Annotated in this window: 48 protein-coding genes, 1 tRNA gene and 1 pseudogene (1 of these 50 running past the window's edge); 29 read left to right on the top strand and 21 right to left on the bottom strand. The window is 53.0% G+C overall.

Going from position 1 to position 57,671, the window contains the following annotated elements; translation table 11 throughout:
* The 3 genes from H6B15_RS03840 to H6B15_RS03830 all read right to left on the bottom strand — a co-directional run.
* A protein-coding gene (locus H6B15_RS03840; RefSeq protein WP_204646317.1) for a tetratricopeptide repeat protein crosses the window boundary here: on the bottom strand, positions 1-1,507 show its 5' portion. 923 nt of this gene lie to the left of the window's left edge; the window shows 1,507 of its 2,430 coding nt (coding positions 1-1,507); the start codon lies at positions 1,505-1,507; its stop codon lies beyond the left edge, outside the window.
* 150 nt (positions 1,508-1,657) lie between these two features.
* Positions 1,658-1,990, bottom strand: coding sequence for a GIY-YIG nuclease family protein (locus H6B15_RS03835; protein ID WP_204646315.1), 333 nt, complete (start codon positions 1,988-1,990; stop codon positions 1,658-1,660).
* 44 nt (positions 1,991-2,034) lie between these two features.
* Entirely contained in the window at positions 2,035-2,208 is a 174-nt protein-coding gene (locus tag H6B15_RS03830; protein WP_204646313.1) for a hypothetical protein, read from the bottom strand.
* A gap of 217 nt (positions 2,209-2,425) precedes the next feature.
* Here H6B15_RS03830 and H6B15_RS03825 point away from each other — a divergent pair, with 217 nt between their 5' ends.
* A complete protein-coding gene (locus H6B15_RS03825) occupies positions 2,426-3,523 on the top strand; it encodes a WYL domain-containing protein (protein ID WP_204646311.1) in 1,098 nt (365 codons plus the stop codon).
* 198 nt (positions 3,524-3,721) lie between these two features.
* Entirely contained in the window at positions 3,722-8,551 is a 4,830-nt protein-coding gene (locus H6B15_RS03820) for a hypothetical protein (protein ID WP_204646310.1), read from the top strand.
* An 82-nt stretch (positions 8,552-8,633) separates the two neighbouring features.
* Here the strand turns inward: H6B15_RS03820 and H6B15_RS03815 are convergent, their stop codons facing one another.
* A complete protein-coding gene (locus H6B15_RS03815; protein WP_204646308.1) occupies positions 8,634-9,071 on the bottom strand; it encodes a YaiI/YqxD family protein in 438 nt (145 codons plus the stop codon).
* Entirely contained in the window at positions 9,052-9,333 is a 282-nt protein-coding gene (locus tag H6B15_RS03810) for a hypothetical protein (RefSeq protein ID WP_204646306.1), read from the bottom strand. Before H6B15_RS03810 ends, H6B15_RS03815 begins: the two co-directional genes overlap by 20 nt.
* Positions 9,334-10,134: 801 nt before the next feature.
* Between H6B15_RS03810 and H6B15_RS03805 the strand changes: the two genes are divergently transcribed.
* The 22 genes from H6B15_RS03805 to H6B15_RS03700 all read left to right on the top strand — a co-directional run bounded on the left by H6B15_RS03805 (position 10,135) and on the right by H6B15_RS03700 (position 38,172).
* Positions 10,135-11,202, top strand: a complete 1,068-nt coding sequence (locus tag H6B15_RS03805; RefSeq protein WP_204646304.1) for an AAA family ATPase — start codon at positions 10,135-10,137, stop codon at positions 11,200-11,202.
* 97 nt (positions 11,203-11,299) lie between these two features.
* A complete protein-coding gene (locus tag H6B15_RS03800) occupies positions 11,300-12,391 on the top strand; it encodes a tyrosine-type recombinase/integrase (protein ID WP_204646302.1) in 1,092 nt (363 codons plus the stop codon).
* Between the two features lie 205 nt (positions 12,392-12,596).
* Positions 12,597-13,772, top strand: a complete 1,176-nt coding sequence (locus tag H6B15_RS03795) for a tyrosine-type recombinase/integrase (RefSeq protein ID WP_204646299.1) — start codon at positions 12,597-12,599, stop codon at positions 13,770-13,772.
* A 97-nt stretch (positions 13,773-13,869) separates the two neighbouring features.
* On the top strand, positions 13,870-14,139 hold the full coding sequence (locus H6B15_RS03790) for a GNAT family N-acetyltransferase (RefSeq protein ID WP_204646297.1): 270 nt from the start codon (positions 13,870-13,872) through the stop codon (positions 14,137-14,139).
* 67 nt (positions 14,140-14,206) lie between these two features.
* A complete protein-coding gene (locus H6B15_RS03785; protein WP_204646295.1) occupies positions 14,207-15,745 on the top strand; it encodes a TerB N-terminal domain-containing protein in 1,539 nt (512 codons plus the stop codon).
* A gap of 278 nt (positions 15,746-16,023) precedes the next feature.
* The gene (locus H6B15_RS03780) at positions 16,024-19,179 is read left to right on the top strand and encodes a DUF3427 domain-containing protein (protein ID WP_204646292.1); all 3,156 of its coding nucleotides are present in this window, start codon (positions 16,024-16,026) and stop codon (positions 19,177-19,179) included.
* Between the two features lie 45 nt (positions 19,180-19,224).
* The gene (locus tag H6B15_RS03775) at positions 19,225-21,222 is read left to right on the top strand and encodes a phospholipase D family protein (protein ID WP_204646290.1); all 1,998 of its coding nucleotides are present in this window, start codon (positions 19,225-19,227) and stop codon (positions 21,220-21,222) included.
* Between the two features lie 5 nt (positions 21,223-21,227).
* Positions 21,228-21,539 (top strand): nucleoside triphosphate pyrophosphohydrolase, encoded by a 312-nt coding sequence (locus H6B15_RS03770; RefSeq protein WP_204646288.1) that lies wholly within the window; start codon positions 21,228-21,230, stop codon positions 21,537-21,539.
* The gene (locus H6B15_RS03765) at positions 21,536-21,994 is read left to right on the top strand and encodes a DUF6998 domain-containing protein (protein WP_204646286.1); all 459 of its coding nucleotides are present in this window, start codon (positions 21,536-21,538) and stop codon (positions 21,992-21,994) included. Before H6B15_RS03770 ends, H6B15_RS03765 begins: the two co-directional genes overlap by 4 nt.
* A gap of 207 nt (positions 21,995-22,201) precedes the next feature.
* Positions 22,202-22,474, top strand: coding sequence for a hypothetical protein (locus H6B15_RS03760; RefSeq protein WP_204646284.1), 273 nt, complete (start codon positions 22,202-22,204; stop codon positions 22,472-22,474).
* A gap of 20 nt (positions 22,475-22,494) precedes the next feature.
* Positions 22,495-23,328 (top strand): IS3 family transposase, encoded by an 834-nt coding sequence (locus H6B15_RS03755; RefSeq protein WP_204646282.1) that lies wholly within the window; start codon positions 22,495-22,497, stop codon positions 23,326-23,328.
* 988 nt (positions 23,329-24,316) lie between these two features.
* Positions 24,317-25,027, top strand: coding sequence for a GntR family transcriptional regulator (locus H6B15_RS03750; RefSeq protein ID WP_204646280.1), 711 nt, complete (start codon positions 24,317-24,319; stop codon positions 25,025-25,027).
* A 158-nt stretch (positions 25,028-25,185) separates the two neighbouring features.
* Positions 25,186-26,067 carry a carbohydrate ABC transporter permease gene (locus tag H6B15_RS03745; RefSeq protein WP_243424260.1) on the top strand — a complete coding sequence of 294 codons (882 nt, stop codon included), beginning with the start codon at positions 25,186-25,188 and terminating at the stop codon, positions 26,065-26,067.
* A gap of 2 nt (positions 26,068-26,069) precedes the next feature.
* Entirely contained in the window at positions 26,070-26,930 is an 861-nt protein-coding gene (locus tag H6B15_RS03740; RefSeq protein ID WP_204646276.1) for a carbohydrate ABC transporter permease, read from the top strand.
* 58 nt (positions 26,931-26,988) lie between these two features.
* Complete coding sequence (locus H6B15_RS03735) at positions 26,989-28,293, top strand: ABC transporter substrate-binding protein (protein WP_204646274.1); 1,305 nt, start codon at positions 26,989-26,991, stop codon at positions 28,291-28,293.
* 98 nt (positions 28,294-28,391) lie between these two features.
* Entirely contained in the window at positions 28,392-29,144 is a 753-nt protein-coding gene (locus tag H6B15_RS03730; protein ID WP_204646272.1) for a sugar isomerase domain-containing protein, read from the top strand.
* Between the two features lie 21 nt (positions 29,145-29,165).
* A complete protein-coding gene (locus H6B15_RS03725) occupies positions 29,166-30,128 on the top strand; it encodes an N-acetylglucosamine kinase (protein ID WP_204646270.1) in 963 nt (320 codons plus the stop codon).
* Positions 30,125-30,865, top strand: a complete 741-nt coding sequence (locus H6B15_RS03720) for a sugar isomerase domain-containing protein (protein WP_204646268.1) — start codon at positions 30,125-30,127, stop codon at positions 30,863-30,865. Before H6B15_RS03725 ends, H6B15_RS03720 begins: the two co-directional genes overlap by 4 nt.
* 3 nt (positions 30,866-30,868) lie before the next feature.
* Positions 30,869-32,878 (top strand): DUF6259 domain-containing protein, encoded by a 2,010-nt coding sequence (locus H6B15_RS03715; protein WP_204646266.1) that lies wholly within the window; start codon positions 30,869-30,871, stop codon positions 32,876-32,878.
* Positions 32,879-32,903: 25 nt separating this feature from the next.
* A complete protein-coding gene (locus tag H6B15_RS03710) occupies positions 32,904-33,632 on the top strand; it encodes an MBL fold metallo-hydrolase (protein WP_204646264.1) in 729 nt (242 codons plus the stop codon).
* A gap of 67 nt (positions 33,633-33,699) precedes the next feature.
* Positions 33,700-34,398 (top strand): MgtC/SapB family protein, encoded by a 699-nt coding sequence (locus H6B15_RS03705; RefSeq protein ID WP_204646262.1) that lies wholly within the window; start codon positions 33,700-33,702, stop codon positions 34,396-34,398.
* Positions 34,399-34,455: 57 nt separating this feature from the next.
* A complete protein-coding gene (locus tag H6B15_RS03700) occupies positions 34,456-38,172 on the top strand; it encodes a PQQ-binding-like beta-propeller repeat protein (RefSeq protein ID WP_204646261.1) in 3,717 nt (1,238 codons plus the stop codon).
* A 226-nt stretch (positions 38,173-38,398) separates the two neighbouring features.
* Here H6B15_RS03700 and H6B15_RS03695 read toward each other — a convergent pair whose 3' ends face one another.
* From H6B15_RS03695 to H6B15_RS03680, 4 genes are all read right to left on the bottom strand, one after another.
* The gene (locus H6B15_RS03695) at positions 38,399-39,256 is read right to left on the bottom strand and encodes a hypothetical protein (RefSeq protein WP_204646260.1); all 858 of its coding nucleotides are present in this window, start codon (positions 39,254-39,256) and stop codon (positions 38,399-38,401) included.
* A gap of 142 nt (positions 39,257-39,398) precedes the next feature.
* Positions 39,399-40,247, bottom strand: coding sequence for an SIR2 family NAD-dependent protein deacylase (locus H6B15_RS03690; RefSeq protein WP_204646259.1), 849 nt, complete (start codon positions 40,245-40,247; stop codon positions 39,399-39,401).
* Positions 40,219-40,989 (bottom strand): protein-ADP-ribose hydrolase, encoded by a 771-nt coding sequence (locus H6B15_RS03685; protein ID WP_204646449.1) that lies wholly within the window; start codon positions 40,987-40,989, stop codon positions 40,219-40,221. Before H6B15_RS03685 ends, H6B15_RS03690 begins: the two co-directional genes overlap by 29 nt.
* A 201-nt stretch (positions 40,990-41,190) precedes the next feature.
* Positions 41,191-41,592 carry a pyridoxamine 5'-phosphate oxidase family protein gene (locus tag H6B15_RS03680; protein ID WP_204646258.1) on the bottom strand — a complete coding sequence of 134 codons (402 nt, stop codon included), beginning with the start codon at positions 41,590-41,592 and terminating at the stop codon, positions 41,191-41,193.
* A 146-nt stretch (positions 41,593-41,738) separates the two neighbouring features.
* Between H6B15_RS03680 and H6B15_RS03675 the strand changes: the two genes are divergently transcribed.
* Entirely contained in the window at positions 41,739-42,065 is a 327-nt protein-coding gene (locus H6B15_RS03675) for a winged helix-turn-helix transcriptional regulator (RefSeq protein WP_119979959.1), read from the top strand.
* Between the two features lie 215 nt (positions 42,066-42,280).
* Complete coding sequence (locus H6B15_RS15835; RefSeq protein ID WP_204646255.1) at positions 42,281-43,249, top strand: O-acetyl-ADP-ribose deacetylase; 969 nt, start codon at positions 42,281-42,283, stop codon at positions 43,247-43,249.
* Between the two features lie 65 nt (positions 43,250-43,314).
* On the opposite strand, the gene H6B15_RS03665 is transcribed toward H6B15_RS15835, so the two are convergent.
* From H6B15_RS03665 to H6B15_RS03625, 9 genes are all read right to left on the bottom strand, one after another.
* On the bottom strand, positions 43,315-44,094 hold the full coding sequence (locus tag H6B15_RS03665; protein WP_204646254.1) for a hypothetical protein: 780 nt from the start codon (positions 44,092-44,094) through the stop codon (positions 43,315-43,317).
* A 27-nt stretch (positions 44,095-44,121) separates the two neighbouring features.
* Positions 44,122-44,568, bottom strand: coding sequence for a flavodoxin family protein (locus H6B15_RS03660; protein ID WP_204646253.1), 447 nt, complete (start codon positions 44,566-44,568; stop codon positions 44,122-44,124).
* Complete coding sequence (locus H6B15_RS03655; protein ID WP_204646252.1) at positions 44,565-45,281, bottom strand: SDR family NAD(P)-dependent oxidoreductase; 717 nt, start codon at positions 45,279-45,281, stop codon at positions 44,565-44,567. Before H6B15_RS03655 ends, H6B15_RS03660 begins: the two co-directional genes overlap by 4 nt.
* Positions 45,282-45,293: 12 nt before the next feature.
* Complete coding sequence (locus H6B15_RS03650) at positions 45,294-45,704, bottom strand: peptide deformylase (protein ID WP_204646251.1); 411 nt, start codon at positions 45,702-45,704, stop codon at positions 45,294-45,296.
* The gene (locus H6B15_RS03645) at positions 45,655-46,272 is read right to left on the bottom strand and encodes an SGNH/GDSL hydrolase family protein (RefSeq protein ID WP_204646249.1); all 618 of its coding nucleotides are present in this window, start codon (positions 46,270-46,272) and stop codon (positions 45,655-45,657) included. The genes H6B15_RS03650 and H6B15_RS03645 overlap by 50 nt, the downstream gene beginning before the upstream one ends.
* A 14-nt stretch (positions 46,273-46,286) precedes the next feature.
* A complete protein-coding gene (locus tag H6B15_RS03640) occupies positions 46,287-47,018 on the bottom strand; it encodes an AlkZ-related protein (protein ID WP_204646248.1) in 732 nt (243 codons plus the stop codon).
* Between the two features lie 222 nt (positions 47,019-47,240).
* Positions 47,241-48,452, bottom strand: coding sequence for an RNA-binding domain-containing protein (locus H6B15_RS03635; protein ID WP_204646246.1), 1,212 nt, complete (start codon positions 48,450-48,452; stop codon positions 47,241-47,243).
* 33 nt (positions 48,453-48,485) lie between these two features.
* Complete coding sequence (locus tag H6B15_RS03630) at positions 48,486-49,172, bottom strand: alpha/beta hydrolase (RefSeq protein ID WP_345941924.1); 687 nt, start codon at positions 49,170-49,172, stop codon at positions 48,486-48,488.
* Between the two features lie 38 nt (positions 49,173-49,210).
* The gene (locus tag H6B15_RS03625; protein ID WP_204646244.1) at positions 49,211-49,657 is read right to left on the bottom strand and encodes a YaiI/YqxD family protein; all 447 of its coding nucleotides are present in this window, start codon (positions 49,655-49,657) and stop codon (positions 49,211-49,213) included.
* Positions 49,658-50,620: 963 nt separating this feature from the next.
* On the opposite strand from H6B15_RS03625, the pseudogene H6B15_RS03620 reads away from it, so the two are divergent.
* The 3 genes and pseudogenes from H6B15_RS03620 to H6B15_RS03610 all read left to right on the top strand — a co-directional run.
* Positions 50,621-51,874, top strand: a pseudogene (locus tag H6B15_RS03620) (VapE domain-containing protein); the annotation flags it as partial.
* A 267-nt stretch (positions 51,875-52,141) separates the two neighbouring features.
* Positions 52,142-53,335 carry a tyrosine-type recombinase/integrase gene (locus H6B15_RS03615; RefSeq protein ID WP_204646240.1) on the top strand — a complete coding sequence of 398 codons (1,194 nt, stop codon included), beginning with the start codon at positions 52,142-52,144 and terminating at the stop codon, positions 53,333-53,335.
* Between the two features lie 154 nt (positions 53,336-53,489).
* Complete coding sequence (locus tag H6B15_RS03610; RefSeq protein ID WP_204646238.1) at positions 53,490-54,668, top strand: tyrosine-type recombinase/integrase; 1,179 nt, start codon at positions 53,490-53,492, stop codon at positions 54,666-54,668.
* Between the two features lie 265 nt (positions 54,669-54,933).
* Here H6B15_RS03610 and H6B15_RS03605 read toward each other — a convergent pair whose 3' ends face one another.
* The 3 genes from H6B15_RS03605 to H6B15_RS03595 all read right to left on the bottom strand — a co-directional run bounded on the left by H6B15_RS03605 (position 54,934) and on the right by H6B15_RS03595 (position 57,173).
* Positions 54,934-55,416, bottom strand: a complete 483-nt coding sequence (locus H6B15_RS03605; RefSeq protein WP_204646235.1) for a hypothetical protein — start codon at positions 55,414-55,416, stop codon at positions 54,934-54,936.
* A 408-nt stretch (positions 55,417-55,824) separates the two neighbouring features.
* Positions 55,825-55,901 (bottom strand) — tRNA-Arg (locus tag H6B15_RS03600).
* A 492-nt stretch (positions 55,902-56,393) separates the two neighbouring features.
* Positions 56,394-57,173 (bottom strand): type III pantothenate kinase, encoded by a 780-nt coding sequence (locus H6B15_RS03595; protein ID WP_204646233.1) that lies wholly within the window; start codon positions 57,171-57,173, stop codon positions 56,394-56,396.
* Positions 57,174-57,671: the final 498 nt, after the last annotated feature.

Genomic DNA, 57,671 nt, shown 5'->3' with positions numbered 1-57,671 from the left:
CCCGCTGTTCCTTATCGGCAGTGGTCTCTTGTTCTGCGTATTTATGCAGAGAATGAAGATCTTTTATGGAACGCAGCGACAAGCCTCTTATACACACTTTCTGAAAGTCACTAAAATTATGAAGACTGCCATATGCCTTATAGAATGGTCCGGGCATAAATGTCCCGCGAATCCCATCCAGCAACAGGTTAATGATCGTTCGGATTACTTCCGGCGATGCTTTTGTTCTCTCAATATACTCTCTGTCTGCTTCCCACACCACTTCGAAGTTTCCTAGCCGTTTCAGCGTTTGCAGCGCTTGTACCTTTTGAGAATACAGTTCCGGCCTTTCCAGAATCATCAGTGCTGCCACACCGCAGCATACCCGGGTAAAAAAAGAATCTTTTTCGTCGCCTTGCGCATTTGTCAGCAGTTTGTAAGCCTCTTGTCTGTTCCGGCTTACCCCTTCGCCACGCAGATAACACAGTGCCAGAAAAAAGCGCGCCACATCATTTTCTTGCCATAACGCTGCGCGGAAAATTTTAACAGCTTTATGCAGATTTTTCGCTTTCCCGCAGCCATAATAGGCCATGATTCCCAAAAACAAGCGGGCCGCTTCGGTATCTGCCTGCTGAAACCACTGTCTTGCCTTTGCAAAGTCCTGACGTTTTCCTGTTCCTTTCAGGTACACTTGCCCCATCAGGACAGCATACTCAGGATCCCGACTCATTTGGTATGCCTTTTCCCACATCTCACAAGCCCGGGCAAAATCTTGTGGAATCCCTTCCTCGTCATCTCCGGTCGAATAAATTATCCCTACCCCGCAGGCCGCTTCGCTGTTTTCCGTTTCGATGATTTTTTTATATAAATCAGCTACCGGAAAAGTATCGCTGCATTTTTTAAAAAAGCTTGCCGCTTTTTCCAGGCTTTTTCTCACGCCTGCGCCATGATAATAGCAGATTCCCAAATGGAATTGGGCCAGTTTCTGTATTCTCTGCTGCTCGCTGTCCAAGAACTTTGTGTAAATGGCAACAGCCCGTTTATGGTCGCGTCTCACACCAATGCCATAATCATAGAAAATGCCAAGATAAATTTCGAGCTCCGGGTTTTGTGCCACTTCGACCTGTATCTCGGCAAACGCTTTTTTGCCGTCCGGCAGACATCCTCTGCCACAGGCATAGCACCAAGCCAACTTCCAGATTGCCTGCTCATCCCCGCTGTCGCGGGCTTTCTCGTAACAAGAGAATTGCTTTGCCGGGCTATAAAAGGGCGTCTCCTGATTCCCGTATAAATCCCCCAGCAAACGGTATATCTTTCCGGTTCCATCCTCTGCATGGGCTTCATAGCACTTCCGCACCCATTCGTAGGCCTGATTTTTTTCCGGCACCATCTGCAATCCACCATAAGCCAGAGCCAGCATCTTCTGCGTAAAGGCCGTCCTTTTGTACCGACTGCAACAGATCACGGCCTCTTCATACTGTTTGTTCCTAACCAACTGACATATATATGTAACATCGCTTTGTTTCATGGTTTCCTCCGCAGATTCTTGCTCTTCTGAGAGCCTCCATCCATCGGCCTTGCGTCTTTATACCCAGTATATCACACAGAGGAATCCATCGGTATCCTGCACCAACAAAAAAAGCGGCGAAACCGCCGCTTTTTCATTCATTTTTCCGTTTTAACGCCGGGCCAGACGCCCTTCACCTCCTTTGGATTTGTTTTGGGTAGGACTGTGCTTGCGGATGGAGTGCTGCTCGTGTTCGCGCCGTGTGCGGGAACTGGAACGGCCATCCGCTATTTTGTACTCCAAGGTAGCACTGCCGTCCGTTGGCAGCTTTCCGCTGCGCCTGTGCTCTCCTGTCCGCCGGGCCAGATTGTTGGTTTCCCCTATGTAAAAGATCTGCCCTGTCTTGTCGCGCATCCGGTATTCTCCGGGACTTTGGGGCGGTTTGTGTCCCGCACCCGTACAAGGATTGTACTTCATCGGACGTCCCACTTTATAAATTGCCATTGTCGCCGTTCCTCCTTGTCCACAAGATGTTTTTCCTGCCGGAATCACTCGTCATCCAGATCCAGGCTTTGGGAAACTTCACAGAGTACCCCTACGCCAAGACCTGCCAACGTTCCTACCGCGCTTCCTTTTACTGCGGAAGAATCGCTGATCTCCGCCAGCGCCCCTCCCAGCAGGCAGCCCAGGCTGCCCCATGATGCAATCGTATTCGGATCCATCCTTATCTCTCCTTCCTGAATTTCCGCCGTTTTCCAGATCCGCCCATCGGATCCCCGGTGTCTGTTTTTATTTTATCATTTCATTCGGAATAAAAAAAGTGATAAATATACCATATTTTTATTCCAGATTTTAATAAAATAAATTGCAATTTCGTTATTTTTGTTTTATAATTTTATATATTTTATTCCAATATCGGAATAATAGGGAGTGAGGCAAATGACATTTTTCGATCTTCAGCAAAGTCAAGGCAACGCCGTGGTGGAAAACAAGCTGCACTTGAACCTGAGTTCCCGCGCTTACGAGGTCCTGATGCAGGATGCCGACACGTTCCGTTGCTGTGACTTCAAACAGCTGGACCGCGCCTGGGAAAATCATCGGCTTCCTTCCGCCGTAGTCAATCATCTGCTCATAGGCTTTCTGGACCAGACCCCTCCGGCCATGAGACAAATGAAACAGCGGCAGCAGGAATTTGACACCCTTTTATCCGATCAAAAAGACGTCCTTTCGATACTGCACAATCACACGCTTGATCTCTTTCTTGCCTTGCGCACAGGCTGGCGGCAAACGCGCGGCGACTCTTATTACATACGACTGACCGTCCGGGCTCAGAGCGCGCTCTTATCCTATTTTGAGGAATATCTGCTTCCGCTCAAGATTGCCTCTGCGCAGGACAGTGTCAGTGTTGAGATCAAAATACTTCTGGAGGAATACGCATTGCTTCCGGACCAGCAACGCGAACTCATCTTTTACAATACGATGCTCAAAGACATCCGAAACGCTATTGAACAGCGCACTGCCCTTTTTGTCACACTCCATAAATCGCGCCGGACCTATACCTTGCTGCCTTTCCGTATTCAATCCGACCGGGAGCAGCGTTACAACTATCTGGTGGGGTACCAAATTTCAAAGTCCGGTGATTATCTTCCAAAAGCGACGCGGTTGACTTCTTTGGCACAGGTTCAGAACTGTACCGAGCAAAATTTACCGGAAAAGGAATGGGCTTTGCTGCAAAAAAGGCTGGAAGGAGAAATACGCCGCAAAGATATCGAATTTCTTTCTTCCTCGGAGTCTCCTTCGGAAATCCGTGTTCAGCTCACCGAAAACGGAGAAGATCTCTACCGCCGCATCCTCTACAGACGGCCCCGCTATGTTCGAAAACTGCCCGATCACATCTATGTATTTCATTGCAGCCAATTCCAGGCCCGGAGCTACTTTATCCGGTTTGGTGCGGACGCCAAAATCCTGGCACCCCAATCTTTTGCCAGAGAAATTCAGGCTTATTTCAAAGCGGCGCTGGAACAGTATCTGAAATAAGGCACGCGGTGCCTTCCTCCTCAATTTTCCGTTTTACATTCAATGTTGTCCTCCTTTCGAATTGGTGCTACAATAACTATATGGCAAAGCTAATAGTTTTTTGCACTTTTCACAGCCATTGTTTTTGCGTTTTCCTCATAAGCTTGTATTTTTCTGCTGTTCTGTAGCCAAAACATATAACAAGAAGGTGAAAATTCCATGCTCAAATTTTGTGATGAAATTGAAAAGAACGCTACGCTTAAAAAGGAATATCACCAACACGTACAAAATATTGCCCGTTGGTACCAGCATTCCTTTGAGCACTATAGTGCGTTGCTCAAAACAGAACTCGAGTTGGGTATCAAAACAATTGAGGAGGAGCTAAGCCAAACGAGTGACGCTTCAAAAACATACTTTGACATCGCACAGGATTTTCAAAACAATCTTGACTTTGCTAATAGCGCCAAAGCCCCTTATTTTGTGATGTCAGATGCTTTGGTAAAGCTTATCCTGTCCATGTATTCTATAGGTCCTAACACTCCGGATGGTTTTCTTCTGAGTCGGCACGGAATTAGTTACAATACAAGTGGAAATGGCAATAAGACTTGGATTGATTGTACTGCTGACGTATGGAAGATGACTGAAATTATCACGAAAGTCCTCCGCGACGAGGTTGGTACCTTTTCCATTGATTTTTATGCACTGCTTTTTGAACGCAGTGCACGTTCCAAGTTGGTTCATGCTGCCCGAGGGACCCTGTGTTTATCCGCGTTACGTTGTTATAATGTCATCCGGGAAATGCTAATATTTCTGGATTCCGATTATTGCGATACCCTCCCGACTTTTGATCTCAATATCACTTCTTCGATCGAAGGCTTTTGCTATGACAAATTTTTGATGCCGCCATGCAGCTTTTCCTTCAACGACACTACCTCCATCCTAATCACCGACTCTGTACACGATATTCGCCGAGATTATCGGGAGGCCGTTGCCAATCTTCCGTGGAATCTTGTCATTGATTTTGACGGATATTCCGATTGTGGAGGATTGTTAAGCACCGTCAATCACAATAGAATCCTGAAGGAAGTCCTGTATCGTGATATTGCCAACAATCTGGATGGACTTCCTGTAGATCAAACACTATGGTACCGTTGCGGCGAATATCAGAACTATAATTTTGTGCCTTCCCCCAAAGGACCTTCCATTCCCTCCTATATATCGTTCTTAAAAGGGCTTCCCGGTACCTCCTCAAAAATCCAATGTTATAATTGGATGAAAGAAGTTTTTATCCAACTTTTCCTCGAAGCCAAGAAGCGTGAACGTATGATCCATGTCGTTGTCTTAACCGACAACTATTCTCTAACCAAATGTATCATCGAAGCTTTCACATCCGAAACTCTAAAAACAAAAGACTACTTTATAACATGGGTCGGACTTTCCAACACGAACAAAGAAAAAATTCTGGAAAGCGAGTATCTTGATGACGGAGATGATATGCAGAAGCATTTTTGTTATCAATTATCCCCCATTTCCTTGTTTTACAAAGCATTTTACGAGAACAAAAATTATTGGCACCCTCGTGAATCTTTAGATACCACATTTTCTTTGCCGGGGTTCAACGGCCCTATTTCTCTCTCCGAAAATGAGAGAAACAACTTGGCAGCAGATTTCTTTGCTCTATATGACAATTGTGAACAAGAGGGCAGTGACCACTCCGAAGAACTGCGTCAGAAATTTTATTCCGGCGCAACCGCATCCTGGAATACGATTGCCAATCAAACTATCCCGTGTCTGCGCAAATCTGTTGATTTTGACAAGATGAAACAAAAAATGCGCAGCTTGTTAGGACAGACGCAAGAAATTCCCCAAAAGCGTCTATTTTTTATAAATCATACAGCAGGTATCGGAGGTACCACTTTGGCTCGTCAGCTTGTGTGGGACTTACATACCGACTATGCCGTTCTGGAAGTTCGTACATATAACCAAAAGTCTTTTAAATCACAAATTGAACATCTATATGATGTCGTACTACAAAAATCCCCAATTATTCTGCTTGCCGATGATACATTACCTTATTTCAGCAATTTGTGTGAAGCAGTCTGCCGGCTGGAACGGCGTTGTGTTCTTGTTGCCGCCTGCCGGAGTGACAACAGCATTTTACGGAATTATCCACAGGCAAACTGTGAGTTTTTTGCTTCCATACCAGACAAGGACATTCAAGTTCTCAAAGAGCGATACCGCAGTGTAAGTTCCCTTCCGGAAGATATTTTGCGCGCCAAGGACGGGAACTTCGACAGAGATATTCATGGAAAAATGCGCACGCCTTTCATTATCGGCCTTTATTATAAGGAGAAGGATTTTTCCATCGACGAGTATGTGTATAAGGCACTGAACGGTTGTACTGAAAGACGCTATGCCGATGTTCTGGCATTCATAGCCATCTGCGACCGCTATGGTTACAAAAACGTTCCCTTCACTTTGGTCCGGAAGCTGTTGAATCTTGATATTCGCCAGGATTTTCTGACACTGGTTCCTGCAGCCAGCAGCCTGATCACTACTGACCTCCAAATTTCGGGCGCTGTTTGCTATCGGTTTATGCATCATCTGCTCAGTCAGCGCTATTTTGAGTTATATTGCGAAAAGTATTACAAATCTCATGACAACATTCCCAACGCGTTGTATGATTTAAGCTATAGTCTCATTGATCATATCGCTGATATGGGGCAACAGCTTTCCGAAAATTTGATGGATCTTCTGATTTCAATTTTAATTCAGAATAAAGCCCCCAGTTCCACGGCTCAAGATCAGTACCTCTCTGCCCTCATGATTGAAATCAATGTTCCGGAAAATCAGCGTATGCTCATGCAGCATCTTGCAGAAAAATTTGAACCTTTTGCCATCCGCTTTTTTAAAGAGCAAACCGATAACCCTTCTCGTCCAGACAGAGTCCAGCAACTGACGCAACGGCTTGTTTCCCATTCTTATGCCCATTTAGGACGTATGTACAGCCGCGGTGCACATAATCATGCAAAAGCCTACGAATGTTTTTGCAACGCTATAGCATATATGCCCGATGAAGACCCCAATATTTACCATATGGCGGGTTGCTCCCTGCTGGACAAATTGAACGAGCAATTTCACATAGAAGAAAATAATTGGGACACATCCGCTCGCAATGCCATTCAAACCGATGTGAAGGATGCGTGCGGATATTTTGACGACACTATTCGCTTCGGAAGTCCAGACTACGGTTATCCCAGCAAGCTGGAACTTCTATTCAAATATCTGGAATTTTTATACCGGATCCGCGGTATCCGTTCTGCTGAAGATCTTTCCAAAATGGATCCCACCACGCGGGAATTTCAGTCCGAGTTCATAAGTGCAGCTCAGGAGGCAGCCTCCTACACGGATTTGGGCGATATTGCAGACGCGAAAATTCGGGACTATAAAAGCAGATTCCAGTCCCAAATTCTATTCGGTAGCTATCAACAGGCTGTGGAGTACTATCAAAGCAAGGTGGATTCTCTTCGTGCAACTGAAGATATAGTCGGATACGGTATTGCTCTACGCAATTTGATTTTCACTTTGATTGATCAAGCCAGAAGCAAATCGCCTTCCACACCATTCTACCGGAATCTCAAAAATGCCCAGAAGATCCTGGAAGACATTACCATCCTTCTACAAAAGCCTTACGATATTAACAACTATGCTGATTACAGACTGCGCAGCCAAATGTTCCACTATTGGATGCTATTGTCCAAGCACCTCAACGTTCCCATTGAACGCGGTCTTGTTACATCGGCAAGTTGGGTTGAAATGGAAGATCAGTTCCGCAGCAATCGAAATCCGGAGCCCTATTATTATCGCAGAGTTTTACTGCTTCTTTCCATCAAATCCGGAAACCTTTCTTCCCGCGATGAATTGAAAAGATTAATACAGCGTATCACACAATATGATGCCGCAGGTGACTTTGATCGACGTCGGTGCAATATTGAGCGTACAAGGGATCTTCTGGTTGATAAAACAGAAATGGGACAACTGTTTGATGTGACCGCTTGTAGAACAGAAGAAGAAATGGTTGCAGATATGGATTTGCAAAATGCACGCCCGGTTATCGTGCACGCTCATTTCAGTAACTGTCTGAATCAGTCTAATGCGAATTTTGAAATCTACGATCCTCAGGTATGGTCATCCGAACCAGTACGGATGCGCATTGGACGGAATTCGTCCAGTTCTCTTAGCACGAACCAGCTTGGGCACAAAGTTGCTTTTATAATGGGCTTTAGTGTTACAACTACCGTTGCACTTTCCTATGGTTCTGCGGATTTGAGCTCTGGCGAATCCCTAAACGTCCAGGAAGTTTTACAGCGCGCCCGCGCAGAGGTCTACCCAAAAATTTCCTTTGCCAGCACCTCAACAAACACGAAAGAAGTCAGTTCTCCTCGTATAGAGAGCCTCCCTCGTGGTGCAGCTGCCTGCTTTAAGGATGGTGAAAAATCGTCCAACGGGAAATGGATTAACGGCACGGTCAATGGCTCCCGTGCTGGTGTCTCTGTAGACAACGACTTGATGCGTTTTCCGAAGGACGAGATTCGATATTATGGCGGCATTGAAGAAGTCGTGAGGCAGCTATGTCAAAAGCCAAAACTTCCCTGTGTGATTCTCAATTCTTCTTGCAATACCACGAGCGTTGAATATCAAGTTTCTTTTTTCAGTGCCAGCAAGTCTGGTACCTTAGCAGAATTACTGGAAGGTTCTTCTCATTCCGCCGAAGAACATAATCCGCCAAAATTGCAGTCGGCTGAACTTACTACAGATACCGCCCCTGTTATTGCCAATGGATCTATCGTGGAAGTAAAACTGAAATCCGTTAACACCGATTCCGCTTCCGGCGTTTTCATCCGTGGAGAAGAATGCTACCCCATAGTTATAAAATCAATCAATAAACAAAAGCGGAAGAAGCTTATCCAAGAAAAAGATTCGAACCTCATCAAGGTCCGCGTCATTTCCTATAATGGGGAAAGTTATGTTGGTAAGTTGACCTTTTAGTCTTGCGTGTGCTTTTTATATCTCCGTCTATTTTAAAAAATCATTTACCCTGCACACCTGTAAGAAACACTTTTTAAGTAAATCAATATTTACTCATTATCTTTTCCAACAATCCTGCAAAATTCTCATCCTGCTCCCTCGTGCGTTTGGCTGGCCCTTTCGGGTGCTTGCCGGCACGGAGGAGCTTTTTGTTTTCATGCCGACGGGCCAGCAGACCGTCAATGTTCTGGGTCGTGTACTCCAGCCCGTTTTGGTTGAGCACTCTGGCCCGCCGAGCCAGGCAGATACAGGCAAGCCCATAGTCCTGGGTGATGACAATATCTCCCGGCTGCACCCGGTTGACCAGGGCAAAGTCCACGCTGTCAACTCCCTTGTCAAAGACCAGCGTCTCAGCACCTTCCCGCTCGATGCGATGGGCCGTATCACAGAGGATTTTCACCGGCATCCCGTGGGCCCGGCCAATTCGCACCGTCAGGTCCACCACCGGGCAACCGTCTGCGTCAATCAAAATCGTTGGCATCCTGATTTCCTTTCTGTTCCGTTACTGCATGAGCGACAAAATACCGAGAAGAATCACAATGATCATGAACAGCCCTCCCAGTTCGGCCAGGCTCTGCAGCAAGTCCCCCCTCTTCCCTGGGATGTACATTGTGCGGCTTCTGCTCCACCCGTTTTGCTTCGGAATGCTTGGAACTTTTCGGGAAATTTCGATGAAATGCCTGCATATAGTGAACGTACCCGTCAATTCCCTTGCCAAAATAGCCGAAATCCCAGTCTTTCATGGCAGCCATCCTCCTGACCATCTGCTTTTCTATACATACATTGTAGCACAACGCAAGTCCTATAATGGGTATCGCAAGTCTATGCCGCCGTTGATCGGCGGCTTTTTGTTTGTATTGTAGCAGTTTTATCTTTCTTTTCCTCCTTTTTTCAAAAAAATGAGATAAATATCGCAAAAGTTGCGAGGTTTGCCTGCTATGATAGTAGCGCAAAAGGAGATAGTGCAAAAAATCTTTTTTTAATGTAACAAAAGTTGTTAGGTTTTTCTGTTATGCTCCCAGCAAAGCAGCTTTTCTATTATGAACTTTCTGAGAACATTTTTTAAATATGCCAGGATATGGCATATTTAGCTGATAGGCTGATTATGGGTGGCTGCAAAACAGAGTGTTTGTCATGCCATCTGTAAATTCTTTATGAATCCTTGTTTAAATCGTAAGGTTTATTTCCTATTTGCGCATTAAGCTGGTAAACAAGGGGGCAGTGAATCTTATTAAGATTCACTGTCTGATTGAACCAGGCAGGTGTGAATCTTAATAAGATTCACAAGAACAGCTGCTTTTCAGAAAAAGTGAATCATAGCATGATTCACTTTTTTCACGTGACGAGGGAAAGCCCAGGAAAGTGAATCATAGCATGATTCACTTTCTCACCGGCTTTTTCCCACCGGCGGGGAAGGAAAAGGGGCCCAAAGGCCCCCAACCTGCTGGCAGACGGTTTTGCTAGCATAGCGTTTGGATATCCAAACACAAATTTGGGGACTCTCCCCAAACCCCGTACCTGCTGCAACAAAAGGAGGCATGAAAATGCAGGACACATTAAACACCTATACGCTTCAGGAACTCTACAAACAGCCTATCGAACCCATCCCTTGGGTGGTGGAAGATCTGCTGGCACCCGGGTTGTATTTCCTGGGTGGTTCGCCAAAAGTGGGAAAAAGCTGGCTGGCACTGCAGCTTTGCCTGGCTGTATGCCGTGGAGAGCCCTTTCTGGGGTTCGAGACCAAGCGGAACGAAGTTCTTTACATCTCTTTGGAGGACGGTCCTCGGCGGCTGCATATCCGCGCATTGCGGCTGACCGAGGAGGCTCCCGCCGGTCTGTATCTTTGCACCCATGCGCATTTGATTGGTCACGGACTGGAGCAGCAACTGGATCAGATGCTGGCTGAACACCCGGCCGTCAAGTTGGTCGTCATTGACACGCTGCAAAAAATCCGGGAGGCAACCAGTGCCACCCCCTCCTACAGCATCGACTACCGGGATGCCTCGGCTTTGAAAGCGGTGGCAGACCGGAACGATATCTGTATGGTGGTTGTACACCATCTGCGCAAACTGAAGGATGAGGATCCTTTCAAGCAGATGTCGGGAACGAACGGGCTGAACGGTGCCGCCGACGGATCAATCGTTCTCGACCGCCGAAAACGCCAGGAAGGGACGGCTACGATGTCAGCCACCGGACGGGATATCGAAGATATGGAACTGACGCTGGACTTTTCCGACTGCCGCTGGAGCCGAGGCTGCTCACCGGAGCAGCTGCAGATGCTTCAGCTCCTGTCCGCTCTGCAGCGTTTGTTGGCCGACAAGCCGTTTTCCGGTACTGCCACCGAATTGACAGCCCGGCTGGGGGACGAGGGAAACTTATGGGGGCCGGCTCAGCTGTCCCGGTACCTGCAGAGCCATGAAGAGGAACTGGCAAGGTATGGTATTTTAGTGAGTACCCGGCGTACCAGCAAGCAGCGCCTTCTGCAGCTTTGCTGCCGTCCGCATGACGAGAATGACGGTTGTGACGCTTCTGACACAGGATTTGAAATACCGGATGTTTCGTCGCAACCGTCACAACCGTCATCACCGTCACTGACGTCACAGGCATCTTAAGGAAGGAGGGGCAAACATGGCCTATATTCAACAACGCGGAGAAAGAAAGTATAAAATTACAGTTTGTAATGGCTACACTACAACAGGGAAAAAACGGATGCAGGCGCGCACCATTGATGTCCCCAAGGAGATTCCAAAGCGCAGCATCAGGCAGTATGTCTATGCGGAGGCTGAGCGCCTGGAAAAACGATTCCGCACCGGCATCGACGAAAGTGAAAACACCAAGTTCGAGGCCTACGCGGAGCATTGGCTGGACAGGGCAGCCAAGCGATACAAAGCCTGTACGCTGGCCGGTTACCGAAAAATGCTGGAGCTGGCATACCCTTTCATTGGCGGTTTGCCGCTCTGCAAGATCCGTCCCATGGTCCTGGAGGAATTTGCAGAAGAACTGCGCAAGCGGCCGGGGCGGGGCGGCAAGCCTCTGAGCGAAAACACCGTACATAAATATCTGGATGCCGTTTCCGCTGTGCTGCAGGACGCAGCGAAAAATGACATCCTGCTCTATAATCCTGCCCATCGGGTTGAAAAAGTACGGGTGGAAAAACCTCAGCAACGCATTCCCCAACAATGGGAGATGCGAAAGCTCCTGCAGTGCATTCTGCAGGAGCCGCTGCTTTATAGAGTGTATTACCTGATGGCCCTCTCCACCGGTCTGCGCCGCGGTGAGCTGTGTGCCCTTCGGTGGTGTGATCTGCACGGCGGGAATCAGGTGAAGATCCAACATTCCCGCAGCACTGTGGTAGGGCAGGGCGTACTGGAAAGTGACACCAAGAACCACCGCACCCGCATCGTGGTCATGCCGCAGATCGTCTTCGACGATCTGGGAGAGCTGTTCACTGAGCAGGCTCTGGAAAACAACGGGGCTGACTGGAACGGGTTGATTTTCCAGCGTAAGGGGAGGCCGATTCATCCTGACAGCTTCAGCCGTCACCTGCGGCATCTGTATGACCGGAACGGTTTTCCCGAGGAATACCACCTGCATACCATGCGGCATTTCTTTGCCACCTATCTGCTGGAACACGGAACCAGCAAGCAGGTGGCAGCCGACCTGCTGGGACACGCAGATACCGCCTTTCTGGAACGAACCTACTGCCATCCGCAGGATATCTGCAAAGAGGAGGCTGCCGGGTTGTTTGATTCTCTGCTGGAGCCGGCAGAGGAAGAATACTGTGCCGCCCTGGATGAATGAACACCAATACTTCTGTTTGTCCGGCACACCCACAGTGAGGATTTTCCCTTTTGGGAGAATCCTCACTATTAGTTATGTTTGCAAACTTTTGGTGTTTTGCCCGGTTTGCACAAGTATCGTGGCCGTTCTTCGTTGGGTTTGGTGATAGCTTTGTATCGCAGAGGTTGGTATCCTTTGTGTCAATACACACAAAGGAGTGGTCAAAATGGCAAGCATCCGAAAACGAGGGCAAAACAGTTATCTCATCGTAGTATCCCGCGGCTACGATTACGAAGGGAACCGGCTGAAAGCTGCACAGAAAACAGTACATCCACCGAAAGATCTCACGCCCGGCCAGTGCAAAAAATGGCTGAACGAACAGGCTGTTCTGTTCGAGCGGGAAGTACGGCATGACCCACAACCCGTGAACCATGCCATGACGCTGGCAGCGTATACCGAACACTGGCTGCGGGATATCGCCCCAGGCAAGCTGGCAGCCAGTACCTATTCCCGTGACCAGCAGGATATCCGGCGCATCCTGCCAGCACTGGGGCATTACAAACTGACCGATCTGCGCAAGGAAACCATCCGTGCCTTCTACGAAGCCATGCGCTCAGAGCCTAAACTGACGGATGGACAGCCGCTATCGGAACGGTCGGTGGAGGGACTGCACAACACACTGTGCAGCATCTTGTCCGGTGCCGTGGATGAAGGCTACCTGACCCATAACCCAGCCTGGCGGGTGTACAAACCTAAAGGCGTGCGCAAGGAGCGCCCGGTGGCCGACGAGGAAACGGTGCAGAAGCTGATTGCCGCTCTGGAAACACAAAGCATGAAATATGAAGTGTACTTCAAACTGGTACTGGCCACAGGGATGCGCCGCGGCGAAGCCTGCGGATTACGCTGGTCTGACATTGACTGGAGGCACCGGACCATCCATGTGCAGCGGACGGTAGTCAAACTCAGCGGACAGAAGATCTTTACCAAGGAGCCAAAAACTGCAAGCGGCAACCGGAGGGTGTACATCAGTAAAGAGATGTGCAAGCTGTTGAAAGCGTGGAAGCAGGAATGTACCTGGCAGATGGAACAGGCAGAAGGGCAGACCCTGACGGAGGAAGATTACCTCTTCCGGCAGCCGAGCGGCGATCCCATGGTACCCACGACCTTTACCTTCCGATTCAAGAAAATTCTCAAAGAAAATGGGTTGCCTCAAAACTTATCTGTCCACAGCCTGCGCCATACCAACGCCAGCCTGCTCATTGCCCAGGGCGTGGATGTCCGCACCGTTGCAGGACTGCTTGGTCATTCCCAGCCCAGTACCACACTGGATATCTATGCCCATGCCTTTGATAAAACCAAGCGAGAGGCACAGGAAAAGCTGGGAAAGGTGATGGGGCTATAAACGAATCTGCAACAGCCATGTTCCTGCCGCCTCGGCAGGAGCATGGCTGTTGCTCTTGTCCGACTTTTTTGTTACACTGAAGTTGGAGGTGTTTGTTATGGAGTTTTGCAAAGAACCGGGCCGGATTTTTGCCACGGATGAAACGGGAAAACTGCTGGCAGAAGTAACTTTCCCGGAACAGGAGGACATTGCTGTCATCAACCATACCTTTGTGGACGGTTCTCTGCGGGGGCAGGGGGTTGCCGGACAGCTTCTGCGCGCAGTGGCCGATACTCTGCGCCAGGATGGCCGCAAGGCCAAACCTACCTGTTCCTACGCCATACACTGGTTTGAGACTCATCCCGAGGAGCAGGATCTGTTGGGGTAAAACTTGATGAGGCATGTTTTCCCGTTTTTCCTGTAGTTTAGCTTTTTGATAAGGAAGATGAGATTGAATGGGAATTTTTGATATTTTCTTTAAGAAGAAAAAGGTACCCCAAACAACTACAGGCATAGTGGGGCCCTCTCGATCCTTGGCAACTTACCAGGCACCGATTACCGTCCATCCCGATGTACAGCCTCTTCTCTGGTTTTCGGATGGACCTCAAAAGAACTATTATGCACATGCAAAACAGACTTCTCACATTTACAATGGTGTGCGTATCGCTTTTTCATCCTTTCCCACACAAGAACCCAGCCTCATATCTCTTCGCTTACCTGTTCGGATGGATGTCAATCCGAAGGAGATTGTAAGACCTCCTTATTTTCCTTCCTATGCTGATTTGTCTCCAGAGCAGCGCGGCGTATACTGGAAGTTTCTGGCAGATCCTTATTCAGGGTCTTTTGACATTGGCTATGTGTTTCTTTTCTATTATGGTTTGGAAAGACATCTGCTGGAAGGCGATTACAAACGCGCTTTTGACGTAATCTTAAAGCTTCGTGACGTCTATTCCAACAATTCCTTTCAAAATTATTCTGCATGCGCCAGCATTCTAACCTGCTTAACCCGGCAAGAGCCCGATCTGGCCCTTCGTTTTTATCAGTCCCTCGATAAGACTTACGAGGTGAATTTTTCTGACAATCTCTACCTTTTGTGCAAATACGGATTGTCTCAGCCTCTCACTGCGCAGGATCTTATGCGCATGTGTAAAACCTTTGAGTTCTCAAACCAGAATTATATCAAAAGATATCCCGATCTTTTTCTGGAAAAACTCACAGTGGTTATGAAAAAGCGCTTAGGACAAGATACGCTCCCCATCGATAAGTATGTGACGCACACCGAATGGAAAAAGCTCCGCAGGCAGAGCATTCCCGTTTTTGCAAATATTTCTATTGGCCAGCAAAGTGTTGACGTACCCTTATTAACCGAGTGCTTCAAATTAAAAAAAGCCGGATATGATATTCTGGAAGAAGCCCATTCGGAAGTAAAGAATGCTGTCGCCGATATGCGCAAGACCGGTACCTTACCGCCCGACCAAAAACTGCAACAACAATCAAAAAAATCAATAAATGTTCCCTGCTTTGATGAAGCCGCGGAAAAGGAACTTTTAAAAACGTATCGTGCTTCAAGCAAGAATGCCTTGGACCGGCATTTTGCATTGATTCAGTTACAAAACTTCTATTATCGTTTTAGAGCATTGGACGACAAATATGTTGAACAATGTATCTTTTATTGTAAAGAGGATTTGAATAGCCTTTCCTCGCTACAGGAAGCACATATCCGTGACGAGCAAAAAAGGGTGGAGGCATTAAAGGGCGTATATAGTAAGGCCGAACTAGCCGAGCAGTATAGTAAGATTGGTCCCTTTAATGGAATTATTCCTGCATTCAAACGGTTGCAAATCATCTACGAAAAACAGAAAGACTACGCTGCCGCCATAGACATCTGCAATCAGGCAATCGATTATTATCAAAAAGTCGGCATGTATGACAGCGCAAAAGATTTCGAGATTCGCCTTCATAAGATTGAAGCGAAAAGGAACAAATCCACATAAAGCCATTTAGGTGGTAAGACGCCCAGGAAGATATTCTCACATATCTTCCTGGGATATTTTATTTATGGGGCCCCCGATTTCATGCGGGATCCGTCGTGAATTGTAGCGTAAGAATCCATGCACAACTTATTCTTGTCTAGCTACTTTAGATTTTCTATAATAAAAGAAGAATTTTGCAATAAAATGGGATTTTATTATTGCAATCCCAACAATAGGACTCTTTATCTGGTATACTATCTTTGTATAGATTCAAATCAACTGCCAAAGGTGTGATTTCGATGTTACAGCCCGGCCTGTACGAACAGGTGATCAACCAACAGATGCGGGAGGAACTCTCTGCCTTGCCCGCTGCCTGCCAGGCCTCTGCCGTCCTGGACAAGGCCGAAGCCTCCCAGGTGTTGGCGCAGTATCTTGCCGACGTGATCCAGCGCGGTCTGGACGATGTTGCCGACCAGGGTGGGGACCTCTCTGCCCAGATTGCGCTGGCAAACCGGCTGGTCCAGACCATAGAAACCACAACCCAAGAAGCTGACTTTGCCCCGCTGTGCGTCGACGGCAGGGCAGAGCAGCTTCTTGCTCTTTTACGGGCCAACGACCCGCTGCTGGCCGCCGGAAAAACTGCGACAGACCTGACACGCCCTGAGACGCCGCTGGCCCGCAGCAGCCTGTTCACCGGGGCGGTGGGCGAGCCCCAGATGTTTTCCGAACTGAAAAAAGAGATTGCCTGTGCCGACCGCATCGACATGCTGGTATCCTTCATCAAATGGAGCGGCCTTCGACTGATCATCGAGGAGCTGCGTCAGTTCACCCAAAACGGCGGACAGCTGCGGGTGATCTCCACCTCCTACATGGGAGCCACCGATGCCAAAGCCATCGAAGCGCTGAGCCAGTTGCCCAACGCGCAGATCAAGATCAGCTACGACACCGACCGTACCCGCCTGCACGCCAAAACCTACATATTCTACCGGAACAGCGGATTCTCCACGGCCTATGTGGGCTCTTCCAACCTGTCCAAGGTGGCCATATCCAGCGGTCTGGAATGGAATGTGAAGGTCAGTGCCAAAGATCTGCCCAGTACCATGGCGAAGATAGCCTCCACCTTTGATGTCTATTGGAACGCACCGGAATTTGAACTCTACCAACAAGGAGAACACGAACGTCTGCTCCGCGCCCTGAAGGCGGAACGCACACACGGTAGTGAGCTTCCGCGGGACATGCTGTTCAACATCCGACCCTACGCCTACCAGCAGGAAATTCTGGACAAGCTGGATGCCGAGCGGAAGGTTCGGGGCTTCACACGGAACCTGGTCGTTGCCGCCACCGGCACCGGAAAGACGGTGATCTCCGCTTTTGACTACCGGCGGTTCTGCCGGCAGCATCCCAGCCATGCCAACCGGCTGCTCTTTGTGGCCCACCGGGAGGAGATTCTGCGGCAAAGTTTGTATACCTTCCAGAACATTCTCCGCGATCCGAACTTTGGCGAACTGTTTGTAGGCAGCAGCCGCCCTGCATCCCTTGATCATCTCTTTGTATCGATCCAGACAGTCACTTCCCAATCGCTGTGTGATCGGCTGCCTGCCGACTATTACGATTACATCGTGGTGGACGAGTTCCACCACGCCGCCGCGCCCACCTATCAGCAACTGCTGGAACATTTTCATCCCCAGATTCTACTGGGTCTGACCGCCACCCCCGAACGAATGGACGGCAAAAACATTCTGGACTATTTCGGAGGTCGGATCGCCGCCGAAATCCGTTTGCCGGAAGCCATCGACCGCAAACTGCTCTGTCCCTTCCAATATTTTGGCGTGGCAGATACCGTCGATCTGAAAGACCTGTGCTGGGTCCGCGGCGGCTATGACAAGAATGAACTGACCAACCTGTACTCCCTCAACCGGGCTGTGGCGTTGCAGCGGGCAGAACATATTCTGCATACGCTGGACCGCTATGTCACCGATCTGAATGCCGTAAAAGGGCTGGGCTTCTGTGTCTCGGTGGAACATACCCGCTTTATGGCTGAGTTTTTCAATGCGCACGGTTTGCCCTCTTTAAGTCTGGTGGGCACTTCCTCCGAAGAAGAGCGGTTGCATGCAAAAACTCGTCTGGCCCGGGGCGAACTGCGTTTTCTCTTCGTGGTGGATATCTACAACGAAGGTGTGGATATTCCCGAGGTAAACACCGTTCTGTTTTTACGGCCCACGGAATCTCTGACCGTCTTTTTGCAGCAGCTGGGCCGTGGTCTGCGCCTTTGCGAGGAGAAGGAATGCCTGACGGTTCTGGACTTCATCGGGCAGGCCAACCGCAAATACAATTTTGAGGAAAAGTTTTCCGCCCTTTTGTCCCGTACCAACCACAATCTGGCCTATGAAATAAAGCACGGTTTTCTTTCCGTTCCCAAGGGCTGCTACATCCAGCTGGAGAAAAAGCCCACCCAGATTATTCTGGACAATCTTCGCGCATCCTTTGGCGTCCGCTCCGGGCTTATCAACCGGATTCGCACCTTTACCGAGGATACCGGGTTGCCGCTGACGCTGCGGGAGTTTATGAGGTATTACCACCTGGATCTGCGCACTTTGTACGGCAAGGGAAAGGACAGCTTCGCCCGTCTGTGTGTGGCTGCCGGTGTGCGGCCGGATTTCCAGGAGCCCGCCGAGGAGGCGCTTTCCTCCGCTCTCGTCCGGCTGGCGGCGCTGGATTCCCGTCGGTGGATTCGCTTTTTGCTGGACCTTCTGCCCCGGCTGGATGGTGTGGATTTTGCAGTCCTTCCCCCGCTGGAGCAGCGGATGCTGCAGATGTTTTATATTACCGTCTGGGGAAAAGCAGCCGAAAGTTGGCAGGACGAGGAAGTTCTGGGCCATCTGCATGGTCTCGCTCACAGCCCGATCTTGCTGGAGGAATTGCAGGAATTGCTTCGGCTGCGATTTGATGCCATCGATTTTCTTGACCAGCCGGTGGAGCTGGGATTTGATTGCCCGCTGGATGTACATTGTACCTATACCCGCGATCAGATTCTGTTGGGTTTAGACTTTTATAAACCCGCCACCGTGCGGGAAGGCGTGAAATGGCTTCCCGATAAGAAGGTAGATGTATTCTTTGTGACGCTGAACAAATCCGATAAAGAGTATTCCCCCACCACGATGTACCACGATTATTCCATCAACGAGAACCTGTTCCACTGGCAAAGCCAGAGCACCACATCGGAGACTTCTCCCACCGGACAGCGCTACATCCACCATCGGCAGCGCGGCAGCAAGATTCTGCTATTTGTGCGGGAAACCAAAAACGATTCCGCCGGGGCAGCCCCCTACACCTTTCTGGGCACCGCCAACTATGTCAAGCATGAGGGCAGCCGTCCCATGAGCATCACCTGGAAGCTGGATGTGCCCATTCCGGCAAAATATCTGCGGAAAACCAACAAACTGGTCGTCGGATGATTTCTGCTTGCAGAAATTGAATCACAGGAGAAAGGCAGGAAACCTATGGAAAATTTGTCCATGTTCGGCATGATCGAAGAAGCGCAAACCCAGGCGAAAAATTCCCGACACGGCAACCTGGATGTGGTCAAGATGGAATTTTCCGGTGCCGAGACGGTTTCCTGGCAAGATCTTTTCGCTGGCTTTGATACGTTACATGCCATCACCTATTCTTCGGGAATTGGTTTTGTGTATCGCCTTCTGGACTTATTCGAACAGGCGGAAATCATCTTTGGATGTGATGAGGTTATCTCCTATTCGCTCCAGGAAGTGATGGCATACCAATGCAAAATGGTGGAACGCATACGGGAAACAGCCGGCAAAATGAAGGTGGACCTTGTCTCTCGCATCGATCAGGGAACGCTGCGGTTCTATGTTGCTCACAGCGTACTATCCCACGAAAAGATCTATCTTCTTTCCGCAGCAGATGGCCGCAAGCGTGTGATCATGGGATCCGCCAACATGTCCTTTTCTGCCTTCGGTGGACACCAGCGGGAAAATATATGCTATCTGGACGGTGAAGAAGCCTATCAATGGTATTGGGACTGCTACTGCCAATTGCGGGAGGAAAGTACCGACCAGATTGCCAAAGATTCCCTGCTCTGTGCAGATGATGGCGAAAACCTGGAGCAGCTTCCCATTGCCAGAACAATCCGTACACAAAAGGCTTTGGTGCTCCAGCCTGTGGAGGAGGCCAAAGAAGAAGTCCGCTTTGCATTGGATGTAAAAAATCTGGCAGACAAATTGGCACCTTCCGTACCGAAACCCGATAAGAAGGGAAAAATTCTGCTTTCTCCTGAAAAGATCAAATCCATTCGCCGCCAGGTCGTTGCCACCAAGACCAAAGAGAAAGAGCTACAAAGCGAATACCCGCAGCTGCAGGTATTTCCGGATGAGGCTATCGTCCGACTGAATGGAACAGATATGGACCTGAATCCGCCCAAGGAAGATGTTGCCCGAGATGTGCAGCTTTTCCTCAATTACATGGCCGGCTACGAAAAGTTCCATGGCGATGTGGCCGGCATGCAGCGGCGCTATTTCGAGTTTGCCAACTGGTTCTTCTGCTCGCCGTTTATGGCCTGCATGCGGGATATAGCTGTCCGCTACAATCAGAACCTTCTTCCGTACCCTGTATTCGGCCTTATCTATGGGCAGAGCAAAGCCGGTAAAACCAGCTTTTTGGAGACGTTGCTCAAGATGATGATTGGGCAAAAGCCCAAGCTCTCCGCGCCGGATTTCACTCGGTCCAGCATTGAGAATCTGAAACGCACCGTCAAGGGCGCCCCCATCATCGTGGACGACCTGACCCAGACCCGTTTCAACCAGCATGCCATCGAAACCATCAAAAACGATGCCTTTGGCGTCTCCGATCACCTGCTGCAATATCCTGCTGTCGTCATCAGTGCCAACGAGGATGTGAAAGCGGTTGCCCCGGAAGTAACCCGCCGCACGGTAATCTGTCGTGTGCAGGCAGGCCTGACCAATACCGAGGTTATGCGCAGCAGTGTGGTACGCACCGTTCAGCGTGAAATCGGAACCTCTTTCTACCGGGAATATCTCCGGAAAATGTTGGAGGTAGTATCTGACCTACTGGAGGAAATGAAAGACGATGCGTCGGAGAGTGCGCCCGATATCTTGGCGGCATCCTCGCAGGTGCTGCTGGGCATTTTCTCTGCGTGTACCGAAAACGATCTGCCTTCCTATATGCGTCCGCTTACGCTGGAAGATTACTTCAGCGAAAAAGTCACCGGCCGCTACGCAAGGGAGACGATCCGAAACGCCTGGCAAATCAGCCGCTCCTCCTTTGAAATTTCCGAGCGGGCAAACGAACTGCGCTACAACGCCGGGGCTCCTTGGGAAGCGGACCGCATTCTGAAAGAATTACCTGAAACGCTGGAACCGCACAAATCCCGCGAGTGGCTTATTATGAATCTGGAAGAGGCGCGAAAATTCTTCGACATTCCTTTTAAGAAGTCTTGGCTTGACCGATTCCGAAAGGGGTAACCTAAATGAAATCCTACCACAAACTGGTCCGGGACCACATCCCCGAGATCATCGAGGCTTCCGGCAAAACCTGTATCTGGGAAACCCTCTCCGACGAAGCGTACCTCCAGCTGCTGGATGAAAAGCTGAACGAGGAGCTGGCCGAATACCAGGAGAGCAAATCCCTGGAAGAACTGGCCGACCTGCTGGAGGTCATGGGGGCTGTTGTGGCCGCCCGGGGCTGGACCTGGGACGAGCTCACTGCACTGCGCAAAGAGAAGCGCCGACAGCGCGGCGGCTTTGCCAAAAAGATTTTGCTGAAGGAAGTATCGGAATGAACCACATTTCTTTGCAGAAATCGGTAGCCGAAAAGATCAAGGCACTGTATGCCATCTCCCGGGAACTGGAGCAGCTTTTTCCCGGCAGACATTACACGCCGGACGGCCATATGATCGGCAGCATAGGGGAAGCCCTGGCTGCCAGCTGGTATGGCCTGGAACTCTTCGAAGCCTCCGCCAAAACCCACGATGCCAAAGCCCCCGACGGACGCCTCGTGCAGATCAAGGCCACCCAGATTGACCGGGTGGCGCTGTCCAGCAAACCGGATTGGCTGCTCGTGTTAAAGATCCACCCGGACGGGACCTTTACCGAGGAATACAACGGCCCCGGCAAACTGGCCTGGGACCACTGCGGAAAAATGCAGAAAAACGGCCAGCGGGCTATCTCGCTGGGAGCGCTCCGCAAGCTGCAGGCGGAAGTTCCGGTGGACAAGCGGCTACAGCAATCCGTTTAAACGGAACCGTGCAGCCCACAGGAAAGTTTACCCTTCTAAACGAATACATCCCAATAAAAAGAAAAAGGCAGTTGTCCTTGAACCGAACCAGTAAAAACGGACAATGAAAAAAGAAGGCCTCCTGTGGTGAACAAGTCCAGTAAAAACGGACAATAGACAAAAAGCCCCCTAATGTAGGAAAATAGAACTACATTAGGGGGTCTTGCTATGTCTGGGAAAAAAGGGATAAAAAAGTATCCGTTAGGGATACGAGAAGAAGTGGTGTCACGAATCCACGCAGGTGAAAGCCAACGTGCGCTGAGTCGGGAATATGAAATCAGTCGGCGGGCCATACAGTGCTGGCTAAAGGAACCTGTCCTTCCGAAGACACGAGGACGTAAACCTACAAAAACATTGGCGGAGTACAAGTACGAGAACAAGCGGCTCAAGATGGAAAACGAATTGTTGCGGGATTTTCTGCGCTCCACAGGAAGGAAGTGAGGCCAAAGGCAAAATATGCCGTGATCTACCGGCACAGAAATGAATATCCAGTATCCGTTATGTGTCGCTTCTTTCAGGTGTCCCGAAGCGGATATTATGATTTTGTCCATCGTATGGGCAGGCCGGAGAAAGACGCGGCTATTGCAGAAATCATCGCGGAACAGCGAGAGCGCAGCTTTTGTACGTATGGCTACCGCAGAATGTGGCTGGTGCTGAAGAAGCGAGGCATCCACCGTAATCCCAAGACTATCTTGCGTATTATGGAGAAATATGATTTGCTCGCAGAGATCCGGCGGCGCAGGAAGTGGCAGCAGATGGGACAGCAAGTTCACAAGTATAAGAATCTGCTGAACAGGGAGTTTTCTGCGGACCGGCCCAATAGCAAATGGGTAACGGATATTTCTTACATCCACACGAAGCAAGGCGTACTGTATCTGTCCATGATTCGGGATCTTTATGATAACAGCATTGTTGCCTACAAGACTGGTACAGAGCAGACAGTAAATCTGGTTCTGGACACCATTCGCCTGGCTATGCGCAGAGAGAAAAAAAGGGCCGCTGCGGAGTTGCAGCTCCACAGCGACCAGGGGTTCCAGTACACCTCACAAGCATACTTCAACCTGACAAAATCTTATGGCATTACGCCCTCTATGTCAAGACGCGGAAACTGTTACGACAATGCTATGGCAGAAAATTTCTTTTCCATCCTCAAGACTGAATGTATTTACCGCCATAAACCGGCCTCAATCTGCGAGGCCAATGAGATGATTGACCGCTATATTCACTTCTACAATTATGAGCGCATCCAGCTAAAAACTGGAGTGGCGCCGCTCACGCTGCGCCACTCCCATTAAAACTTTATATTTCTCTACATAGAGGCTTTTTTGTGCTGTCCGTACAATCTGGGGCGGTTCATTCCTCAACCGGCTGGCTTTGCTGTTTGTAATCTGTATTTTGTGAAGCGCGGGGTGCCTGGCTGCGAAATGGGCCACATTGCCCCAAAATGTGCTCTTGGGTGGGGAATCGGAGCAATCACGCATACCGGGACTAACCATGAACAGAACGACCACAAAGCCCGCTATGGGGCAAATTGGAGGAGCAAGCACCTACAAACAGAGGATAAAAGGAAAGAGCAGCATCTTTTCAGATGCTGCTCTTGGTGCGGCCGGGGGGATTCGAACCTCTGGCCTTTGGAGTCGGAGTTCCCAGACGGTCAACAGAAAATGGCGGTTTCAAGCCATTTTCCGTCACTTGTGCACAAAAGAATCGGCAATACAAAAAGCCCGCGGAGCCTTTTAAACACTGGCTCCGCGGGCTTTTGCACGCATGGTGGTCAAATAGTGGTCAAAATTAGTGGGGGCGTAGAACGAAGAGTTGAGCGATTTCAGATCGCAAAAACGAATGTTCGACAGAAATGCATATACTTATATGGCATCGCGGGCATTTTCAATTTCGAAGGTCAAGCTCTGGGGCACCGGGACAAGAAGGCCATTTGAAAATCCTATTGAACGCCATCAAGAATTTTTTGTACGGCATAAAGCGTAGCGCACTTGATATAAGCGTCACTTACGAAAATGGTTTCAGTAGCATGTGGTTCAACCCACATTGCGGGATATACAGCGACCTTGCGTGTGCGCTGAAAAGCCTGCCACTATATGGCGATGAGGTTTTACTAAGCGAAAAATAATCGTCAAACAGTACAAAGGAACTGCATCCGAATTGGCGAAAAGTGAGAATCCGGGGAAAATGGATTGACAGTAGGGGAGGATGGTATTATCATGTTGTCATAACAAATATGACGGCGGGTGAAAGGACCGACGCCGTAGCAAAGGGAGGGCCGATATGAAAGCCGCACCCAAGTATCTGCAGATCATCAATTATTATCAAAATCTGATCGATTCAGGCAAGCTGGCGGAAGGTGAGCAGATGCCCACCGAGGAGGCAATCGGGCAGCTGTTCAATGTAAGCCGCATCACCGTGCGGCAAGCGCTGGATTGCATGGCGCAGAACGGCTATATTTACAAAATTCAGGGCAAGGGCAGTTTCGTCTCCTCCCAAAAAACGGATATGCAGCTGAACCACCTAAGCGGTTTCAGCGATGAAATGCGGGCCATGGGCATGACTCCCTCCACCCTGCTGGTGGATAAAGCCCTGGTCCTTCCGTCGGAATCCGTGGCCAAGGCCTTGCGGATCGAACCGGACCAGAAGATTTATTTGCTGGTTCGGGTGCGCTGTGCTGACGGTGTGCCGATGGCGGTGGAAAAGGTGCACATTCCGTTTTACCGGTTTGCGGGGTTGGAAGAGCACGATCTGAGCCAGTCACTGTATGGCCTGCTGAAAGAGGAATATGGCTGTGAGAGCTATAAGGCGACCCAAAGTATCCGTGCGGGGGCAGCATCCACCTTTGATGCAAAGCTGCTGAAGATCCCCACCGGCACGCCGGTTTTGTGCATCGCCCGAACGACCTACAGCAGCGACGGTGTTCCATTTGAATGTGTGGACTCCGTATACCGCGGCGACAAATATGTGTTTAACGTAACGTTGGAAAAATGATTTGAAAACAGCCGGCTTTGCTCTTGCGCAGCCGGCAAATAAAAGGGTTGAATCATTATGACAACATTACAAATCGGCGGGCGCTGATGCAGTGCGCCTGCGGAAAGGGTGGAAAGAATATGCCAAAACAAGAGGCAAGGCAGCACCGAAAAGGGCGCATGACGCTGAAGCGGCGGGAAGCGGCGACGGGGTGGCTGTTCGTCTCGCCGGCGCTGATCGGATTCTCGATTTTCACCTTCGGAGCCATCCTGCGGTCCTTCTATTTTTCCCTGACCGACTACAGCCTCCTGACCGAACCGGAATTTTTGGGGCTGGATAATTACATCCGCGCCTTTACGAACGACGAGTATTTCTACAAATACTTTGGCAACACCTTTTATTTTGTGGTGACTCTGGTCCCGATTGTGCTGATGTGTTCGCTGTTGCTGGCCATACTCATCAACCGCAAAGCGGGGCGCATCACAAAGGCATATCGGGTGGCGCTCTTTCTTCCCAGCATCACCAGCACAGTGGCAGTGAGCATGGTGTGGCTGTGGATCTTCAACCCAGATCTGGGGCTGCTGAACAATTTCCTCACGGCCATCGGCTTTCAGACCCCGCCCATGTGGCTCTCAGACCCCCAGTGGAGCAAACCGGCCCTGGTGATCATGCGGGTGTGGCAGATGTGCGGCTATTATATGATCATGTTCCTCACGGGGCTGCAGACCATTCCGGAAACCCTCTATGAAGCGGCCGAGGTGGACGGGGCCTCCCCGGTGCAAAAGTTTTTCCGCATCACGGTGCCCATGCTGGCAAACACCACCTTTGTGGTGGCGATCCTGCTGGTGATCGAGGCCTTCAACATGTTCGAGTCCATCTTCATCATGACCAGCGGCGGCCCGTTGGGCTCCACCAGCACCATCATGTACTACATATACGAGCAAGGCTTCACCAATTACAACATGGGCTATGCCTCCGCGCTGGCCTGGATCTTCTTTGCGCTCATTATGGTGGTGACGCTGATCCAATACCGTTTCCGCAATGAACAGGGGGGTGAATAAACATGAAGATCCGTCCAATGGGCATGCAGGCACGGCGCCGCACCGGCAACATAGCCTACCACCTGTTCATGGCCGTGCTTTGCCTGACAATGATCTATCCCTTTGTCTGGTCTCTGTTTTCCTCCTTCAAAGGGCGCGAGCAGCTGTATACGGACAGCCCGCTGAACATCCTGCCCGAGCCGCCCACGCTTGAAAACTACGACAGGCTGTTTGAGGTACTTCCCTTTGAGCGGTTCGTCATCAATTCGGTGATCCTGTCCGTGGCCATCCCGCTTTGCATGATCGCGGTGGCGTCCTTTACCGCATATGCGCTCACACGGCTGCAGTTCAAGGGGCGCAACCTGCTGTTTTTGGCCTTTGTGGCAACCATGATGATCCCCAGCCATGTCACGCTGATTCCCAACTATAAGACCATCGTGGATCTGAATCTTTACAATACTTATACGGCGCTGTTTCTGACCAATGTATTCACGGCATCTAACGCGTTCAACATCTTTTTCTTCCGGCAGTTTTTCCTGAGCATTCCCAAAGACCTGGAAAGCGCCGCCATCATCGACGGCTGTTCCCGCTTGGGTGTGTTCCTGCGCATTATCCTGCCAAACTCGAAACCCGCCATCGCCACCACGGCGATTCTCTCCTTCCGCAGTGTGTGGAATGCTTTTTTGATGCCGATGCTCATCATCAACGACTACGATAAAATGACGCTTACTGTCGGCCTGAAATACCTGAAGGAGTGGGAGCCGAACTGGGCTGTATTGCTGGCTGGTGCCTCTTTGAGCATCGTTCCCATCGTGATCGTGTTCTTGGCCTTCCAGAAATATTTCATGAATTCCAACATGAACGCCGGCTTCGGCGGCACCTGACAGTCGTACCCAGGGCTTACGGGCCTGCAGAATAACACATAAAATGGAGGTAATCAGCATGAAAAAACGTTTGAGCAAATGGCTGGCGCTCTGCCTTGCACTGATGATGGTATTCAGCCTGGCAGCCTGCGGCGGTACGCCTGCGACCACCAGCGGCGCGGCCTCCGGCAGCGCCGGCGCTTCGCAGCCCACCGATGCGGAACCTGTCACCCTTACGGTGTACACCTGGTGGGACATCACCAAGTACGCCCATCTGCAAAAGATGAAAGAGGACTTTGAGGCCGAGAACCCCGACATCAAACTGGAGTTCGTCACCGTGCCCAGCAAGTACGCGGATACCATGGTCACCAAGCTGGCCGGCGGCGAGATTCCCGACGTGATGATGCTGGCGATGGATCAGATCCCCCGTTACGCCTTGAGCGATATCCTGCTGCCTCTGGATGACCTGGCCAGCCAGGAGTACAAGGACGCCCTGTATCCGGTGGTCAAGAATGCCCTGACTGTGAACGGCACCCTTTACGCCGCCGCCCGCGACGTTACCCCCAAGGTCATGTTCCTGAACACCAAGATGTTTGAGGAGGCCAACATTCCCATTCCCGAGGATGACTGGACCATGGAGGAGTTCACCGAGATTGCCAAGCAGCTGACCAAGGGCAGCGGCGCCGACGCGCAGTGGGGCTACTACTGGAAGAACTACGCCGACCAGACCTTTGCCATGATCGCAGCCTTTGGCGGCAACATGTACTCGGCAGATGGCAAGTCCAGCGTGTTTACCACCGATGAAAAGACCCAGGAGGCCGTGCAGTTCATGTACGACCTGACCAACACCTGGAAAGTGTGCCCCACCGCCCAGCAGGCGGCCCAGTTCGGCGACAACGAGTTTTCCGCTTTCATGGCCAACAAGGTCGCGATGCAGGTAGGCGCGCTGTCCACCGAGTCCACCTTTGACGCCAGCGGGACGGAGTATACTGTGCTTCCCATGCCCACGGTCAACGGCACCAGCCAGACCTCGTCCTTCGTGAATGCCTGGGTCATCCCCAAGATGGCGAAGAACCCGGAGCTGTCCTGGCGCGTGGTAGAGTTCTTGTCCGGCAAGGAAGGTCAGCAGATCGCTCTGGACATGAAGTTCGGTCTGCCCGCTTCCACCCTGGTGGACACCAGCGCCTTCGAGGCGGAGAAACCCACCAACAAGTACTATGTGCAGGCTCTGGAGAATGCTGTGCCCTATCCGGTGAATCTGAACGGCGCCGAGTTCCAGACCATGTTCCAGAAGGAGTGCGAGAGCCTGTGGGCGGGCGCCATTACCCCGGATGAGTTTGCCCAGCGTGTGGATGAACAGGGTGCGGCGATCCTTTCCAAGTAAATCGCCTCTTAGACACCCTGCAAAGCGGAGGAGGCAGCACTGCTGCCTCCCCCTTCGCTGAGGAGGAGCCCTTACTCAGGGCTGAAAGAGTGATGCGAATGACAACACAACTTGTGCATGACAGCGAGTATCTGCCCCGAATCTGCGGCATGCTGCGGCAGATCGAGGAACAGGAAATGGACGCGATACGGCAGGCTGCCAGCGCAGCGTATCGGTCCATCCGGGGCGGTGGATTGTTGCATGCTTTTTCCACCGGCCACTCACACATGATCGTGGAAGAGCTGTTTTACCGCAGCGGGGGCCTTGTACCGGTTAACCCAATTTTAAGAGAGGATCTGATGCTGCACAGCGGGGCCATCACCAGCACGCGGCTTGAGCGCAAGTGCGGGATTGCCACTGAGATCCTGGAACAGGCCGGCCTCGCTCCGGGTGACACGTTGCTGCTCTCCTCCAACTCCGGCATCAACACGGTGCCGGTGGAAGCTGCCCTCTATGCCCGTGAGCGAGGCGTGACCGTGGTGAGTGTTACCAGTCTGGAGGCGTCGGCCCTGCTGAAATCCCGCCATCCGTCGGGTAAAAAACTCTGCGAGGTGAGCGATGTGGTGATCGACAATCACGCACCTCTGGGCGATGGGCTGCTGGAGCTGCCCGGCAGCAGCCAGGTCACCGGCGGCGCCTCCACCTTCGGCAGCCTTTTTATCGCCCAGCGCATCGTGCTGTGCATTGAAAATCTGTACCTTGCCGACGGTCTGCGCCCGCCAGTGCTGTCCAGCGCCAACCTGCCCGGCGGCGACGAGTTCAACCGGGAATTGGTGCAACAATACCAGGGACGCATCCGGGCCCTGCGGTAATGAAAAAGAGGAAACGAAGCCATGCCTTATTATTTTGTCTGCGACGGCGGCGGCAGCAAAACAGAAAGTTTGCTGTTCGACGAGAGCGGCCGGATCCTGGCCTCAGCGCAGGGCAGGGGGGCAAACGCCCTCTTTCTGCCTCCCGAGCAGGCCGGCCGGCGGGTGCTCGATCAGATGCGTGACACCCTAAAGACGGCGGGCCTCTCCGCCGGGCAGCTGCATACGGTGGCGCTGTTCATCCCGGGCTTTCGGCCCTGTGAAGCCATGGTGCGGGCGGCACTTCCGCCGCAGGTGAATCTCCGGCTGGAAGGCGATGACCGCAATGCCTTTTACGGGGCGCTGGGAAGCGGCCGGGGCATTGCGGTGCTCAGCGGCACCGGCTCCTTTGCCATCGGGCGCGGGCGCAGCGGCGCGTTCGCAAAAGCGGGCGGCTGGGGGCCGGTGATGGGCGACGAGGGCAGCGGTTACCACATCGGCAGCCTATGCCTGCACTGGCTGGGCCGTCTTGCCGATGAAGGACGGCCGGGGTCTGTGCTGGAAAAACTGGTGCTGGAACACCTCGGCAAGGCCGATTTGATGGAACTGCGCAGCGAGGTCAGCAGCGCGGGATTCGACCGGGCCGCCGTGGCGGAGCTGTGCCGGGTGACAGCCGAGGCAGCGCGCAGGGGCGACGCGACCGCCCGAATGATCTTGGAGACAGCCGCGTCGGAACTGGCACGGCTGGCGGCCTGCGTGGCAAAAAAGCTGGACGATCCGGCGCTTCCGGTGGTTCTCATCGGTGGCGTTTCAAAGGCAGGGCCGGCGCTGACCGTCCCGTTTTGCCGGCAGGTGAAAGCCCTGCTGCCCGAAGCGGACTGCCGTCCCCCGGCGGACACGCCGGTGATCGGGGCCGTTTTGTGCGTGCTCCAGGAAAACGCAGGGGTGGACATCGACGATCCGGCCCTGTTGAAAAGAATTCGAAAGGAAGCGGGTGGGAACCTATGATGATGGACCGCTATTTTGACGGCATGAAGGCCGTTCTGGAAAAGATCGAACAGACCCAGCGTCCGGCCATTCTGAAGGCCGCGCAGATCGTGGCTGACTGCCTGGAGAAGGGCGGCGCCTGGCATGTGCACGACACGGGGCACATGCTCATGTTCGAGGGCGTTGGCCGCACCGGCGGCATGATGGCATTAAAGCCGATCCGGATCACCTGTGAGATCAACAACCCAGTGCGCTACAGGCCTTCGCCGGCCCGGGGCATCGTGGGCTATGACACGGTGCCCGGCTTTGCTGATTTTGTGCTGGGCCGGGCCAACATCCTGCCGGGAGACGTGATCATGATCGGCTCGGTGTCGGGTTATCAGTATTTCCCGGTGGACCTGGCGCTGAAGGCCCGGGAGCTGGGCTGCCCTACCATCGCGCTTACCTCGGTGGATTATTCCAGCCATCTCAAAAGCAGGCACCCCAGCGGCAAAAGATTGTTTGAGGCGTGCGATGTCTGCCTGGATGACTGCTGTGACTATGGCGACACGCTGGTGGACTGTGAGGAGCTGGGCCAGGGTGTCTGTCCCGGCAGCGGTATCGCCGCCAGCTATCTGATGTGGGCATTGCAGGCCACGGTGGTGGAAAAGCTGCTGGAAAAGGGCCTGAAGCCCAGCGTCTATATCTCCAACCATATGCCCGACGCCACCCGCCTGAATGGGGAGGCGCTGGAGCGCTATCAAACCTGCGGGTACTGAACTATGGAACTGAAAACAGAGGCACTTTCTGCCGTTTTTGATCTGCAGCAGGCCAATTTTACCCATCTCGTGAATCACGCCACCGGCGATGACTATGTGAAAGCCCGGCCCAAGGGGCCGCTGGTGGAGCTGTATGCGGTGCGCAACGGAGAAAAGATGCGCCTTCTGCCCGAAGCGCTGCGGGAACTTACGGACGGGCAGAGCGTGGAGATCGGTCGCTTCGGCGGGCTCCCCATCTCCATGACGCTGCGCTTTGAGGCCCGGGGGGACCGGCTCACAGTGCAGGGCGAGATTTCCAACAACAGCGACCTGGACGTGGTGGAAGTGCTGATGCCCCGTCTGGGCGGCATTGTGCTGGGCGGCAGCTTTGAGGATGACGCCATCATCTACCCCCATCACGCGGGTGAGCGCACCCGGGACGTGGTGCGGGGCTACGGGGTCAACAAAAAAGACTTGTGGCGGGCTTCCAGCAAGGCCTTCGAGGACTTCTACCGCCGGGAGATTAATTACTGCGGGCTGGCTTCCATGAGCTGGATGTACTACTATGACGAGGAAAACGGCTTATATGTGGGCAGCCATGATCCCCGTTTCCCTGTCACCGGCGTGATTGCCGAGACCAGCGGCAACGTGGCCGATCCCTGGGTGGGGTTTGCCTTCCGCAAGCATCACCGCATCCGCCCGGGGGAAAGCTGGTCCACCGGCGACTATGTGGTGGCGGTGAGCTGCCGCGACTGGCACTATGGTTCCCGTATCTATCGGGACTATATCGGGCCATATCTGGACTTTGATCACAACCCCGCTTTTCTCGAAACGGAATACGCCCTGAATCAGTGCTACAACTTCAAGCGCGGCGGCGTTATCGAACATACGTTTGCGGACATCCCCGCCCTTTGGGATGAGGGAGATGCCTGGGGAGTGCGCCATCTGTTCATGGCCGCCTGGAACCGCACCGGGTTTGACTCTTATTATCCGGAGTACTATCCGGACATGGAGCTGGGCTCCGCCATGGAACTGGCCCGCGGACTGGACTATGTGCGCAGCCGGGGCGGCTTCACCACCATGTACATCAACGCCCGCATCTTTGATGTCAAGTCCGACTTTCACGCCACCGTGGGAGAAAAAATGGCCATCCGCAACGAGAGGGGAGAGCCCTACCGGGAGGAGTACGGCCCGGAACATTTCACGGTGAACTGCCCTTCGGACAAGGCCTGGCAGAACTGGCTGCTGGACACCGCCGAGTTCTGCGTCAGAGCCTATGGCTGTGACGGCATCTATCTCGACCAGCTGGCCTCCGCCGAACCTTTCGCCTGTTACGCCCCCGGGCACAGCCATAAGGACATCGGGGAATTCAACAACGGCTATCGGTATATTCTCCAGGAACTGCTGACCCGTTTGCGCCGCATCCGCCCCGACGCCTATATCATGACCGAGAACTGCGGCGACATCTATGGCAGTTACACCTGGGGCAACCTGACCTGGAACGGAGCGGAATACGACGAGCATTACAACGTATTCAAGTATACCTTCCCGGAGTTCGTCCAGGTGAACATGGTAAATCCCCGGGGCTGGATGCCCGACCCGGAGGACCAGCGGGTTTGGTTCTATCGGGATATGCACCGGGCGATCGCCCTCAACAGCGTGCTGTGGATGGGCCTAACCACCCGCTTTACGCCGGACAGCGGTGAGTACCGGGAATACGGGCAAAAGGCGCTGGAATTCCGCCGCCGCCAGACCGGGCTACTGCAGGGTGCCCGGTTTCTGGACGATGCATGGCTGGAAGGCGAAGCGCCCGAGCACTGCCAGCTCACCTGCTGGCAGACGTCGGCTGGTCATCCGGTGATTCTGGCGGCCAATGACACCGACCACCCGGTGACGTTCCGGCTGCGGCCTCCGCGGACCAGCGCGGAGCCGGAAGCAGAGACGATTGAGGGCCTGCTACCGGAGATACATTGGCAGGATGGCCTGCTGATGCTGACCTTGTGCCCGCGCCAGATGGTGCGTTTGGCGCTGTGAGCCAAAGAGGTGAAGGAGCAAGACCATGAAACTCACGGTGTTCGGCAACAACGCCACCTGCCCCGAGGCGGGGGGAGCCTGCTCCTGTTTTCTGGTGGAAACAGAGGGCAAACGCATCCTGTTGGACATGGGCTGCGGCAGCCTGCCGCGGCTTCAGTGCCAGGTGGATCTTGCAAAACTGGATCTGATCGTCATCAGCCATCTGCACTTCGATCATTTCGGGGATCTGTTTTGTGCCAAGTACCAGCTGGAGACCCGGGCAGCCCGGGGAGAAAAGCTGCGGTCGATCACCCTGTGCAGCCCGGCTTTGCCGGACTGGGCGGCCGGTGAACTGTTGAGCAACGGAGTTTTCTCCCACATGACTGTCGCCGACGGAGGGGAATATCGGCTGGGGCCTGTGGAACTCACCTTTTTCCGGGTGCCTCACTTGGTGGAGAGCTATGCCGTGCGTCTGCGTGCCGAGGACAAAATCTTTACCTATTCCGGCGACAGCGCCGCCTGCGACGCATTGACACAGGCGGCCTGGGGAGCAGACTGCTTTCTCTGCGAAGCGAGTCTGGTAGACGGCCAGCAGAGCGAAGCGGGCCACCACCTGCTGGCACAGCAGGCGGGACGCATTGCCGCTGAGGCAGGCGCCGGGCAGTTGCTCTTGACCCACTACCATTCCGCTGACAGTCGGCAGGTGCTGGCCCAGGCCGGGAAACAGTTCCCGGTGGCCCGCCTTACCCGCATTGGCGACAGTGTTATGATTTGACAAAAACTGAAAAGCCGGCCTCTCACACCAAGGGAGGCCGGCTTTTTCAAAAGGGGGAAATCAAAATATGGCTTGGTGGCGCGAATTTTCCACTTATTGCGCATCCTGGTGCACGGGAGCGATCGCCCTGCGCCTGGTGGCCGCCTTTGGCGTGGGAATCACCATCGGTGTTGACCGCGGCATCAAGCGCCGCGGCGCGGGCATCAAAACACATACCCTGGTGTGTTTGGGCGCGGCGATCGTCATGCTCACCGGCCAATTTATTTATATTACCAACGGCGGCGCCAACTCCATTGACCGGTTGGGCGCGCAGGTCATCAGCGGCGTGGGCTTCCTGGGGGTGGGCACCATTCTGGTAACAGACCACAACCGGGTGCGGGGCCTTACCACGGCGGCGAGCCTGTGGATCTGCGCCTGCTTGGGCCTGGCGGCCGGCATCGGGTTTGTGGACGGCGTGCTGCTGGCCTTGGCACTGGTGTTGGTCACACTGAAAATACTGAGCCGGGTGGACGACGCCGTGCATAAGCGCGCCCGTGTGGTGGAGCTCTGCCTGGTGTTTGAGACGCCCCGGGGCGCGTCCGATTTTGTGCGGCAGATGCACCGGATGCAAGTGCACATCAGCGATTTTGAACTGGTCAAGAGTACCCGGCAGGAGGATGGCGCCGCAGCGGTTGCTACCGTGGAATTGAGCCGCAGCATGACCCATTCCCGGCTGCTGGACGCGCTGCGGGCCTCTGACTACCTGAGGTGTGTCGAGGAGGTGTAAATCGGGAATTCACAATTCGAAAGCGAGAAGAAAACGAGGCAAAGTGAGGTGCAAAAAATGAAGCGTGTGATTTCTTTTCTTTGCAGTTTGGCTTTGGTCTGTTCTGGAGGCCTGCAGGTCTTTTGCACAGATGCCGCGGATGTGCCATTCGATGAATCGGTCAGCAGCATTACAGAAGTTTCTGAAGAGACTGCTCCAAAAGATTCCGGAGACGCGGTTTCGCAGCAAGCCTTCGAACCCGACCAGACACCTGTACCGGAGGCCACACCAGTTCCATCCCCTGTCCCGACTCTCGATCCTGCTCTGGCACAGGCGCAGATACCCGCTGCGCGCGAGGCCGCTTCCACAGACGGACCGGCGGTAGAACAGGTCTTCGGAGAACGAACGCCTTCCTCAATATTGATCACCTGCGGCACGCTCGTCTCAGGCGGTGAGACGGAACTTTCTTTCCACGATGGAAAAATTCTTGCGCTGAGCGCGGCCTCGCAGCAGGAGGGGGGCTGCAAAGCTGAGGCCGAGTTTTTGTTGGCCCCAGACATGTTGCCGGGCGACTGGACGCAGGGAATCCTCCGACTGTGTTTTTCTAACGCAGCATCCGGAGTGGTACAAACAATCAGTGTCTACGATTGGAATGCAGACACATACCAGCAGTTGGATGAGGAGCCACTTACAGAAGACAGAGATATTCCCATGGAAACCTCTTTGGCTGCGTATTTGTCCGATCAGGGACAGGTCAAGATCCGAATCACCTTTGTGTCGACAGAAAACTTTCAGATTTCCATGGATCAGTTGCAGCTTATATATGCTTATCGCAGTGCGGTTGATACGACGCAGATAGAGCACTATACAGTGTCCAATGCAATCGTGGAGCAGGGCTCCCTCTCTCCAGATACTTCCTTCGATGCCCTGAAAGAGCGAGATGGTATCACCGCCGATGTTGTTTCCGCCGACAACAAGGTGGCTTGGCACACGATCGTACCGCTATATCAGGAGAGAACAAACATCAAGTCTTTACGGATCGATTATGCCGGAGGCCAATCGGCCCAAACAAACGATTTGTGGCTTTCCTTGTATCGCTTTGACACCGAAAACTGGGAAGCCATTGGATTGCTGCCAGGCGAAACTGGACAGAACCGCCGGATGTTTGTGCTGTCGGGGGACAAGCTGCAGAGCTATTTGTCCGCCGAAGGGGATCTACGGGTGCGTTTGTACAATTCGGCCACCGGCAGCTTTACCAGGCAAACGGATGCCCTCTCGATTACGGTGTACTCCGCTGTGACCAATAGTCAGCAGGGTTGTGTTCCGGTCAGCTTGTTGACGGAATACGGTTCGAGCACAGGGAATGTGTCCGACCTGTCAAAATCGGATGGTCGGACCGTGGTCACTCAAAGTAATGCAGATAACAAGGCAGCAATACAGCTAAGCTTTGAGACCAGCGCTCCGTTGGACAGCATCCGTGAACTCACATTTACCTTGCGCATGAAGGCAGACGGAGCCACCAATCCGCAGTACATCTCTCTATTGAATAAAAATACTGGCCGTTTCGCCGTCATAAAAACCCTTTCTGCCAGCGAAACGATGGAGACTGTTTATGTAACATTGGACTCGTTGCGGGAAATCGAGCAATACCTGGACGATGGTCAACTGACCCTGCGCATCTACAATTCCTCCGCCACATCCTTTACGCGGGAGCTTGATTTTGCCCAGATGACCGTTACCTACGGAGGATTCACACGGTTCACTGTCGCACAGATCTCTGATGTCCATGAACTGATCGGAACAGAGAACTTCAAAGGCATCATCAACGAGGTAAATCAAAATGTCGATGAGGCGTTTACAATTGTAACGGGTGATATCTCTGATCACGGCACACCGGCGCAATACGCCCTGTATTTGGAAGACAGAAAGCTGTTCCAAAACCCCGTATATACCACGCCGGGCAATCACGATGTGCGATGGTGGAACGCCAACGGGAAAAAGACGTTTACCGACAGTGTCGGACCATTGTATCAGTCGTTTGAATACGGGGGCATCCATTTCGTTCTTTTGGATTCGACTGTCAACTATGAGCTGGATGGGAAAATCAACAAGGCGCAGCTGGAATGGCTGCGGCAGGATATGGCTGGTGTCCCTTCCGGTATGCCGGTCATCTGGTTTGCGCATCATCCCTTCAAAATTAACAACAATGTGACCGCGCGTCATGAACTGCTGGAACTGGCAAAAGGCCATAATGTCATTGCGTTTATGGCCGGCCACGTGCACTATTACGGGAACGTCAGGGAAGACGGCATCCCTGTGAACTATGTCACCTATGTGAAGGACAATGCTGCGCAGGAATTTGTGACCATAGAATTCACGCCAAACTATTATTATATTTATAAGCATAAAGCCTCGGACGGCAGCCGTACACTGTGGCTGACGGGTCGCATGAACAATACCAGGCAGATGGATCTGACCATTGACCAGGTGCAGGTGAACGGCGATGGGACGATTCATGTGCAGGCGTCCACATCGGTTGCGCCGGACGGGGTTGCGTCAATGCAGGCGCGAATCGATAATTACGGGCCCTACACCGCCATGCAGAGGAACAGCGACGGCAGCTGGAGCTGTGAAATCGACCCAACGGATTATACGCCGGAGTTGGTGCCTGGCACCCACTTTGTGGGCGTGGAAGCATTTGACAACAACGGCGAAAAATGGACAGACTACGCTGACTACACCACGCAGAGCAGCCAGGCGAGCATTCGTTGGGTTTTTGAAACCGGCGACATGATTCAATCCACTGCCACAATATTGGGATCACGAGTTTTTGTCGGTTCAAACGATGGCTCTCTGTATTGCATTAATGCGCAGTCGGGAGCAAAGATGTGGAGCTTTGCAACAGGTGGACCGGTAATCTCTAAACCGGCGGCCCTAGGACAAACCAAGATCGTTTTTGGCTCACAAGATGGAAAGGTATATTGCCTGGATGCTTCCAACGGCGAAAAACAGTGGGAATATACAGCAGGCGGGAGCGTCCTCTCCGATCCTTTGGCAGAGCAGGATAGAATCTATGTCGGCTCCGGCGACGGAAAAATCTTTTGTCTTGATGCGGCAACCGGCATGCTCCAATGGTCATATCAGACACAGGGCGTTATGCGCCAGAGACCGGTGGTGCACAACGGCATCCTGTATGCTTTCGTGAGGGATACATACATTTGGTATGCGCTGGACGCGCAAACCGGTGAGCTGTATTGGAGGGGAAATGCAGGCACAGATGAATCTTTGTTTGTCTGTGGTGATGTACGACCTATCCTTGCGGGAGGAAAATTGTGGTGCATTGACGCACAAAACACACGACCTGGCTATTTAAACCTTCAGACGGGTGCTCTCTCCTGGACGGGAACGCTGGAAAAAGTATCATCTCGGGGGATGGCCACAGATGGTGACCTGGTATTTTACACGTCAAACAATGGACGCCAGCTGACGGCCTACAATGCGCAAACGACACAAATCGCTTGGCAGACGGATCTTCGGTACAACAGCCGCGACGGTGATTTGCAAGAAATGCAGATTGACAGCGCACTTGTGTATGAAGACGGTGTTCTTTACCATCTGGCGGAGCGCGGAAGGGTGACAGCAATCGATCCGGCATCGGGCGATGTGCTCTGGAAATTCGATGCAGCCGGTTACCCGGAACGCGTTTTTTGGTCAACACCTGAAATTTCCGGCAATCTTCTGCTGGCCAGTGGCATTGATGGGAAGCTTTATGCAGTAGAGATTGCTGAGAAATAATCGACAACCTCGCTTATAGGTGGCGAATAAGTACATTAAATTTGCCTTGCCCTCCCAGACTGTCAACGGAAAATGGCGGTTTCAAGCCATTTATCGTCACTTGTGCACAAAAGATGCGGCAATACAAAAAGCCCGCGGAGCCTTTTAAACACTGGCTCCGCGGGCTTTTGCACGCATGGTGGTCAATTCCGCCGGGAAACGAGGTGCGGGGCAGAGGGCGAAGTGGTCAACGGGAGGCGCCCTCTTCCGGCTGGGAAAACCAGCGCCGGGCAAAGGCGTCCGCCGCTTCCTCCTGCCCGGGCAGGAGACAAAAATACAGGTTTTCGCCCTCCGCCGGTGTGCGCAGATACAGCCCGCTGCCCGTGCCGTGGGGCAGTGGCTTCACCCGCAGTGAGCAGGGAGCGGCATCCGGCAGATAGAGGACACGGGTACCGTAGAAATCGGTGATGATGCACACAGGGCCGGCGTCCGTCACCGCACAGAAGCACTCAGGATCCGGCCGGCGCTGGAGGATATAAAGAAAGTTGCGGTTTTTGCCCCGCAAAAACAAATGGTCCCGGATCTCGCCGCCAAAGCGGTATGCCAAAAGGGAAGTGTAGTACATGGCGTAGCTCTCCTGCCGCAGCCGGTCAAAAGCAGGGGAGTCGGGATGCCGCTGGGGCGGCTGCCGGTCGGCAGGCTGGCCCAGCAACAGGCTGAGGACGGGGTAGAGCTGGTCCTCCTTGGTCTTGTTATAGGAAAAGCCGGTACACCCGCCGTCTTTCAGCCAGACGGTGACAGTGCATTTGATCAGCTGGATGGAATACCCCACCTGCACCACATCCCTGGGGCGGATGCGCCACACATCCAGCTTCCCGCCGGCCATGCGCTGGATGCAGACCTCGTTGCCGCACCAGGCGGTGACATATTCCGGCGCGCCCGAGTACTGGTGGATGCGGGGAATGAGGGTGATGTTCCCCGGCGGCATGCCGGCGGCGTCCCAGTCCGTCAGGGCGGGCTGAAACGCGGGCGGCACTTCGCTCCAATCATACATGCGCTTGGGCCAGGAGGCCAGGGTCGGCCGGCGGTCTTCTCGAATATTCATAGGGGGCTCCTTTATACCAGAGGGACCACAAAATCAAAGAACTACATTCATTATAGCAAATTACAGATCGACAGGGAATATTCGATAGGGCCAGTTTCGTTTGTTGTAAGGAATATCGTTCCTGCCGCCGGCAAGATATCCTTTACAAAAGCGCGGTCAGGACTTCGCCAATATCCTTCCCTATGCAGAGAGACCGGGATTCGATTTCCGGCGGGCAGTATGCCTGATCCAGGTTGATACAGGCATAGGCAGCCCGGGAATTGGCCAGGGTCATGCGCCAGAACGGATATTTGATAATGACCGGCGTATTGCCGCCAACCCCCAGTTCCAGAAAGAGAATATGCTGTCCCTCGTGGCCCTGCAGGTACTCCTCATACCGCCGGGCGGCGATGTGCCAGCCTTCATCCTCCACAAAGGTATCATCCGCCCGCAGATTCATGGACATGGGCGCGCCACAGACCGGACAGCGGGGGATCAGTTCACTGGGAATTTTTCGATCCTTTTGTTCGGCCACCATCTTCTTGACAATGGTTTCGTTGTCATAGGTCTTTTGGTGGCAGGGCCTGGAGCACTGCCACAGGCCATAGTCGCCCTGGGTATAGAACAAACGCCGCTTGTCAAATCCGGCCTTTTGGAAACAATGATCCACATTGGTGGTCAGCACAAAATAGTCCTTTCCCTGCACCAGCTTCAAAAGCTCCTGATACACTGGTTTTGGGGCGTCCAGATAGCGATTGATGTAGATATACCGGCTCCAATACGCCCAATGTTCCTCCAGACTGTCAAAGGGATAAAAGCCGCCTGAATACATATCGCGGAAGCCATACTTTGCAATAAAGTCCCCGAAATATTTTTGAAAGCGTTCGCCGGTATAGAGAAACCCGGCGGAAGTGGAAAGCCCGGAACCCGCTCCGATCACCACAGCGTCCGCCGTGTCCAATTCCTGTTTGAGCCGTGCGATCTTATCGCAGCAGGCGCTTGTAGATTTCATAGTCTCTATCCTTGAAAACATTGAAGATCACCTTGATTTTGTCCGGATTTTGCCGCTGCCATCCTGCCACCGTCTGTATGGCAATCTCTGCGGCCAGTTCATTGGGAAAGTGAAACTCTCCGGTGGATATACAGCAAAAGGCCACACTGTGCAGCCCGCTGGCTTCCGCAAGCTCCAGGCAGGTGCGGTAGCAGCTGGCCAGCAGTTCCCGGTCTGCCTGCGTGACGGCTCCACAGATGATCGGGCCGACGGTATGCAGTACATAGCAGCAGGGCAGGTTGTAGGCTTTCGTGATTTTTGCGCGGCCGGTGGGTTCTTCCTCCTGCCCGGCCATGAGGCGGGCACACTCCAGGCGGAGCTGCACCCCTGCATAGGTGTGAATGGCATTGTCGATGCAGCCGTGGCAGGGCACAAAGCAGCCCAGCATCTGGCTGTTGGCCGCGTTGACGATGGCATCCACCGCCAGTGTGGTGATGTCTCCCTGCCAGAGATACAGCCCGGGACGCACCGGCGTCAGGTCATCCAGCTTTGTCACGCCCCGCTGTGCGAGACGCTCTTTCAGGTAAGCGTCCTGCACCTGCAAAAAATCCTCACGGGCCGGGACGGGCGGACGCACATTCATCAGGTTGCGCAAAAGCCGCCGCTTTTCCTGCAGGGAATCCGGCACCGGGATCTCTTCATATTCGTTTCGTTCCGCCAGCAGAGCATGGAGCAGAAAATTCAATCGTTCGTCCTGCGTCATCTTCTCATCTCCGTTCAATCGTCCTTGCCGGGCAAATTTCATAGCAATTTCCCCAGTGCAGGCAGTGTTCTTGCCCTTTGCTGTCAGAAAATAAAGGCCACTTTCATCATACCCCCTGATGTCAATCGCACAGGTGGCAGGGCCTCCTTGGCTGTCCACGGTGGCAAAAACGGCAGAGTGGTAGGGTCCACATCATGCTGCTTACAGGTCGTACTCTCTGGGCGGATTGCCGGAGAAGTCAGCGATCACCGCATGGGCATCCTTGAGATAGAACACTTCAAAGATGGGATTAGTAGCCTCGCCGTACTGCCCCTTGACGATGGGGTTCTGGATGCACATCTCCTTGGCGGCCATGTTATTTTCAAACACAGCCTCGCCGTTCAGACGGATCCACGCATAAGCCGGGCTGGAAACAGAAATCTCGATGTTGGGGTTGGCCTGCATATCCTTGTAGACGTCCTTCCGGTTGTTGGTGCAGAACCACAGCTTGCCGTCCATCTCTCCTGAAAACATGAAGGGGCGGCACTTGGCTTTTCCGTCACGGCCGACAGTGGCCAGATACTGCACGGGATTTTCCTGCAAAAACTTCACAACATCATTCATGATACATACCTCCTGGTTGGAATGTGGGGTTTGGAATTGCAACTTTTCTCTTGCAGGATTATAATAATTCAGTAAGTATCTATTGTGAAGTAAGCACTTTTTTGTGCTATAGTCACTAAAAAGAAACTATTGGAAGGCGTGATACCATGCAGCAAACAAAAGAATTACCTGCCTGCCCGGTAGAGACAACGCTTATGCTGATCGGTGATAAATGGAAGGTCCTGATCCTGCGCGACCTCATGCCGGGAACGAAGCGGTTTGGAGAGCTCAAAAAGTCCATTGGCAGCGTTTCCCAGAAAGTTCTCACTGCCCAGCTGCGGGACATGGAAGAAAAAGGGCTGGTGAGCCGCAAAGTATATGCGGAAGTTCCGCCGCGGGTGGAGTACAGCCTGACAGATCTGGGAAAAAGCCTGAAACCCATTCTGGACGCCATGCGGACATGGGGGGAGAACTATAAAGCGCAGAACATGTGAAAAGCTGAGGGGGCAGCCTTAAAAAGGGCTGCCCCCTCAGCTTTTGGTCGGTCAGAGCGGGCGGAAACATTCTGGCAGAGTGTCTTCGACGGCCTTTTTGACAATACGGCACTTGAAAGCCCTGTCTATGGGACCGGACCTGTGCTATGCTTAGGATAAGCAAACTGTAATGGCTTGCGGTGAGGCAAAAATGTGAGGAACAGGGAGGAATCAAAGTGGCGCTGGATCGGTACGCAACCGCTGTGGAACGGACGATTTTCAATTGGTATTTTGGCGGGGAAAATGCCCCGGTGGAACCGGTGTTCAACACGCTGCAGATGGGGATCAGGCATGGCATGCAGGTGTATGTTCCCATCGAGACGCCGGATGTTCTGGCCCGGATGTTGGGAGATCCGGAAAAATTGAAAGCAGGGGATACCTATACCTGTGGCCAGGAGGTGCCCATACGCTTTCGGCACATAGCGGAGGATCCGGAAGGAAACTACCTGATCCCCGTCTTTACCAGCCAGGAAGAGCTGGATAAAGGGGAATCCTCGTCGGTCATCAACCAAACCTTTGGGGATCTGATAAAGGCGCTGGACCGCTGGCCGCAATGCCAGGGCCTTGTGATCAACCCTTGGGACAAGAGAATGATCCTCACAAAAGAATCCCTGGAAGTTGTAAAACGGCATGTCCCGAAATCGCACATCAGCTTTGTGCGAGGGAGCGTACTGGACCTGCATGTGGACGCGATCGTCAATGCGGCCAATAAGAGCCTGCTGGGCGGAGGCGGTGTGGATGGAGCCATCCACCGCGCGGCCGGGAAAGAGCTGCTCCAAGAATGCCGGAAGCTGAACGGCTGTGAAACGGGGGAGGCCAAAATCACCGGCGCGTATGCGATCCGGGATGTGGATCACATTATCCACACCGTGGGGCCGGTTTACAGCGGAAAAAACAGGGACGCCGACCTGCTCTCCGCTTGCTACTGGAACAGCCTGGAAGCAGCGCGCCAAAATGGCTGCGGAAGTATCGCCTTCCCCGGCATTTCAACGGGAGTGTACGGATATCCTCTGGACGAGGCGGCTGTGGTTGCGCTGCGCACAATCGTCCGCTGGTTCGAGGCCCACAAGGAGACCGTGATGAACGTTTACCTCTGCTGCTTTAAAGACGCCGAATACGAAGCGTTCATGAGATTGCTCCAATAACAGGCGCGGGTATCGGCAGGGAGACGCTGCGGGAAGAGCCCCGTAAGCTGCCTTTCGCTGGCCGCTCAACCTATCTCGTTGTAGTCGTCCTCGGTGCACCGGCGCAGGATCACCTTGGTCTTTTCAATCGGGAAGGGGACATCCGCCGGTGCGAAATACTCCACTTTGACAATCTTGGCAATGGAAAGGTGATTGTCACTTCCGGCAGGTACCACCACGTCATCGCCCGCATCGAGAGAATCATCCTCGGTGCGGTAATAGTAGGTTTTCAGGCCATTGTCAAACACCACGCTGCAATAAATCAATTCTCCCTTTTTCCGCCGGCTTTTCTCATATACTTCAGGGAAAATCATCTCGCCGAAGCTGAACTCCTGAATCAGTGAAAAAATAGGCCGCATGAACTGGGGATAATCTGCAGGGAGGCAATTTTTGTCGTAGGAGCCGGAAATCCTTCGCTCCCGATTTCCTCGGTAGCGGATGGTGATCAGATACGCGGTCGAACGCTTTGGATCCTGTACAAGATATTCTTCCCCGTCGGTTTGCTCTACACCCAATTCCGTTTGGGGATAACTGTCCGCAAACAGAGCTCCTTCGGAAAAACGATCCAGGAGTTCGGTCACCTGCTCTTTCAGTTGATATTTATGGGTGACAGAGCATCCAGGGGCAAGCTCGAACTGCAGTTCCAGAGTTCCCGAAAAGCGATCAAGGATCAGATGCTCCGAGTGAGAGCGGGTAAAGGATTGCCAATGTGCTCGTTCCTCGGCCGTTCGGGGATACACAGTGGTGGTGCGGCAGTAATCCACCTGGATGCGGTCAATTTTAGGTCCGTGGGTTGAACAACTCATATCTGCTTTGCCCCTTCCCCCAAAGCTTTACCGTGATGCCAGCCCCCGGTAAAACGCCCGCGCTTTTTCCAGATCCTCCTCGTTGGGGCGGCCCTTGGCGAGGCCGCCCACCAGCTTAAAGGGGCCGAAGGTGTCGTAGCCCTTGCAGGAAAACTCCCCCAGCAACGGGCAGCCCTTTTCCCGGGCGATCTGGCGCAGCGTCTTCGTACCGTTGCCCTTTGTGCCGCCATAGGTGCAGACGAAAAATACCGGTTTGCCCGCGGGCAGATACTGTCGGGCAAAAGCGATCAGCGCCCTGTGCATCTCAAAGCCATAAATGCCGGAGGCAAATCCCACGCGGTCGTATTCCTCCAGCCGCACCGTCTGGCGGGTGCGCACATCGATGAGGTCAGCGCCGCCCGCCTCGGCCATGGCCTCCACCACCTTTCGGGTATTGCCGTGGTGGCAGGAAAGATAGCAAATTGCCGTTTTCATGCGTTGCCCCCTCCCTCATATGTCCAGCCGAAGTCGTTGTGGTAGATCATCTGGCGGGTCATGCCGCCGTCAATGCAGATGTTTTCGCCGGTGATGAAGCCCGCCTTATCCGAGCAGAGGAACAGCACCATGTGGGCGATGTCCAGCGGATCGCCCACCCGCCCGGCGGGCTGCTGGTCGGCGTCCGGCCCGGTCCACACCGTATCGCCGGTCTCGATCCAGCCGGGCGAGATGCTGTTCACCCGCACCTTGCCCGCAAGGCTCACCGCCAGAGCGTGGGTCAGGGCCGAGATGCCGCCCTTGGCCGCCGTGTAGCTCTCGGTCTGGGGCTGGCTCATACGGTCCCGGGAAGAGGAGATGTTCACCACCGATGCCCCCGGCGCAAAATGGGGAGCGAACAGTTTGGTCAGATAGAAAGGGGCGGTCACCCCCACCCGCAGGGCATAGTTGAACTCCTCCCAGCTGCACTCGTCGATGCCCTTCATCAGCGGGAGGGCGTTGTTGATGAGATAGTCCACATGGCCATGCTCCGCAATGACTTTGCGGGCAAACGTTTCCAGCGCCGCCTGGTCGGATACATCGCCCACAAAATACTCATTCGGCAGCAGGTCGATGACGCACACCGCCGCCCCGGCTTTGCGGAACTCCTGGACAATGGCTCTGCCGATGCCTTTGGCGCCGCCGGTCACGACGGCAACTTTGTTTGCAAACATGGTGGTTCCTCCTCAGATCAAAATGCCCTCGCAGTGGTCGATCTCATGCTGAATGATCTGGGCGGACCAGCCGTTCCAGGTCTTGAACCGCTGGCGGAACTGCTCGTCCTGGTATTTCACCTTGATGCTCTTCCAGCGTTTTGTCTTGCGGGTGCCGGTCAGGGACAGGCAGCCCTCTTCGGCCTCATAGGGGCCGCTTTTCTTTACGATTTCCGGGTTGAACAGCACCCGGTAGACCCCCTCGTCATCAAAGGCGATGATGCGTTTGGCCACGCCGATCATATTGGCTGCCATACCCACGCAGCCGTCGGCGTGGGCTTTCAGTGTTTCCAGAAGGTCTGCCGCCACCGGCAGATCATCCGGCGTGGCGGGTTCAGACTTTCGCGCCAGAAACAGCACATCCTTGCAAATCTCTTGTACCATATCCGTTCTCCTTGTGGGTTTCAATGGCGGTCGCGATGACCTGGGCGGCGAGGCGGGAACCCGCTTCGGTGGGGTGTACGCCGTCGGGGGCGTAGAGGTTCTGGGTGTCGGCCAGTTCGTAAAATCGCCGGCCGACGTCCGCCAGCAGCGCGTGGTTCTCCCGGGCGGCCTGCCGGTATGCCTCGGACAGCGCACGGCTCATTTCATCGTAGCCCCAGCCCCTGGCGGCAAGTTTGGCGCTGCCCTTTTGGTAGGCCCAGGTGGCATAGAGGACCGGCGCTGCGCCGCTCGACCGGATCTGTTCACAGAGCTGTGCCACGCTGGAAAAGAAGCTTTTTGGTGAAGAGATGGGGCCGTGGCTCATCTCCTGCAGCACCACATAATCCCAGTGTTCCCCGGCGAGTGCGGCCTGCGTTTGGGCTCCCAGCCGTGTGGCCGGGTTCAGCTGCTCCGACAGACGCGCCCCGCCCCGGGTGTGGTGGACCACCTCCGCGCCGGTCAGTGCGGCCAGCATTTGGGGCATATCGTTGGCAAAGGTCAGGCTGTTGCCCAGCATGAGGATGCGCATAGGAAAAACTCCTTTCAGCGGCTGCCGCCCAGCACAGCCCTGAGGGCCTTGTCCGTGGCGGCGGGGAAGCAGGCCTGCACCTGCTGAAACACGAGTTCACGGGACCGGGCCGGGTCGGTGGAATAGGCGGAGGCAATGTGGTCGCTGCCCCAGAGCGCCTCCGGCGTGGCGTAGACAGAACGGGGCCAGCCGTAGAGCTGACCGCGCTTGTTCCGGCGCTGGCGAAAGTCCCGGATCAGCAGATACCCCTCCATCTGCAGGTCGGTGACCGTGCCCTCAAAGTTTTTCTCGCCGCCCTTGCCAAAGCCGGCCAATTGCTTCAGGTCAAAGGAGAGCAGTTCGTCCCGCTCAAGGAATTGATCCATGATCTTTTTCTGGCGGGAGGTGGCCAGCTCATCCTCCCAGCGGCTGTCGAAGTCATAGCCGTCCCGCCGCCAGTTGGCAAAATGAGGGAACCATTTGCGGGAGATGAAGCCAGCTTTTTTGCCGAAGAATTTGCCATAGGCTACCCGTCCGCTGCGGGCGATGACCTGCCGCCATTCCCAGGGATCCCGGGCCACATCGCCGCTCCACCAGTCGAAGGGGCAGGTGCGTTCCTCGGCGGAAAAGCCCTCGATCTCATTGCGGAACAGAGGGAGAAAGCCCACCTGGTCGATCCAATCCACCAGCGCCTCCCAGCTGCGGATGCAGGCCGGATCGTCCCGATCTGGCCCGCGCATGATCCATTCGCCGTTCTCTACCGCCATACACTCACCCCGCTTTTTGCGTCGTTACGGAAATTATAGCACAGCCGCAGGGCAGTAAGAAAAGATGCCTTCGAGAATAATTGAAAATCTGTCAAATGAATAGGCCATTAACAGATATCAGCTGGATAACAGATGTGATTGAGGAAACATCAAAAAGGAGAAGTGAAACCGAGGAAAGCGAAAACCGATTTTGCTGGATACATTGAAAATATATGCAACGCTTTATGATACGGGTTTTGGAAAATGACCCATCACGATGAAACGCGAATAAAACAATTCAGACAAAATAGCGTCAGCAGTATATTTTTGCTCCCAAAGTAACAACTGGCGTTGATCGATAGTGTATAAGCCAGTTTTTGGAATACGATCATCGGTAATAACAGATGTAATCCCGTATATTTTACGGTGCTCACAAATCTTTTCCAACCTTTCTTTGTTATCTTTCTCCCAGCCAGGATATGTAGCAGGAAAAGTATTGTCAAACAATAAAACAGGCTGAAATTGTTTTCTGACAGTTAGAGATTCGTATTTTTTGGCATATGCCATTTTGTGCGGAAACAGTGTGCCCATTACAGCAGTGTAAACATCTTGGTATGTCATCAGCATAATTAAGGGCGCCATCATATTCACACTACTGTCAGCAGTGTTGTTGTTTATTAACAAAAGTCGCATTCTTGCGCTGCCATCATCCATTATTTCAAGGAAATTGTTTGTGTGGGCAGGCATGGGCCCATTTGAAGTAGTTAGTCCTCCGGGTGTAAATATAATAGATTGGCCAATGTACGCTAAATTGAAGAAAGGATGCGACTGAGACAATCGGCTGGCGAGAGCTTTTAAATCTGCATTGCAAAATGCTTTGAAGGTGGAACTATCATCTGATGATATTAACACGAAGCCAATATCGATATATCCATATGTATTGCTGACTATTTCGGGAATTGGTGGTATGGAAATCTTCTTCTCCATTTTTTCGAGCTGTTGTTCCCGTTTGATATAAATCTGTGACAACTTCGAAGAATCTTTGATGACACATGAACCGGAAGAAATCCTTTCGTATATTTTTCCGTGATTGGTGATATAGGGGGGCTCGGAACCCTCATCGATTTTAATTACAAATACTGTTTTGGCTCCGAGTATGAACCTTTTAACATCGAAAGAAGGGGTCGGAGTAATACAGTCGTGCATTGTTGTGTGTATTCTTTGTTCATTCCAAGAGCTGCATCCTTCGATTTTTTTGTCGTCAGAAACTCCTAGGAAAATATATCCGCCAAAAGAGTTTGAAAAAGCAGAAACCTCTTCTGCTATTTTCTTGGGTTGGACTTCATCGCGCTTAAGTTCAAAATAAAACGATTCATCAAAATCAATTTTAGAAATAGCTGCCTGAATGTCTGACGAATTTAAATCACACCATTCTTTTCCATTTATATTAACCACTGCCTTTCACCTCTATTCCCTATATTCTGTTTACTATTGCGTTGCAATAATCCCTTGTATCCATTGAATCCCTGCCGCTGTCCGTTGTGCCGGATGGTCGTGGTGTCCACCGGGGTTCAGCTGAAATGTGGTGCAGATGCCTTGACTACGGTAAAATTCGCAGAGGGTTTCGGTATTTTCCTGTACCGTCCGGAGCACCGGATTCCGTGTCTTGCTCTCCCGGTCGCCCAGCGAGAAATAGACGCAGTCCGGCTGGTGCAGGGGCGCGTGGGAAAGTACATACTCCCTGAACCCGGGAAACCAGAGCGAGCCGGACACGCTGGCCGCACGGGAGAACACATCCGTACGATAGAGAGCGTACACCGCGAACAGCCCGGCCAGGGAATACCCCGCGATGCCGCGCCAGATGGGCGGGGTAGGCAGCAGCCGTTCCGCGGCGGGGATGATCTCCTCAACCAGAAGCCGCAGATAATCATCCGCACCGCCGGCGAAGGGCGCGGCGCTTTTGAACACCGCCGGGCTGTCCCAGGGGGACATGTCCCGGTCCCAGTCCAGGCCGCTGATCGTCACCAGGGTCAGCGCCGGGCCGCCTATTGCCGTCAGAGCGTCAAAGACAGCCTGTCCTTCCTCGCCAAAGGTGTTCAGGTACACCACCGGAGCGCCCGGCTCAGCGGCGGGGTACACAGACACGGTTTTGCCGTCTGCCACAAAGGTATCCACTTCGCAACGCTTCCTTTCTGCAATGTCGACGCATGCCTTTACAGCGGCGTGCTTTCTGCCAGCAGTTTTGCCAGCGCTTTCGCGAACGCCTCATCCTGCTCCCTCGTCCGCTTGGCAGGCCCTTTCGGGTGCTTGCCGGCCCGGAGGAGCTTTTTGTTTTGCCATCGGTGCTCCAAAAGCGCGTCGATGTTGTCGGCGGAATATTCCAGACCGTTCTGGTTCAGCACCCGGGCCCGGCGGGCCAGGCACATACTGGCCAGACCGTAGTCCTGGGTCACCACGATGTCACCAGGGCACACGCGATTGACCAGGGCAAAGTCCACGCTGTCCATGCCCTTGTCAAACACCAGTGTCTGTGCGCCCTCCCGCTCTATGCGGTGGGCGGTATCGCAAAGTATGAGCACCGGTATTCCCCAGATGTGGCAGAGGCGGACGGTCAGATCCACCACCGGGCAGCCGTCTGCGTCGATCAATACGGTGGGCATGGTACGCCTCCTTTTGCGTTTGTGCTTTCTGATTTTAGTGTAGTATGAAATTTTGTGATTGGCAAGAATCAGGTTGCGGAGATGCATAGCGGGACTGCGAGAACTGAGGACTAGAAATCTTTGGCCTGAATTTGTGCAGTGCTTTTTGCGAGAGCTCCTTTCTAAAACTTTGCATTACCGGGTGGTTTTTATTTCTGCCAGTTGTGAAAACAAGGAAGCCTAATTAGGCTTCCTTGTTAATCGGGGTTCCCCAAGTAAGGAACCCTACATAAGGAACCCTGGGGTGCTGCCAAACCCGGTACAAGGAACCCCACATAAGGAACCCTGGGGTGCTGCCAAACCCGGTACAAGGAACCCCACATAAGGAACCCTGGGGTGCTGCCAAACCCGTTACAAGGAACCCTACATAAGGAACCCTACATAAGGAACCCTAGGATGCTGCTCAACCAAGCACAAGGAGCCCGGTGAAAGGATCCTTTGCCGGCTCCAGGCCAAAATCTGCGCTTTGTATCTGGAACAGGTTTGGAAAACACAGCGAGAAAAATGACAGAACGAACTTATAATCCGGTTTATAGTACTTGCCTTTTGCTATGCTTATAAGGGGTGGTGGGATAGATGTTACACGTCAAAATATCTCTCCCGGAGGGTGGCTCGATTTGCAAGCATAGCGTTTGGATATCCAAACGCATTTTGCCTTGGGAGAACCCAAACCCCTGTCGTCGTTTTGCTTGGGCCACGAGGTCGAAGCGCCGGTATCGTGTTCGGCAAAGCGAATGTGTATTTCGGAAGTGTCCGTTTTGGAGGCGACACGCTACAAGTCAACTTTGCGTGCAAACGCCGTCAAAATGCGCGCTATAAAAAAGGCTCATCAGGGCCCACTGCAAAAGGAGGTATGTGGAACGAGAAACGGAACAGGAACAGAAAAAGCACGGCTGCGGGAGGTGATGCATACTGGTGGATGAGATGCGAAAGGAACCACGGGAACTGACACCCGCCGAGGCGGTGGAACTCAGCCTGGAACACACGGAGAACGGCAAGGTCGCCAACACCATGGCGAACTACAAACGGGTACTGCAAAGCGATCCGCTTCTGAAAGGGGCCATCTGCAAAAACCTGCTCACCGGGCAGGTGGATGTGGTCAAGTCCCTGGGCTGGTACCGGGAGAGCTCCCCCCTGAGCGATGTGGACATCAAGTACCTACTCATGTACTTTGAGGAGACCTATGGCCTGGTGGTGGAAAAGAAGCTGCAGGACGCGGTCATGGTGGTGGCCAATGAAAACCGCTACCATCCCGTCCGGGATTTCCTCAACTCCCTGGTGTGGGACGGGGAAGATCGCATCCGGCACTGCCTGCACCGCTTTCTGGGCGCGGACGAGGACGCCTACACCGAAGCCGCGCTGCGGCTGTTTTTGCTGGGTGCCATCAGCCGGGTGTTTGAGCCTGGCTGCAAGTTTGAACTCATGCTTTGCCTGGTGGGCGGCCAGGGATCAGGCAAGTCCTCCTTCTTCCGCCTGCTGGCGGGCCGGGACGACTGGTTCTCCGACGATCTGAAACGGCTGGATGATGAGAACGTGTACCGCAAAATGCAGGGACACTGGATCATCGAGATGTCCGAGATGATCGCCACAGCCAATGCGAGAAGCATCGAGGAAATCAAAGCTTTTCTCAGCCGGCAGAAGGAGACCTACAAGGTCCCCTACGAGACCCATCCTGCCGACCGGCTGCGCCAGTGCGTGTTCTGCGGCTCATCCAACACGCTGGACTTTTTGCCGCTGGACCGCACCGGCAACCGACGGTTCGTGCCGGTGTTGGTGCACCCCGAGCGGGCGGAAATTCACGTGCTGGAAGACGAGGCGGCCACCCGGGCCTATCTGGCCCAGGTGTGGGCGCAGGCCATGGCAATCTATCGCTCCGGCGACTTCCGGCTCTGCTTCAACCGGGAGATGGAGGACTACCTGCGCCAGCACCAATGGAACTTCATGCCCGAGGACACCAAGGCCGGGCTCATCGCCGACTACCTGGACCGGTGCGGAGAGCGCATCGTCTGCTCCCGTCAGCTGTTCCGGGAGGCATTGGGGCGCACAACCGAGGAACCGAAACAGCGGGACATCCGCGAGATCAACGACATCATGAACAACACCATCGCCGGCTGGAAAGCCTTTTCCAACCCGCGACATTTCCCCAGTCCCTACGGACGGCAAAAAGGCTGGGAACGGGTATAACCCGGCAACCGTGCTGGGCAAAACGCGACAACAAAGAGGATCGGCCCTTCTGAGATATTCTGTTCCGGGGAGAAGGCTTCTCTTCGTTGCTATCTGTCCGTTGCCGGAGAAAATGGCGGAAACAAGCGACTTTTCGGTGTTCGGCAACGGTGGCAACGGACTTTTTGGAAAAACTCTTTTTGCCCGATCTGCAAAAGAAAAGTTTTTAAAGCTCCGTTGTCAGCACCGGCTGTCGGCAAGTGATTTGAGAGGAGGATGCCAATGGCGTCAATTCAGCAGAGGGGCGATCGAAAGTTTAAGATCACCGTCTGCAACGGGTACCGCCCCGGAGGACAAAAGCGGATGCAGAGCCGCACCATCGACGTGCCCAGGGAGATCCCCAAGCGAAGTGTAATGCAATATGTCCATGCCGAAGCCGAGCGAATGGAGAAACGGTACCGCTGCGGGATGGATGAGGATGACCGCACCACCTTTGAGCAGTACGCTGAGAGCTGGCTTGCACGGCAGACCCATTACAAGCCCAGCACTCTGGCCAGCTATCAGCGAGAGTTGAAAATCGTCTATTCCTACATCGGCGGCATTGCATTGAACAAGCTCCGACCACTGATTCTGGAAGAAATGTGTGCGGAGCTGCGCAAACGGAAAAAGCGCAACGGCGAACCGGTGTGTGAAGTCACGGTGCGCAAGTACCTCCAAACGGTCTCGGCGGTGCTGGAGGACGCAAAGCGGAACGACATTCTGCTCTACAATCCCGCCCATCGGGTGCGAGGTATCCAGGTGGAAAAGAAGGTGCAGCGCATTCCCAGCGAGTTCGAGATGCGCAAGCTGCTGCAATGCATCTTGCAGGAACCACTGCTCTACCGGGTGTTTTATCTGACCGCAATTGCCACCGGGATGCGCCGGGGCGAACTGTGCGCCCTGCGCTGGAACGATCTGCACGGCGGCGGGGCCGTGACAGTGCAGCACTCCCGCAGTTCTGTGCTGGGCCAAGGCATTGTGGAGAGCAGCACCAAAAACCACCGCGCCCGCACCGTGGTGATACCGGATCTGGTGCACGACTACATGGGCGAGCTGTTTTTGGAGCAGGCAAGAGAGGGGAGAATCATCCAGCCGGATGACTACATCTTCTCCACTGCCGAAGGGCCGGTGCATCCGGATTCCTTTACCCGACATCTTCGCAGGCTCTACCAGAAGAACGACTTCCCCGAAGAATATCATCTGCACACCCTGCGGCATTTCTTCGCCACCTACCTGTTGCAGAACAATACCAGCAAACAGGTGGCAGCGGAACTGCTGGGCCATGCTGACACCAGCTTCCTGGAACGCACCTACTGTCATCCTCAGTTGGAGAGCAAGCAGCAGGCTGCATCCGTGCTGGCAGAGTGGATCCAGCCGGCAGAGGACGAAGCATGGGAACGTGAGCAGAAACAAATGAATACGGAGTCTGCCGGATGAACAACAGGGGCGACGGGTAAACCGTCGCCCCTGTTGCTGTTGGTGGCATTGTGGCAAATAGAGAACCCCGTTCTTGTTAGGATTGGTGATAGCAATGTATCGCAGTTGTCGGTATGCTTTGTTGTACCAAAACACACAAAGGAGTGGTCAACACATGGCAAGCATCCGAAAACGCGGCGAGAACAGCTATCTGCTGGTGGTGTCCCGTGGCTATGATTACCAGGGGAACCGGCTGAAACCGGCACAAAAGACCGTCCACCCGCCCCTGGGTCTGACAGCGAAGCAGACGCAAAAGTGGCTGAACGAACAGGCAGTCCTCTATGAGCAGGAAGTAAAACACACCCCTGGCCAGCCGGTGGATCACAGTATGACCCTGGCCAAATACATCGAGATTTGGCTTGAGCAGGTGGCTCCGAGAAAACTCGCAGCCAGTACGCTGACTCGGGATAAGCAGGACATTCGCCGTATACTACCGGCTCTGGGACATTACAAGCTGACAGAGCTGAACAAAGAAATTTTCCGGGATTTCTACGATGCTATGCGCCGGGAGAAAAACGAAAATACCGGAAACATGCTGGCAGAGAAAACGGTGGAAGGCATCCATTCCTGCCTGTGTGGCATTCTGTCCGATGCGGTGGAAGCTGGGTACATCACCCACAACCCTGCATGGCGGGCTTATAAGAAAAAAGGTATACCCAAAGAACGGCCGGTTGCGGATGAGGAAACTGTGCGGCGACTCATAGCGGCGCTGGAAACCCAAAGCATGAAGTACGAAGTGTACTACAAGCTCATTCTTGCCACAGGGATGCGGCGGGGCGAAGCCTGCGGCCTGCGCTGGTCGGACATAGACTGGCGGCAGCGGGCACTGCACATTCAGCGAAACGTAGTCAAGCTGAGCCGGCAGCCCATTCTGGTCAAGGAACCCAAGACACGAGCCGGAATACGGGTGGTCTACCTTTCAAAAGACCTTTGCAAACTACTGCGCGCCTGGGAGAAAGAATGCCGATGGGAAAAGGAGCAGCAAGGTGCCGGTGCGCTCACGCAGGACGACTATCTGTTCCGGCAGCCCAATGGCGACCCCATGGTGCCATGTACGTTCACCTTCCGGTTCAAGAAGATCCTGCGAGAGAACGGCTTGCCGGAAAACCTGAACGTGCACAGCCTGCGACACACAAATGCCAGTATGCTGATTGCCCAGGGAGTTGACGTGCGCACGGTGGCCGGCCTGCTGGGCCATGCCCAGCCAAGCACTACTCTGGACATCTACAGCCATGCCTTTGACAAAAATAAACGCCTTGCCGGGCAGAAACTCAGCGAGGCGATGGGCCTGTGAGAAAATCAGGGCGCGTGTCGCCGGCAAACGGCCTGTGTTGCGCGGGATGAGGTAAGGGCGAGGAACGGTACTATGAAAGCGAAACCCGCCCCAAACAGCGAATTTGGGGCGGGTTTGGAGGAGCAGAAAATCGACCGAAAGGCTGGGAATAACGATTGAAGGTTTTTTCAACTCCGAGTTATTCTGAAATCTGGAACAAGAAATTCAAGAAAACCACTTACATTCCGCATCCAAAACCCAGAAGATAAGTGGGCTTTTATATCCATCAAAGATATGCCATCTTTTCTATTTTTTGAAGTTGTTGTTTCCACCAATCAATCGCTTCTCTTATTACATCTCTACAATCTTCTCCTTCATAAGGGCCATTTACCATTGGTATATAAAGTCCCTCAAGTATTTCGGCCTCAGAAAAAAATGTCGTTTTTCTGTTCTCGTCCTTAATCACCAAGTTGCACCCACTATACTCTCCATAGTTGAACGTATATTCTTTGATGGAGAAATTTCTTTCTTTTTCAATGAACTCATGGAAGATGATCTCGTCTTTATTAGCTTTCAAATTTTTCCACCATGAATCAATTGAGGCGGCAAGACATTTATTCTCGTGATCAACCTTGCCCAACACATGACCCACGCTTCTTAAAATAGTCATACAGGCAATCCAGAGAACACGAAAATCATCTTCATTCTCACATTCTTCGAGCATCCGGAGTGCATTTTCAGCATCAGCAATCATTTCGGCTGCACGCATAGTTTTACCTCCTGTGTTATCCGATACAAACAGTTTATTAAACAAGGCATTAAAAATCAATCCACCTATACTTGTTTGAGTATGATGTGCATGCAGATTGGTTTTGCCGATAGCGGAGACTATAAGTTGGATGATAGGCTCAATTCAAAATTAGCTTGACATAGGCCAGCGGATCGTTATAGATCAACAAGTCTGATTCCAATCTCACAATATCGGCGGATAGGGCAGTACAGCGGGAGTGAACCCCGTCCCAAACAGCGAATTTGGGGCGGGGTTGGAGGAACAGAAAATCGACTGAAAGGCAGCCCTGCGAAATCATATTGTATATGATTTGGTTTGTGACACATTGTGTCACAAACCAAAATCCATACAAAAAGACCGCTATGTGAAAACACAGCGGTCTTTTTGTGGTGCGCCCGACTGGATTCGAACCAGCGGCCTTCCGGGTCGGAGCCGAACGCTCTATCCAACTGAGCTACGGACGCACATGTATGAAAAACGTCGCTTGGACGAATTTCAACTATTGAGTTGTAAGTGGTCAAATAGTAGTCAGGCTACTACAAAACCGGAGGATGGGATGCCGAAAAATGGCTTGGTTATGCGGTTTTTCGGCTGCGCCCGGTGGGGTGTCGGAGTTGTCGGAGTCCAACGCTCTATCCAGCTGAGCTACGACCGCACATTTATGAAAATCGTCGCTGGGACGAGATTCATCGTATAAAATTGTGAAAATCGGGTTGGTGGTCAATTCGTGGTCAGTCTACCGTGAACCACCGGGTGATGCGCCTGCTTTTTCACGTTATGCCGAGCAATTTCTTGCCGATTGCCTAACGTGCCACAGTTGTCGGAGCCGAACGATCTATCCAGCTGAGCTACAACCGCACATCATATAGTACCGGAATCAGCTCTTGCCGAACCGGTACACACTATTATAGCAGACCTTACCCGAAAATGCAAATGAATTTTGCGGACAAAAAGAATCAGTGCCGGACATTGCGCTGCCAGATGGCAAACAGGCCCTCCAAAATCAGGGTGTCCCGGTATTCGATGGGGGTTTCACAGGCGTCCCGGATGCTGGCCGGCAGGGTGCCGGTGGCAATAACCGGGGCGTCGGGAGCGTGGAGTTCGGCCAGAATCTTGGCGGCCATAGCGTCCAGGGTGGCGGCGGTACCGTTTACCATGCCGCTGTGCAGGCAGTCGGTGGTATTGGTGCCAAGCAACCGTTTGGGCGCATTTTCCAGGGCTACCTGAGGCAGCTGAGCCGTGTTCTTGACCAGGGCGGCCAGAGAGAGCTGGGGTCCAGGCAAGATCATGCCCCCCACCAGGCTTCCTTCCTTGTCCACGGCCAGCAGAGTGGTGGCGGTGTCCATGTTCATCACCAGCAAGGGCGGCTTGTGGCGCCGCAGGGCACCCACCACGGCGCACAGCAGCTCAGCACCCAGCTGAGCCGGGTTGTCCATCCGGATGCGCACACCGCTTTTCAATCCGGGGCCGACTTCCATAATCGGGGCCTGGGTCATCTTCTGCAAGGCTTCCCGCAGCCGTCCTGTGAGCACCGGCACCACGCTGGCCAGAATGACCGCTTCGATATCGGCGGGAGCGGCACCGTACAGATCCAGCATACTGATGATCTTGTAGCACAGTTCATCCGAGCTGAGAGAGGTATCCGCGTACAGCCGGGAAGAAAACGCCAGCTTGCCGTCCAGGGCATAGGCGCCGAAAGTGATGTTTGAGTTGCCAATATTCAATGCCAACAGCATGGAAGAGCCTCCTGCTTTCCTTATATATAGGAAAAGGGCCGGGAGTGGCCGCCTTTCGCTTCTATCGTAATACTACTATAATAGGGAGAAAAAAGCAATTCAAAAGGAGCAAATCGAATCTTGAAGAAAAAAGCAGAAACTTGGAGAAAAAAGCGTTGACAAATCGGATTGGACATGATAATATAAATAAACCGTCTCGCGAGGGACGGCAGGCGCTGAGAAAAGAAGTTCATCAAGAACTTCGCAGCTCAAAAAATCTCAAAAAAGTGCTTGACAAAAAGAACTTCACGAGATATAATAAGTAAGCTGTCCCGATGAGGGCGGCGCCAAGCAGGACCTTGAAAATTGAACAAACCTGAAACTTGTGGAACCTTACAGTGTTTGGAAAAACACTTTAATCAATTCCAAAAAAACAAGTAATTCAACAGGACGCAAGCGATTGTGTCTGAGAAATTACAGTGATTTAACACTTTGTAAGTGATTAAATACCATTTATAA

It is taken from the genome of Gemmiger formicilis, from assembly GCF_016900095.1.
Taxonomy (GTDB): Bacteria; Bacillota; Clostridia; order Oscillospirales; family Ruminococcaceae; genus Gemmiger; species Gemmiger formicilis_A.
The sequence above is the reverse complement of the archived record's forward strand: the minus strand, read 5'-3'. Positions and strand labels throughout refer to the sequence as shown.

Coding starts and splice junctions, on each gene's coding strand:
- H6B15_RS03835 (WP_204646315.1), bottom strand. CDS start 1,990: ATGGCAATTTATAAAGTGGGACGTCCGATGAAGTACAATCCTTGTACG.
- H6B15_RS03830 (WP_204646313.1), bottom strand. CDS start 2,208: ATGGATCCGAATACGATTGCATCATGGGGCAGCCTGGGCTGCCTGCTG.
- H6B15_RS03825 (WP_204646311.1), top strand. CDS start 2,426: ATGACATTTTTCGATCTTCAGCAAAGTCAAGGCAACGCCGTGGTGGAA.
- H6B15_RS03820 (WP_204646310.1), top strand. CDS start 3,722: ATGCTCAAATTTTGTGATGAAATTGAAAAGAACGCTACGCTTAAAAAG.
- H6B15_RS03815 (WP_204646308.1), bottom strand. CDS start 9,071: ATGCCAACGATTTTGATTGACGCAGACGGTTGCCCGGTGGTGGACCTG.
- H6B15_RS03810 (WP_204646306.1), bottom strand. CDS start 9,333: ATGAAAGACTGGGATTTCGGCTATTTTGGCAAGGGAATTGACGGGTAC.
- H6B15_RS03805 (WP_204646304.1), top strand. CDS start 10,135: ATGCAGGACACATTAAACACCTATACGCTTCAGGAACTCTACAAACAG.
- H6B15_RS03800 (WP_204646302.1), top strand. CDS start 11,300: ATGCAGGCGCGCACCATTGATGTCCCCAAGGAGATTCCAAAGCGCAGC.
- H6B15_RS03795 (WP_204646299.1), top strand. CDS start 12,597: ATGGCAAGCATCCGAAAACGAGGGCAAAACAGTTATCTCATCGTAGTA.
- H6B15_RS03790 (WP_204646297.1), top strand. CDS start 13,870: ATGGAGTTTTGCAAAGAACCGGGCCGGATTTTTGCCACGGATGAAACG.
- H6B15_RS03785 (WP_204646295.1), top strand. CDS start 14,207: ATGGGAATTTTTGATATTTTCTTTAAGAAGAAAAAGGTACCCCAAACA.
- H6B15_RS03780 (WP_204646292.1), top strand. CDS start 16,024: ATGTTACAGCCCGGCCTGTACGAACAGGTGATCAACCAACAGATGCGG.
- H6B15_RS03775 (WP_204646290.1), top strand. CDS start 19,225: ATGGAAAATTTGTCCATGTTCGGCATGATCGAAGAAGCGCAAACCCAG.
- H6B15_RS03770 (WP_204646288.1), top strand. CDS start 21,228: ATGAAATCCTACCACAAACTGGTCCGGGACCACATCCCCGAGATCATC.
- H6B15_RS03765 (WP_204646286.1), top strand. CDS start 21,536: ATGAACCACATTTCTTTGCAGAAATCGGTAGCCGAAAAGATCAAGGCA.
- H6B15_RS03760 (WP_204646284.1), top strand. CDS start 22,202: ATGTCTGGGAAAAAAGGGATAAAAAAGTATCCGTTAGGGATACGAGAA.
- H6B15_RS03750 (WP_204646280.1), top strand. CDS start 24,317: ATGAAAGCCGCACCCAAGTATCTGCAGATCATCAATTATTATCAAAAT.
- H6B15_RS03745 (WP_243424260.1), top strand. CDS start 25,186: ATGACGCTGAAGCGGCGGGAAGCGGCGACGGGGTGGCTGTTCGTCTCG.
- H6B15_RS03740 (WP_204646276.1), top strand. CDS start 26,070: ATGAAGATCCGTCCAATGGGCATGCAGGCACGGCGCCGCACCGGCAAC.
- H6B15_RS03735 (WP_204646274.1), top strand. CDS start 26,989: ATGAAAAAACGTTTGAGCAAATGGCTGGCGCTCTGCCTTGCACTGATG.
- H6B15_RS03730 (WP_204646272.1), top strand. CDS start 28,392: ATGACAACACAACTTGTGCATGACAGCGAGTATCTGCCCCGAATCTGC.
- H6B15_RS03725 (WP_204646270.1), top strand. CDS start 29,166: ATGCCTTATTATTTTGTCTGCGACGGCGGCGGCAGCAAAACAGAAAGT.
- H6B15_RS03720 (WP_204646268.1), top strand. CDS start 30,125: ATGATGATGGACCGCTATTTTGACGGCATGAAGGCCGTTCTGGAAAAG.
- H6B15_RS03715 (WP_204646266.1), top strand. CDS start 30,869: ATGGAACTGAAAACAGAGGCACTTTCTGCCGTTTTTGATCTGCAGCAG.
- H6B15_RS03710 (WP_204646264.1), top strand. CDS start 32,904: ATGAAACTCACGGTGTTCGGCAACAACGCCACCTGCCCCGAGGCGGGG.
- H6B15_RS03705 (WP_204646262.1), top strand. CDS start 33,700: ATGGCTTGGTGGCGCGAATTTTCCACTTATTGCGCATCCTGGTGCACG.
- H6B15_RS03700 (WP_204646261.1), top strand. CDS start 34,456: ATGAAGCGTGTGATTTCTTTTCTTTGCAGTTTGGCTTTGGTCTGTTCT.
- H6B15_RS03695 (WP_204646260.1), bottom strand. CDS start 39,256: ATGAATATTCGAGAAGACCGCCGGCCGACCCTGGCCTCCTGGCCCAAG.
- H6B15_RS03690 (WP_204646259.1), bottom strand. CDS start 40,247: ATGAAATCTACAAGCGCCTGCTGCGATAAGATCGCACGGCTCAAACAG.
- H6B15_RS03685 (WP_204646449.1), bottom strand. CDS start 40,989: ATGACGCAGGACGAACGATTGAATTTTCTGCTCCATGCTCTGCTGGCG.
- H6B15_RS03680 (WP_204646258.1), bottom strand. CDS start 41,592: ATGAATGATGTTGTGAAGTTTTTGCAGGAAAATCCCGTGCAGTATCTG.
- H6B15_RS03675 (WP_119979959.1), top strand. CDS start 41,739: ATGCAGCAAACAAAAGAATTACCTGCCTGCCCGGTAGAGACAACGCTT.
- H6B15_RS03665 (WP_204646254.1), bottom strand. CDS start 44,094: ATGAGTTGTTCAACCCACGGACCTAAAATTGACCGCATCCAGGTGGAT.
- H6B15_RS03660 (WP_204646253.1), bottom strand. CDS start 44,568: ATGAAAACGGCAATTTGCTATCTTTCCTGCCACCACGGCAATACCCGA.
- H6B15_RS03655 (WP_204646252.1), bottom strand. CDS start 45,281: ATGTTTGCAAACAAAGTTGCCGTCGTGACCGGCGGCGCCAAAGGCATC.
- H6B15_RS03650 (WP_204646251.1), bottom strand. CDS start 45,704: ATGGTACAAGAGATTTGCAAGGATGTGCTGTTTCTGGCGCGAAAGTCT.
- H6B15_RS03645 (WP_204646249.1), bottom strand. CDS start 46,272: ATGCGCATCCTCATGCTGGGCAACAGCCTGACCTTTGCCAACGATATG.
- H6B15_RS03640 (WP_204646248.1), bottom strand. CDS start 47,018: ATGGCGGTAGAGAACGGCGAATGGATCATGCGCGGGCCAGATCGGGAC.
- H6B15_RS03625 (WP_204646244.1), bottom strand. CDS start 49,657: ATGCCCACCGTATTGATCGACGCAGACGGCTGCCCGGTGGTGGATCTG.
- H6B15_RS03615 (WP_204646240.1), top strand. CDS start 52,142: ATGGCGTCAATTCAGCAGAGGGGCGATCGAAAGTTTAAGATCACCGTC.
- H6B15_RS03610 (WP_204646238.1), top strand. CDS start 53,490: ATGGCAAGCATCCGAAAACGCGGCGAGAACAGCTATCTGCTGGTGGTG.
- H6B15_RS03605 (WP_204646235.1), bottom strand. CDS start 55,416: ATGCGTGCAGCCGAAATGATTGCTGATGCTGAAAATGCACTCCGGATG.
- H6B15_RS03595 (WP_204646233.1), bottom strand. CDS start 57,173: ATGCTGTTGGCATTGAATATTGGCAACTCAAACATCACTTTCGGCGCC.